This is a genomic window from Streptomyces rubrogriseus, assembly GCF_027947575.1.
GTDB lineage: Bacteria > Actinomycetota > Actinomycetes > Streptomycetales > Streptomycetaceae > Streptomyces > Streptomyces rubrogriseus.
In genome coordinates, this window is the sequence record NZ_CP116256.1 from 1,657,395 (window position 1) to 1,712,558 (window position 55,164).

Annotated in this window: 55 protein-coding genes and 1 tRNA gene (2 of these 56 running past the window's edge); 26 read left to right on the forward strand and 30 right to left on the reverse strand. The window is 72.9% G+C overall.

Annotation, left to right across the window (positions count from 1 at the left end; translation table 11 throughout):
* The 5 genes from Sru02f_RS07130 to Sru02f_RS07150 form a co-directional block, all read left to right on the forward strand.
* Window positions 1-258, forward strand: the 3' portion of a protein-coding gene (locus Sru02f_RS07130) for a peroxiredoxin (protein ID WP_003976435.1). The gene continues 201 nt to the left of window position 1, outside the view; only the last 258 of its 459 coding nucleotides appear in the window; its start codon lies beyond the left edge, outside the window; it ends in the stop codon at window positions 256-258.
* 180 nt (window positions 259-438) lie between these two features.
* On the forward strand, window positions 439-1,014 hold the full coding sequence (locus tag Sru02f_RS07135; protein WP_003976436.1) for a calcium homeostasis/redox stress adaptation protein: 576 nt from the start codon (window positions 439-441) through the stop codon (window positions 1,012-1,014).
* A gap of 151 nt (window positions 1,015-1,165) precedes the next feature.
* Window positions 1,166-1,741: a TerD family protein gene (locus Sru02f_RS07140; RefSeq protein ID WP_003976437.1), complete on the forward strand. Its 576-nt coding sequence runs from the start codon at window positions 1,166-1,168 to the stop codon at window positions 1,739-1,741.
* Between the two features lie 49 nt (window positions 1,742-1,790).
* Window positions 1,791-2,933: a DUF475 domain-containing protein gene (locus Sru02f_RS07145; RefSeq protein ID WP_109031612.1), complete on the forward strand. Its 1,143-nt coding sequence runs from the start codon at window positions 1,791-1,793 to the stop codon at window positions 2,931-2,933.
* Window positions 2,934-3,084: 151 nt separating this feature from the next.
* Window positions 3,085-3,822 (forward strand): TerD family protein, encoded by a 738-nt coding sequence (locus Sru02f_RS07150; RefSeq protein ID WP_003976439.1) that lies wholly within the window; start codon window positions 3,085-3,087, stop codon window positions 3,820-3,822.
* A gap of 30 nt (window positions 3,823-3,852) precedes the next feature.
* Here the strand turns inward: Sru02f_RS07150 and Sru02f_RS07155 are convergent, their stop codons facing one another.
* Window positions 3,853-4,878 (reverse strand): TerD family protein, encoded by a 1,026-nt coding sequence (locus Sru02f_RS07155; protein ID WP_109031613.1) that lies wholly within the window; start codon window positions 4,876-4,878, stop codon window positions 3,853-3,855.
* A gap of 207 nt (window positions 4,879-5,085) precedes the next feature.
* On the opposite strand from Sru02f_RS07155, the gene Sru02f_RS07160 reads away from it, so the two are divergent.
* From Sru02f_RS07160 to Sru02f_RS07170, 3 genes are all read left to right on the forward strand, one after another.
* On the forward strand, window positions 5,086-6,252 hold the full coding sequence (locus tag Sru02f_RS07160; RefSeq protein WP_109031614.1) for an HpcH/HpaI aldolase/citrate lyase family protein: 1,167 nt from the start codon (window positions 5,086-5,088) through the stop codon (window positions 6,250-6,252).
* Window positions 6,253-6,330: 78 nt separating this feature from the next.
* Window positions 6,331-8,850, forward strand: coding sequence for a phosphoribosyltransferase (locus Sru02f_RS07165; protein ID WP_109031615.1), 2,520 nt, complete (start codon window positions 6,331-6,333; stop codon window positions 8,848-8,850).
* Window positions 8,850-9,662: an HAD family hydrolase gene (locus Sru02f_RS07170; protein WP_109031616.1), complete on the forward strand. Its 813-nt coding sequence runs from the start codon at window positions 8,850-8,852 to the stop codon at window positions 9,660-9,662. The genes Sru02f_RS07165 and Sru02f_RS07170 overlap by 1 nt, the downstream gene beginning before the upstream one ends.
* On the opposite strand, the gene Sru02f_RS07175 is transcribed toward Sru02f_RS07170, so the two are convergent.
* Window positions 9,580-10,410 carry a DedA family protein gene (locus Sru02f_RS07175; RefSeq protein ID WP_167469498.1) on the reverse strand — a complete coding sequence of 277 codons (831 nt, stop codon included), beginning with the start codon at window positions 10,408-10,410 and terminating at the stop codon, window positions 9,580-9,582. The genes Sru02f_RS07170 and Sru02f_RS07175 overlap by 83 nt on opposite strands.
* A gap of 132 nt (window positions 10,411-10,542) precedes the next feature.
* Here Sru02f_RS07175 and Sru02f_RS07180 point away from each other — a divergent pair, with 132 nt between their 5' ends.
* Together Sru02f_RS07180 and Sru02f_RS07185 are read left to right on the forward strand one after the other, a co-directional pair.
* A complete protein-coding gene (locus Sru02f_RS07180) occupies window positions 10,543-11,685 on the forward strand; it encodes a sensor histidine kinase (RefSeq protein WP_174855059.1) in 1,143 nt (380 codons plus the stop codon).
* The gene (locus Sru02f_RS07185) at window positions 11,676-12,320 is read left to right on the forward strand and encodes a response regulator transcription factor (protein ID WP_174855060.1); all 645 of its coding nucleotides are present in this window, start codon (window positions 11,676-11,678) and stop codon (window positions 12,318-12,320) included. Before Sru02f_RS07180 ends, Sru02f_RS07185 begins: the two co-directional genes overlap by 10 nt.
* Window positions 12,321-12,363: 43 nt before the next feature.
* Here the strand turns inward: Sru02f_RS07185 and Sru02f_RS07190 are convergent, their stop codons facing one another.
* From Sru02f_RS07190 to Sru02f_RS07200, 3 genes are all read right to left on the reverse strand, one after another.
* Window positions 12,364-12,576: an FmdB family zinc ribbon protein gene (locus Sru02f_RS07190; protein WP_109031619.1), complete on the reverse strand. Its 213-nt coding sequence runs from the start codon at window positions 12,574-12,576 to the stop codon at window positions 12,364-12,366.
* 56 nt (window positions 12,577-12,632) lie between these two features.
* Window positions 12,633-14,036, reverse strand: a complete 1,404-nt coding sequence (locus tag Sru02f_RS07195) for a coiled-coil domain-containing protein (protein ID WP_109031620.1) — start codon at window positions 14,034-14,036, stop codon at window positions 12,633-12,635.
* A gap of 71 nt (window positions 14,037-14,107) precedes the next feature.
* Entirely contained in the window at window positions 14,108-14,869 is a 762-nt protein-coding gene (locus tag Sru02f_RS07200) for a DUF4097 family beta strand repeat-containing protein (RefSeq protein ID WP_109031621.1), read from the reverse strand.
* 225 nt (window positions 14,870-15,094) lie between these two features.
* Between Sru02f_RS07200 and Sru02f_RS07205 the strand changes: the two genes are divergently transcribed.
* Window positions 15,095-15,169 (forward strand) — tRNA-Val (locus Sru02f_RS07205).
* Between the two features lie 50 nt (window positions 15,170-15,219).
* On the opposite strand, the gene Sru02f_RS07210 is transcribed toward Sru02f_RS07205, so the two are convergent.
* Complete coding sequence (locus Sru02f_RS07210) at window positions 15,220-15,555, reverse strand: hypothetical protein (protein ID WP_109031622.1); 336 nt, start codon at window positions 15,553-15,555, stop codon at window positions 15,220-15,222.
* Window positions 15,556-15,670: 115 nt separating this feature from the next.
* On the opposite strand from Sru02f_RS07210, the gene Sru02f_RS07215 reads away from it, so the two are divergent.
* Window positions 15,671-16,204 carry a GNAT family N-acetyltransferase gene (locus tag Sru02f_RS07215; protein ID WP_109031623.1) on the forward strand — a complete coding sequence of 178 codons (534 nt, stop codon included), beginning with the start codon at window positions 15,671-15,673 and terminating at the stop codon, window positions 16,202-16,204.
* Between the two features lie 4 nt (window positions 16,205-16,208).
* Window positions 16,209-16,442 (forward strand): DUF2277 domain-containing protein, encoded by a 234-nt coding sequence (locus tag Sru02f_RS07220; protein ID WP_011028299.1) that lies wholly within the window; start codon window positions 16,209-16,211, stop codon window positions 16,440-16,442.
* A 101-nt stretch (window positions 16,443-16,543) separates the two neighbouring features.
* Here the strand turns inward: Sru02f_RS07220 and Sru02f_RS07225 are convergent, their stop codons facing one another.
* The 4 genes from Sru02f_RS07225 to Sru02f_RS07240 all read right to left on the reverse strand — a co-directional run bounded on the left by Sru02f_RS07225 (window position 16,544) and on the right by Sru02f_RS07240 (window position 20,555).
* On the reverse strand, window positions 16,544-17,218 hold the full coding sequence (locus Sru02f_RS07225) for a DedA family protein (protein WP_174855061.1): 675 nt from the start codon (window positions 17,216-17,218) through the stop codon (window positions 16,544-16,546).
* 138 nt (window positions 17,219-17,356) lie between these two features.
* A complete protein-coding gene (locus Sru02f_RS07230; RefSeq protein ID WP_109031625.1) occupies window positions 17,357-17,818 on the reverse strand; it encodes a DoxX family protein in 462 nt (153 codons plus the stop codon).
* 285 nt (window positions 17,819-18,103) lie between these two features.
* A complete protein-coding gene (locus Sru02f_RS07235; RefSeq protein WP_109031626.1) occupies window positions 18,104-19,822 on the reverse strand; it encodes an alkaline phosphatase D family protein in 1,719 nt (572 codons plus the stop codon).
* A gap of 88 nt (window positions 19,823-19,910) precedes the next feature.
* The gene (locus Sru02f_RS07240; protein ID WP_109031627.1) at window positions 19,911-20,555 is read right to left on the reverse strand and encodes an HNH endonuclease family protein; all 645 of its coding nucleotides are present in this window, start codon (window positions 20,553-20,555) and stop codon (window positions 19,911-19,913) included.
* 499 nt (window positions 20,556-21,054) lie between these two features.
* On the opposite strand from Sru02f_RS07240, the gene Sru02f_RS07245 reads away from it, so the two are divergent.
* Both Sru02f_RS07245 and Sru02f_RS07250 read left to right on the forward strand, forming a co-directional pair.
* On the forward strand, window positions 21,055-21,636 hold the full coding sequence (locus tag Sru02f_RS07245) for a TMEM165/GDT1 family protein (protein ID WP_109031628.1): 582 nt from the start codon (window positions 21,055-21,057) through the stop codon (window positions 21,634-21,636).
* 148 nt (window positions 21,637-21,784) lie between these two features.
* The gene (locus Sru02f_RS07250) at window positions 21,785-22,450 is read left to right on the forward strand and encodes an HAD-IA family hydrolase (RefSeq protein WP_109031629.1); all 666 of its coding nucleotides are present in this window, start codon (window positions 21,785-21,787) and stop codon (window positions 22,448-22,450) included.
* Window positions 22,451-22,477: 27 nt separating this feature from the next.
* On the opposite strand, the gene Sru02f_RS07255 is transcribed toward Sru02f_RS07250, so the two are convergent.
* Complete coding sequence (locus Sru02f_RS07255; RefSeq protein ID WP_109031630.1) at window positions 22,478-23,695, reverse strand: peptidoglycan-binding domain-containing protein; 1,218 nt, start codon at window positions 23,693-23,695, stop codon at window positions 22,478-22,480.
* Window positions 23,696-23,861: 166 nt separating this feature from the next.
* Between Sru02f_RS07255 and Sru02f_RS07260 the strand changes: the two genes are divergently transcribed.
* Window positions 23,862-25,937, forward strand: a complete 2,076-nt coding sequence (locus Sru02f_RS07260) for an MDR family MFS transporter (RefSeq protein ID WP_109032078.1) — start codon at window positions 23,862-23,864, stop codon at window positions 25,935-25,937.
* 9 nt (window positions 25,938-25,946) lie between these two features.
* On the opposite strand, the gene Sru02f_RS07265 is transcribed toward Sru02f_RS07260, so the two are convergent.
* Window positions 25,947-26,453 carry a GNAT family N-acetyltransferase gene (locus Sru02f_RS07265; protein WP_109031631.1) on the reverse strand — a complete coding sequence of 169 codons (507 nt, stop codon included), beginning with the start codon at window positions 26,451-26,453 and terminating at the stop codon, window positions 25,947-25,949.
* A gap of 163 nt (window positions 26,454-26,616) precedes the next feature.
* Here Sru02f_RS07265 and Sru02f_RS07270 point away from each other — a divergent pair, with 163 nt between their 5' ends.
* Window positions 26,617-27,288, forward strand: coding sequence for a hypothetical protein (locus tag Sru02f_RS07270; protein ID WP_109031632.1), 672 nt, complete (start codon window positions 26,617-26,619; stop codon window positions 27,286-27,288).
* A gap of 4 nt (window positions 27,289-27,292) precedes the next feature.
* Entirely contained in the window at window positions 27,293-27,850 is a 558-nt protein-coding gene (locus Sru02f_RS07275) for a hypothetical protein (RefSeq protein WP_109031633.1), read from the forward strand.
* A gap of 10 nt (window positions 27,851-27,860) precedes the next feature.
* Here the strand turns inward: Sru02f_RS07275 and Sru02f_RS07280 are convergent, their stop codons facing one another.
* Complete coding sequence (locus tag Sru02f_RS07280) at window positions 27,861-28,268, reverse strand: DnaJ family domain-containing protein (RefSeq protein ID WP_109031634.1); 408 nt, start codon at window positions 28,266-28,268, stop codon at window positions 27,861-27,863.
* An 88-nt stretch (window positions 28,269-28,356) separates the two neighbouring features.
* Between Sru02f_RS07280 and Sru02f_RS07285 the strand changes: the two genes are divergently transcribed.
* A complete protein-coding gene (locus Sru02f_RS07285) occupies window positions 28,357-28,749 on the forward strand; it encodes a hypothetical protein (RefSeq protein ID WP_164279273.1) in 393 nt (130 codons plus the stop codon).
* A 49-nt stretch (window positions 28,750-28,798) separates the two neighbouring features.
* Here the strand turns inward: Sru02f_RS07285 and Sru02f_RS07290 are convergent, their stop codons facing one another.
* From Sru02f_RS07290 to proP, 3 genes are read right to left on the reverse strand one after another with little or no spacing between them, the layout of a single operon-like run.
* Entirely contained in the window at window positions 28,799-29,470 is a 672-nt protein-coding gene (locus Sru02f_RS07290) for an O-methyltransferase (protein ID WP_109031636.1), read from the reverse strand.
* Window positions 29,467-30,036 (reverse strand): GNAT family N-acetyltransferase, encoded by a 570-nt coding sequence (locus Sru02f_RS07295; RefSeq protein WP_109031637.1) that lies wholly within the window; start codon window positions 30,034-30,036, stop codon window positions 29,467-29,469. Before Sru02f_RS07295 ends, Sru02f_RS07290 begins: the two co-directional genes overlap by 4 nt.
* Before the next feature lie 26 nt (window positions 30,037-30,062).
* Window positions 30,063-31,448, reverse strand: coding sequence for a glycine betaine/L-proline transporter ProP (gene proP / locus Sru02f_RS07300; RefSeq protein WP_109031638.1), 1,386 nt, complete (start codon window positions 31,446-31,448; stop codon window positions 30,063-30,065).
* A 410-nt stretch (window positions 31,449-31,858) separates the two neighbouring features.
* On the opposite strand from proP, the gene Sru02f_RS07305 reads away from it, so the two are divergent.
* The gene (locus tag Sru02f_RS07305) at window positions 31,859-33,937 is read left to right on the forward strand and encodes a bifunctional glycosyltransferase 87/phosphatase PAP2 family protein (RefSeq protein WP_167469499.1); all 2,079 of its coding nucleotides are present in this window, start codon (window positions 31,859-31,861) and stop codon (window positions 33,935-33,937) included.
* Here Sru02f_RS07305 and Sru02f_RS07310 read toward each other — a convergent pair.
* Both Sru02f_RS07310 and Sru02f_RS07315 read right to left on the reverse strand, forming a co-directional pair.
* A complete protein-coding gene (locus Sru02f_RS07310; protein WP_109031640.1) occupies window positions 33,891-35,546 on the reverse strand; it encodes a hypothetical protein in 1,656 nt (551 codons plus the stop codon). The two genes, Sru02f_RS07305 and Sru02f_RS07310, sit on opposite strands and share 47 nt — an antisense overlap.
* Before the next feature lie 143 nt (window positions 35,547-35,689).
* Complete coding sequence (locus tag Sru02f_RS07315; RefSeq protein ID WP_109031641.1) at window positions 35,690-36,280, reverse strand: cysteine hydrolase family protein; 591 nt, start codon at window positions 36,278-36,280, stop codon at window positions 35,690-35,692.
* A gap of 155 nt (window positions 36,281-36,435) precedes the next feature.
* Between Sru02f_RS07315 and Sru02f_RS07320 the strand changes: the two genes are divergently transcribed.
* Window positions 36,436-37,428 carry a GlxA family transcriptional regulator gene (locus tag Sru02f_RS07320; protein WP_167469500.1) on the forward strand — a complete coding sequence of 331 codons (993 nt, stop codon included), beginning with the start codon at window positions 36,436-36,438 and terminating at the stop codon, window positions 37,426-37,428.
* Between the two features lie 149 nt (window positions 37,429-37,577).
* Here the strand turns inward: Sru02f_RS07320 and Sru02f_RS07325 are convergent, their stop codons facing one another.
* Window positions 37,578-38,183, reverse strand: coding sequence for a lytic polysaccharide monooxygenase auxiliary activity family 9 protein (locus Sru02f_RS07325; RefSeq protein ID WP_109031642.1), 606 nt, complete (start codon window positions 38,181-38,183; stop codon window positions 37,578-37,580).
* Between the two features lie 439 nt (window positions 38,184-38,622).
* Between Sru02f_RS07325 and Sru02f_RS07330 the strand changes: the two genes are divergently transcribed.
* The gene (locus Sru02f_RS07330; protein ID WP_109031643.1) at window positions 38,623-39,393 is read left to right on the forward strand and encodes a calcium-binding protein; all 771 of its coding nucleotides are present in this window, start codon (window positions 38,623-38,625) and stop codon (window positions 39,391-39,393) included.
* A gap of 129 nt (window positions 39,394-39,522) precedes the next feature.
* On the opposite strand, the gene Sru02f_RS07335 is transcribed toward Sru02f_RS07330, so the two are convergent.
* From Sru02f_RS07335 to Sru02f_RS07355, 5 genes are all read right to left on the reverse strand, one after another.
* Window positions 39,523-40,359, reverse strand: a complete 837-nt coding sequence (locus Sru02f_RS07335; protein WP_109031644.1) for an ECF transporter S component — start codon at window positions 40,357-40,359, stop codon at window positions 39,523-39,525.
* Window positions 40,356-42,047 carry an ABC transporter ATP-binding protein gene (locus Sru02f_RS07340; protein WP_109031645.1) on the reverse strand — a complete coding sequence of 564 codons (1,692 nt, stop codon included), beginning with the start codon at window positions 42,045-42,047 and terminating at the stop codon, window positions 40,356-40,358. The genes Sru02f_RS07335 and Sru02f_RS07340 overlap by 4 nt, the downstream gene beginning before the upstream one ends.
* On the reverse strand, window positions 42,044-43,192 hold the full coding sequence (locus Sru02f_RS07345; RefSeq protein WP_109031646.1) for a CbiQ family ECF transporter T component: 1,149 nt from the start codon (window positions 43,190-43,192) through the stop codon (window positions 42,044-42,046). The genes Sru02f_RS07340 and Sru02f_RS07345 overlap by 4 nt, the downstream gene beginning before the upstream one ends.
* 94 nt (window positions 43,193-43,286) lie before the next feature.
* On the reverse strand, window positions 43,287-43,946 hold the full coding sequence (locus Sru02f_RS07350; RefSeq protein WP_109031647.1) for an SCO2322 family protein: 660 nt from the start codon (window positions 43,944-43,946) through the stop codon (window positions 43,287-43,289).
* On the reverse strand, window positions 43,943-45,202 hold the full coding sequence (locus Sru02f_RS07355) for a prenyltransferase/squalene oxidase repeat-containing protein (RefSeq protein ID WP_109031648.1): 1,260 nt from the start codon (window positions 45,200-45,202) through the stop codon (window positions 43,943-43,945). Before Sru02f_RS07355 ends, Sru02f_RS07350 begins: the two co-directional genes overlap by 4 nt.
* Before the next feature lie 320 nt (window positions 45,203-45,522).
* On the opposite strand from Sru02f_RS07355, the gene Sru02f_RS07360 reads away from it, so the two are divergent.
* Entirely contained in the window at window positions 45,523-46,194 is a 672-nt protein-coding gene (locus Sru02f_RS07360) for a phosphotransferase (protein WP_109031649.1), read from the forward strand.
* Window positions 46,195-46,206: 12 nt separating this feature from the next.
* Here the strand turns inward: Sru02f_RS07360 and Sru02f_RS07365 are convergent, their stop codons facing one another.
* On the reverse strand, window positions 46,207-46,869 hold the full coding sequence (locus Sru02f_RS07365; protein ID WP_164270342.1) for a TetR family transcriptional regulator: 663 nt from the start codon (window positions 46,867-46,869) through the stop codon (window positions 46,207-46,209).
* 204 nt (window positions 46,870-47,073) lie between these two features.
* Between Sru02f_RS07365 and Sru02f_RS07370 the strand changes: the two genes are divergently transcribed.
* Genes Sru02f_RS07370 through Sru02f_RS07380 form a run of 3 tightly spaced genes read left to right on the forward strand, consistent with a single transcriptional unit; the run spans window position 47,074 to window position 50,362 of the window.
* Window positions 47,074-48,540 carry a glycosyltransferase family 4 protein gene (locus tag Sru02f_RS07370; protein ID WP_109031651.1) on the forward strand — a complete coding sequence of 489 codons (1,467 nt, stop codon included), beginning with the start codon at window positions 47,074-47,076 and terminating at the stop codon, window positions 48,538-48,540.
* A complete protein-coding gene (locus Sru02f_RS07375; protein ID WP_109031652.1) occupies window positions 48,534-49,268 on the forward strand; it encodes a class I SAM-dependent methyltransferase in 735 nt (244 codons plus the stop codon). Before Sru02f_RS07370 ends, Sru02f_RS07375 begins: the two co-directional genes overlap by 7 nt.
* Window positions 49,265-50,362 carry a prenyltransferase/squalene oxidase repeat-containing protein gene (locus Sru02f_RS07380; RefSeq protein ID WP_109031653.1) on the forward strand — a complete coding sequence of 366 codons (1,098 nt, stop codon included), beginning with the start codon at window positions 49,265-49,267 and terminating at the stop codon, window positions 50,360-50,362. The genes Sru02f_RS07375 and Sru02f_RS07380 overlap by 4 nt, the downstream gene beginning before the upstream one ends.
* A gap of 13 nt (window positions 50,363-50,375) precedes the next feature.
* Here the strand turns inward: Sru02f_RS07380 and Sru02f_RS07385 are convergent, their stop codons facing one another.
* The 5 genes from Sru02f_RS07385 to Sru02f_RS07405 form a co-directional block, all read right to left on the reverse strand.
* Window positions 50,376-50,669, reverse strand: coding sequence for a hypothetical protein (locus tag Sru02f_RS07385; RefSeq protein WP_109031654.1), 294 nt, complete (start codon window positions 50,667-50,669; stop codon window positions 50,376-50,378).
* Window positions 50,670-50,771: 102 nt separating this feature from the next.
* The gene (locus Sru02f_RS07390; RefSeq protein WP_109031655.1) at window positions 50,772-51,641 is read right to left on the reverse strand and encodes a DUF5336 domain-containing protein; all 870 of its coding nucleotides are present in this window, start codon (window positions 51,639-51,641) and stop codon (window positions 50,772-50,774) included.
* 158 nt (window positions 51,642-51,799) lie between these two features.
* Window positions 51,800-52,780, reverse strand: a complete 981-nt coding sequence (locus Sru02f_RS07395) for an N-acetylmuramoyl-L-alanine amidase (protein WP_109031656.1) — start codon at window positions 52,778-52,780, stop codon at window positions 51,800-51,802.
* Between the two features lie 22 nt (window positions 52,781-52,802).
* Window positions 52,803-53,471: a class I SAM-dependent methyltransferase gene (locus Sru02f_RS07400; RefSeq protein WP_164279201.1), complete on the reverse strand. Its 669-nt coding sequence runs from the start codon at window positions 53,469-53,471 to the stop codon at window positions 52,803-52,805.
* A 101-nt stretch (window positions 53,472-53,572) separates the two neighbouring features.
* Window positions 53,573-55,164, reverse strand: the 3' portion of a protein-coding gene (locus Sru02f_RS07405) for an MFS transporter (protein ID WP_109031658.1). Its footprint extends 166 nt past the window's final position; the window shows 1,592 of its 1,758 coding nt (coding positions 167-1,758); its start codon lies beyond the right edge, outside the window; it ends in the stop codon at window positions 53,573-53,575.

Here is a 55,164-nt window from a genome sequence, read left to right on the forward strand (position 1 = left end):
CTCGCCGTCTCCAACGACTCCATCCACACCCTGCGCGTCTTCGCCGAGCAGGAGGGCCTGGAGTACCCGCTGCTGTCCGACTTCTGGCCGCACGGCAACGTCTCGCGCGCCTACGGCGTCTTCGACGAGGACAAGGGTTGCGCCGTCCGCGGCACCTTCGTGATCGACCAGGAGGGTGTCGTCCGCTGGACCGTGGTCAACGCTCTGCCGGACGCCCGTGACCTGGCCGAGTACGTGAAGGCGCTCGACGCCCTGTGACCGGCGCCCCGCCGGCCGGCACCGCGTGGCGACCCCGCGTGGCGACGCCGGGTGCCGACACCACGTGATTGGTCGGCTCCGGGGACTGCGGGGCGCGGGAACCCGTCACTAGGATCAACTCGTTGATCCGATATCCACGCACTACGGGGCACCCCGCCCCTGGACACCAATGGAGGACTCGTGGGAGTCAGCCTCAGCAAGGGCGGCAACGTTTCGCTGACCAAGGAGGCCCCCGGCCTGACCGCGGTCATCGTCGGTCTGGGGTGGGACATCCGCACCACGACCGGCACCGACTTCGACCTCGACGCCAGCGCTCTGCTGCTGAACAGCGGCGGCAAGGTCGCCAGCGACGCGCACTTCATCTTCTTCAACAACCTGAAGAGCCCGGACGGATCGGTCGAGCACACCGGCGACAACATCACCGGTGAGGGCGAGGGCGACGACGAGCAGATCAAGATCAACCTCGCCACGGTCCCCGCCGACATCGAGAAGATCGTCTTCCCGGTCTCGATCTACGACGCCGAGAACCGCCAGCAGTCCTTCGGCCAGGTGCGCAACGCGTTCATCCGCGTCGTCAACCAGGCCGGCGAGGCCGAGATCGCCCGCTACGACCTGAGCGAGGACGCCTCCACCGAGACCGCCATGGTCTTCGGCGAGCTGTACCGCCACGGCGCGGAGTGGAAGTTCCGGGCCATCGGCCAGGGCTACGCCTCCGGCCTGCGCGGCATCGCCCAGGACTTCGGCGTGAACGTCTGAGCGACCGATCGACCGATCGGCCGGACGGCCGGGGCGACGCCCCCGGCCGTCCGGTGAGGCCACGGTCTCGACACGTCCGGCGCCGCACGGTTTACGTGCGGCGCCGGACGCGCAGGAAACAGGAACCATCACCCGGGGAGGGACCATCACCATGGGCGTCACGCTTGCCAAGGGCGGCAACGTCTCCCTGTCCAAGGCCGCACCGAACCTCACGCAGGTACTGGTCGGGCTCGGCTGGGACGCGCGTTCCACCACCGGAGCACCCTTCGACCTCGACGCCAGCGCACTCGTGTGCAGCAGCGGCCGGGTGCTCGGCGACGAGTGGTTCGTCTTCTACAACCAGCTCAAGAGCCCGGACGGCTCGATCGAGCACACCGGCGACAACCTCACCGGCGAGGGCGACGGTGACGACGAGTCGCTGCTGGTCGACCTCTCCAAGGTGCCGGCCCACTGCGACAAGATCGTCTTCCCGGTCTCGATCCATATGGCCGACGAGCGCGGCCAGACCTTCGGCCAGGTCAGCAACGCCTTCATCCGGGTCGTCAACCAGGCCGACGGCCAGGAACTGGCCCGCTACGACCTCAGTGAGGACGCCTCCACGGAGACCGCGATGATCTTCGGCGAGCTCTACCGCTACCAGGGCGAGTGGAAGTTCCGTGCAGTGGGGCAGGGGTACGCGTCTGGGCTTCGCGGCATCGCTCTAGACTTCGGAGTCAACGTTTCGTAAAGCCGAGTACGGCGCGGGGGAGCCCCGTACACACACGATTGGGTAGCCAGTGCTTCTGAAAACCTTCGGCTGGTCGTTCGCGGTCACCGCGCTCGGCCTGGTCGCGGCGGTCTTCTACGGGGGGTGGACCGCCTTCGGCATCGTCGCGATCCTCTCGATCATGGAGATCTCGCTGTCCTTCGACAACGCGGTGGTCAACGCCGGGATCCTGAAGAAGATGAATGCCTTCTGGCAGAAGATCTTCCTCACCATCGGCATCCTCATCGCCGTGTTCGGCATGCGCCTGGTCTTCCCGGTCGTGATCGTGGCGATCAGCGCCCAGCTCGGACCGATCGAGGCCGTCGACCTCGCGCTCACCGACAAGGACCGCTATCAGGAGCTGGTGACGGACGCCCATCCGTCGATCGCCGCCTTCGGTGGCATGTTCCTTCTGATGATCTTCCTCGACTTCATCTTCGAGGACCGGGACATCAAGTGGCTGGCCTGGCTGGAGCGTCCGCTGGCCAAGCTCGGCAAGGTCGACATGCTGTCGGTCTGCATCGCCCTGATCGTGCTGCTCGTCTCCGCGATCACCTTCGGCGCCCACGCCCACCAGCACGGCGGCGCCCATGCCGACAAGGCGGAGACGGTCCTGCTCGCGGGCATCGCGGGCCTGATCACCTACATGATCGTGGGCGGTCTCTCCGGCTACTTCGAGGACAAACTCGAAGAGGAGGAGGAACGGGAGCACGAGGAGGAAGAGGAAGCCGCGCGCACCGGCAAGCCCAAGTCGGCCGTCAGGCTGGCGGGCAAGGCCGCGTTCTTCATGTTCCTCTACCTGGAGGTCCTGGACGCGTCCTTCTCCTTCGACGGCGTCATCGGCGCCTTCGCCATCACCAACGACATCGTCCTGATGGCCCTCGGCCTCGGCATCGGCGCCATGTACGTCCGTTCGCTCACGGTCTACCTGGTCCGCCAGGGCACCCTCGACGACTACGTGTACCTGGAGCACGGCGCCCACTACGCCATCGGCGCCCTCGCCGTGATCCTGCTGGTCACCATCCAGTACGAGATCCACGAGATCATCACCGGCCTCGTCGGCGTCGCCCTGATCGGCTGGTCCTTCTTCTCCTCGGTCCGCCGCAACCGCGCACTGGCGGCGGCCGGGGGAGACGGCGACCAGGAGAAGGCGGAGGTCTCCTCCGGGGTGTGAAACCCTTGATCCCCGGGCCGGGGCGCGCCCCCGGTGCGCCCGCACCCCTGGTGTGAACCCGGCCCGGACGAGGAACGCTCTGAGCGGGGCGGCCGACGAGGACGACTCCTCGGGGCCGCCCCGTCGGCGGTGACGCGAAGGTGGGGCGGGAATGGGCTTCCTGGACGGGCTGTGGCGCGGCCGTGAGTCCGAGTTCGACTCGGGCAGCGCGGCGACCAACTCCATACAGCTGACCAAACGGCACAGTCAGGTCTCCCTGACCAAGCAGGGCGCGGCGACCGGCAATCTCCGCGTCAACCTCTCCTGGCGGATGCGGACCTCCGACATCTCGGGCGTGCAGCGGGAGAGCCTGCTGCGGCACCCCTTCAAGGCGCTCAAGCCCCCCGAGGTCGTCGGCCACAGCCAGAGCATGGTCAACGTCGACCTCGACCTCGGCTGCCTCTACGAACTCAAGGACGGCACCCGCGGGGTGGTCCAGCCGCTCGGCGGCTTCCTGGGCGACGTCAACGCCCCGCCGTACGTCAAGCTCAGCGGCGACGACCGCTTCGGCTCGGCCTCCGGCGAGACGCTCTACGTCAACCTCGACCACAAGGACGAGATCAAGCGCCTGCTGCTCTTCGCCTACATCTACGACCAGACACCGGCCTTCGACCGGACGCACGCCGTCGTCACGCTCTACCCGAGCAACGGGCCGCGCATCGAGATCGGCCTCGACGAGCGGCATCCGCAGGCCCGGTCCTGTGCCGTGGTGATGATCGAGAACGTCAAGGACGAGATCCTCGTCCGCCGCGAGGTGAAGTTCGTCTACGGCTTCCAGGGCGAGCTGGACCGGCTGTACGGCTGGGGCCTGCAATGGGGCCGGGGGCACAAGAGCAAGGCGGAGCGCTGAGCCCCGGCCACCGGCCGCCGTCCGCGGGGGCTACCGGCCCACGAACTGCGGGCCCTGCGGGGGCAGCCGGAAGTCCGGATCGGGCGCCCCGGTGACCGGCTGTGGATAGCCGTAGCCGGACTGCGCTCCCGCGACCCCGGCCGCCGCAGGCGCCTGCGGATACCCGTACCCGGGCCGGCCGGCGTCCGGCTGGGGGTAGCCGTAGGCGGGCTGGGCCGTCGCCGGCTGCTGCGGATAGCCGTACGCGGGCTGCGCCGGCACGCCGGTGGGCTGCTCGGGCGGCAGGGGGCGCGAAGGCACCGGAAGCGGCTGCACGGCCGTCGGGTGGTCGGGGCCGACCACCGGCGGAGCGGGGGTGGACTGGGCGGGCGTCGGCTGGTCGGGCGTGGCCTGCGAGGGGGCGGACGAGGACGCGGCGGAGGGGGCGGCGGCGGAAGAGGAGGCGGCGGAAGGGGCTGCGGGGGACGTCGACGCGGCGTCGGGGCGGGGGGCCGACATCGGGTCGTCCGCCCCCTCCGACTCGTCCACCGAGATGCCGAAGTCGGTCGCCAGGCCCTTGAGCCCGTTGGAGTAGCCCTCGCCCAGCGCCCGGAACTTCCAGCCGTCCCCGCGCCGATACAGCTCGCCGCAGATCAGCGCCGTCTCCTGGCCGGTCTCCGGGGTGACGTCGAAGTACGCCAGCGGTTCCGCGTCGGCCGCCGCGTCGTGCAGCAGGATGCGCAGCGACCGGACGCGGTCGAAGGTCACGCCGTCCGCCGACGCGACCAGCAGGATCCGGCCCACCGAGGGCTCGACGCCGGAGAGGTCCGTCTGGATCGTGTCGGTCAGGCCCTCGGCGACCCGCTTCTTGCCGAGCCGCCAGACCTGGCCGGAGGGATGCCGTGGCTGGTTGTAGAAGACGAAGTCCTCGTCGGAACGCACGCGGTCGTCCGGCCCCAGCAGCAGCGCGGAGGCGTCGACGTCGGGAACCCCCTGCCCGGGGGTCCAGCGCAGCACGGCGCGTACCGTGGTGGCTTGCAGCGGGACGTTCGACCCCTTCAGCATCGCGTGCGTCATGTCGTCATCCTGCCCTCTCGGTCCTGGTCACGACAACGCGGGGGCGGGTACTCGGCCCGTGTCCGCCCGCCCCGGGTCGCCGTCGCCGACACGGCCGGGTTACCTGGAATTCATGCCCGGTGGGAACCTCCGACATCACTACCTACGTACTATTACCGGCCACCTTTCGGCGATTCCAGGTCGCCCAGACACCACGGGGGAGTTTAAATGCGTCATTTCGGACAGATAGCCCCTGATGTGCGGAAGCGTCTCTTTCATCAGGAGCCCTGCTCCTTCACGGCGGACTCCCCGGCCAGGCTGCTCTCCGCGGCCCTGGGCGCCACGCTCTACAGTCCGGCCACCCGACCCAGCCTCGCCGACGACATCCTGAAGCAGAGCGCGCGCGGAGTGGTGTCGATGGTGCTGTGCCTGGAGGACTCGATCGACGACGCCGACGTCCCCGTCGGCGAGGCGAACCTCGTGCGTCAGCTCACGGACCTGGCGGAACGTTCCGGCGGCGACGTCCCCCTGCTGTTCGTCCGGGTCCGTACCCCCGAGCAGATACCCGACCTCGTACGGCGCCTCGGCCCCGCCGTGCGGCTGCTGTCCGGGTTCGTACTGCCGAAGTTCACCGAGGAACGCGGCATGCCCTTCCTGGAGGCGCTCGCCGCCGCCGAGGCCACCAGCGGCCGCAGGCTCTTCGCCATGCCCGTGCTCGAGTCCCCGGACCTGCTGTACCGGGAGTCCCGGGTCCAGACGCTGGAGGGCATCTTCCGGGCGGTCGACAAGTACCGCGACCGCGTGCTGGCCCTGCGGCTCGGCGTGACCGACTTCTGCTCCTCCTACGGGCTGCGCCGGGGCCCCGACATGACGGCCTACGACGTCCAGATCGTCGCCTCCGTGATCGCCGACGTGGTCAACATGCTCGCCCGCGCCGACGGCACCGGATTCACGGTGACCGGACCGGTGTGGGAGTACTTCCGCGTCCAGGAGAGGATGTTCAAACCGCAGCTGCGGCAGAGCCCCTTCCTGGAAGGGCAGGCCGTCGAACTGCGCCAGAAGCTCATCGAGCACTCCATGGACGGCCTGCTGCGCGAGATCTCCCTGGACCGGGCCAACGGCCTGCTGGGCAAGACCTGCATCCACCCCTCGCACGTGCTCCCCGTGCACGCACTGTCCGTGGTCAGCCACGAGGAGTTCAGCGACGCCCAGGACATCCTGCGGCCCGAACGCTGCGGCGGAGGCGTGATGAGGTCGGCCTACACGAACAAGATGAACGAGGTGAAGCCGCACCGCGCCTGGGCCGAGCGGACCCTGCTGCGCGCCGAGGTCTTCGGGGTGGCGAACGAGGACGTCGGCTTCGTGGAGCTGCTCGCCGCCGGACTCTCCGACTGAACGCCGGGCGACCGGACGCAAGCGATCCACAACCGACGCCGGGCCCACGCCGCGGCGGACAACGGGAGGCACGAGCAGATGACCGAGCGGGCGCACGCCGAGGGGCACGCCGACAAGGACGCCGCAGAGCACGCCGACAGGCACGCCGGAGTCTGGTCCGGCAGCTGGGTCGCCGAGCGGCTCGGCGTCGGACTCACCGGCGACGAGGCGCTGACCGGCCTGCTGGGGCTCGCCCTGCGCCGCAACCCCAAGCGGGCGCACCTGCTCGTCTCCAACGTGCTCGGCAAGCACGTCCCGCAGTCGCCCGGCGTCGTCTACGGCCACGGCGTCGCCCTCGGCCGACGCGTCCGCGACCTGCTCGGCGCCGAGGAGGCCGCACGCGCGGTCGTCCTCGGCTACGCGGAGACCGCCACCGGACTCGGTCACTCCGTCGCCGACGGCCTGGGCCCCGCGCCCTACCTGCACTCCACCCGCCGTCCGGTCGCCGGAGTCGCCCGGGCGGGCGGCTTCGAGGAGTCCCACTCGCACGCGACCTCCCACCTCCTGCTGCCCGAGGACCCGGCGCTGCTCGCCGGAGACGGGCCGCTGGTCCTCGTCGACGACGAGTTCTCCACCGGCAACACGGTGCTCAACACCGTCCGCGCCCTGCACGAGCGCTATCCCCGCAAGCGGTACGTCGTGGTCGCCCTGGTCGACATGCGCTCGCCCGCGGACGCCGGCCGGCTGGACGACTTCGCCCGGGAGATCGGCGCCCGCGTGGACCTGGTGACCACCGCCTCCGGCACGGTCCGGCTGCCGCCCGGCGTACTGGAGAAGGGGCAGGAGCTGGTCGCCCGGCACGAGGCGACGGCCACCGAGCCGACCGGCCCCGCTCCGGCCGCGCCACCGGCCGGATCCGTCGAGCGCGTCCGGCTGCGCTGGCCGCACCACGTGCCCGACGGCGGACGGCACGGATTCACCGCCGCCCACCGGGCCGGGCTGGAGGCCGCCCTGCCCGCCATGGCGGCACAGATCGCCGAGGCGCTCCCCGCCGGCGCCCGACGCGTGCTCGTCCTCGGCTTCGAGGAGCTCATGTACGCCCCCCTCCGCCTGGCCCACGCGCTGGAGCAGACGGTCGGCGCCGAGGTCGACGTGCGCTACTCCACCACCACCCGCTCTCCCGTCCTCGCCGTCGACGACCCCGGCTACGCCATCCGCACCCGTCTGGTCTTCCCCGCGCACGACGACCCGGCCGACGGCCCCGGCGAGCGCTACGCCTACAACGTCGCGGGCGGCGGCTTCGACGCCGTCGTCGCCGTCGTCGACTCGACCGCCGACACCCCCGCTCTGCACGCCCCGGACGGACTGCCGGCCCGGCTCGCCGCCCATGTCCCGCACGTCCTGCTCGCGGTCGTCCCGTCGTACGTCCCGCGCCCCCCGCACGACACCGAAAGGCCCTCCATGCTGCCCGAGCCCCTGCGCGGCCCCGACTTCTCCTCGTACGCGCCCGACGAGGTCGGCTGGCTGCTCCAGGACCTCTCGGACGTGACGCTGGAGGCGCCGACCGAGGAGCGCGAGGAGGCGATCCAGAGCGGCGGCGCGCACTACGCCGAGTCGCTGCCCGTGGAGTACCAGCCCAGCGAGCAGTACCAGGACCTGTTCCACGCGGCGCTCGAGACGTCCGCGGCCCGGCTGGCGCGCGCCGTCGGCGCCGTCACCGAGATCGTCCTCGCCGAACGGTCGCCCCGCCCCGTCCTGGTCTCCCTCGCCCGCGCGGGCACCCCGGTCGGCGTTCTGATGCGCCGCTGGGCGCAGTTCCGCCATGGTCTCGACCTCCCCCACTACGCCGTGTCGATCGTCCGGGGCCGCGGCATCGACGCCAACGCGCTGCGCTGGCTGGCCGACCACCACGACCCCGCCGACGTCGTCTTCGTCGACGGCTGGACCGGCAAGGGCGCCATCACCCGCGAACTCGCCGCCGCCCTGCGCGCGTTCGAGGCCACCGACGGCATCACCGGCTTCGACCCGGAGATCGCCGTACTGGCCGATCCCGGCTCCTGCGTACGCACCTACGGCACCCGTGACGACTTCCTCATCCCCTCCGCCTGCCTCAACTCCACCGTCTCCGGCCTGATATCCCGCACCGTGCTCCGCGCCGACCTGGTCGGCCCGCACGACTTCCACGGCGCGAAGTTCTACCGCGAACTCGCCGCCGCCGACCTGTCACCGGACTTCCTCGACGCCGTCTCCGCCCGCTTCCCCGACGTCACGGACACGGTCGACGCCCAGGCGAAGGACCTCCTCTCCGCCGACCGCACCCCCACCTGGGAGGGCTGGGCGGCCGTCGAGCGCATCAGCGAGGAGTACGGCATCCACGACGTGAACCTCGTCAAGCCCGGCGTCGGCGAGACCACGCGGGTGATGCTGCGCCGCGTCCCGTGGAAGGTGCTGGCCCGCACCGGAGCCGGCGCCGACCTGGACCACGTCCGCCTGCTGGCCGAACAGCGGGGCGTGCCCGTGGAGGAGGTCGCCGACCTCCCGTACACCTGTGTCGGGCTGATCCACCCCCAGTACACGCGGGGCGCCACCGGCGCCGACGGCAAGGCGGTGACGCTCTGATGCCCGTACTCGTCGCCAGCGACCTCGACCGCACGCTCATCTACTCCGCGGCCGCCCTCGGACTGACCATGCCCGACCTGCGGGCACCCCGCCTGCTGTGCGTGGAGGTCTACGAGGGCAGACCCCTCTCCTACCTGACCGAGACGGCCGCCCAACTGCTGACCGACCTCGGCGACTCGGCCCTCTTCGTGCCGACCACCACCCGGACCCGCAAGCAGTACCAGCGGATCAACCTCCCGGGCCCCGCGCCGAAGTACGCGATCTGCGCCAACGGCGGCCACCTGCTGGTGGACGGCGTCTCCGACCCCGGCTGGCACGCCCGGGTGACCGCACGGCTGGCCGACGAATGCGCCTCGCTCGCCGAGGTCCGCGACCACCTGACGAACACCGCCGACCCGCTGTGGGTGCGCAAGCACCGGGTCGCCGAGGACCTCTTCGCCTACCTGGTCGTCGAACGCGACCTGCTGCCCCAGGACTGGGTGAAGGAACTCGCCGTGTGGGCCGAGAACCGCGGCTGGACCGTGTCCCTCCAGGGCCGCAAGATCTACGCCGTGCCCAAGCCGCTCACCAAGAGCGCCGCCGTGCGCGAGGTGGCCCGCCGCACCGGCGCCGAACTCACCCTCGCCGCCGGAGACTCGCTCCTCGACGCCGACCTGCTCCTCGCCGCCGACCGCGGCTGGCGCCCGGGCCACGGCGAACTGGCCGACTCCGGCTGGACGGCTCCGACGATCAGCGCCTTGCCCGAGCGCGGCGTCCTGGCCGGTGAGCGGATCCTCCGGGAGTTCCTGCGCGCGGTGCGCCCGACCCGCTGAACCCGTCGTCCCCGTCCCCGGCACCGCTCCCGGTGCCGGGGTGACCGTCGTCGTCGGCCGGCGGCCGTATGTCCTGCCGCCCGTCGTCGCCACGGCCCCGCCGACGGTGACCGGCCCCCGGCCGCAGCAGCCGCATGACGACGAAGACCACCAGCGCCAGGGCGGCCGCCGCGAGGATCACCTTCGAATAGGTGGAGGCGATGCCCGAGACCTCCGACCAGTTGTCCCCCAGCGCGTAGCCCGCGAGCACGAACACGGTGTTCCAGATCGCGCTGCCCAGCGTGGTCAGGGCGAGGAAGACGGGCAGCCGCATCCGCTCCACACCCGCCGGCACGGAGATCAGACTGCGGAAGATGGGGATCATCCGGCCGAAGAACACCGCCTTGGTCCCGTGCCTGAGGAACCACGCCTCCGTCTTCTCTATGTCGGACACCTTCACCAACGGCAGCTTCCCCGCTATCGCCACCGTGCGGTCCCGGCCGAGCAGGGCACCGATCCCGTACAGGGCGAGCGCGCCGATCACCGAACCCGCCGTCGTCCACAGCAGGACGGCGATCAGGTTCATACGGCCGGAACTCGCCGCGAACCCGGCCAGCGGCAGGATCACCTCGCTCGGCAGGGGAGGAAAGAGATTCTCCAGAGCGATGGCGAGACCGGCGCCGGGGGCGCCGAGGGCGTCCATGAGGTCGTTGATCCACTGCGGTGCCGCGCCGCTGTCCACGGCCGGCTGCGCTGCGATGGCTGTCATGACGACCACGCTAGAAAATCGCGGCTGAAGGGACCCTGAGGAAGACCGCATGATCGATTGCGGTGTACCGCAGGCGGGAATTGCGGTTTTCCGCAGTGTGCCCGCCCACCGCGCCCGACTAGCCTCGCGATCATGCGAGTCATGGCGCGACGTGTAGTGCGGTGCGGGGCTGGCCTCATCCTGGGGACCGCCGCGGCCGCCGTCGAGCTGCTCTTCGCCCTGCTGGCCGGCGTGGCCCTGCTGCCGGTGGCCGCCTGGCCGAGGGGGCGCCGTGCCGTACTGCGCCCGGTCCTCGCGGGCGCGCGGATCCTGGCGGAGCTGGAGCGGGGCCGACTGCGGATGTGGCTCGACCTCCGCGTCACGCCCGCGTACGAGGACGTGCGGGCGCTGCGGTACGTCGCCTGCCACTGGGCCCTGGGCGTCCTGGGCGGGGTCGTGATGCTGACTGCCGCCATCGGTCTGGCGTACGGCACCTTCGGGGTGTACGGCTGGCTCCTGCTGGACGGCATACGCAACCCCGGTTCGCTGGTCCTGGGCAGTCTGGGCGGCTTCTTCCTCGTGTTCCTCACCGTGCAGGGAATATTCGGTGTGGTGGGACTGGAGGGGCAGCTGGCCCGGCACTTCCTCGGCCCGCGCCACCAGGAGGAGCTGGAGCGGCGGATCGCCGAGCTGTCCGCCAGCCGCGCCGCGGTCGTCGACGCGGTGAACGACGAACGGCGCCGCATCGAGCGCGACCTGCACGACGGTGTGCAGCAGCGGCTCGTCGCCCTCGGCATGCTGCTCGGCCGGGCCCGCCGCAGCCAGGACGCCGACCGCCGGGACCGCCTGCTGGGCCAGGCCCACGACGAGAGCCGCCGGGCCCTGGACGAGCTGCGCGAGGTGGCCTGGCGGATCTACCCGACCACGCTGGACGAGGCGGGGCTGCGCGCGGCCCTGGAAACGGTCGCCGAGCGGGCGTCCGTACCGGTGGGAGTGGAGTACGAGCTGGCCGAGGAGCCCGAACAGGCCGTGGCGACCGTCGCGTACTTCGTCGTCTGCGAGGCGGTCACCAACGCGGTCAAGCACGCGGCGCCGACCCGTATAAGCGTCGCGGTCAGAGCGGAGGAGAAACGGATGTACGTGAGCGTGCGGGACGACGGCTGCGGCGGGGCCAACGCCTCGGGCAGCGGACTGTTCGGGCTCGCCCGGCGCGTCGCCGCCCTCGACGGCAGCCTCAGCGTGGACAGCCCCCCGGGAGGGCCGACCCTCGTGGCCGCGGAGCTGCCATGCGGGTGATCCTCGCCGAGGACTCGACCCTGCTGAGGGAGGGTCTGGTGCGGCTGCTGGCCGAGGAGGGCCACGAGGTTCTCGCAGCCGTCGGCAACGCCGAGCTGCTCCTGAAGGCGGTCGCCGAGGATCCGCCGGACGTGGTCGTCGCCGACGTCCGGATGCCGCCCACCCACACGGACGAGGGCCTGCGCGCGGCCCTGGAGATACGCGGGCGGTGGCCAGGGGTCGGAGTGCTGGTGCTCTCGCAGTACGTCGAGAAGCGGTACGCGACCGAGCTGCTCACCGGCGAGACGGAAGGAGTCGGATACCTGCTCAAGGACCGGGTGGTCCAGGTCGACGAGTTCCTCGACGCGCTGGAGCGGGTGGCCGCCGGACGCGCCGCGTTCGACCCGGAGGTCGTCCGTCAGCTGCTCGGCCGGACGACGCACACCGACCTGCTCGCCCGGCTGACCGTGCGGGAGCGGGACGTGCTGGCCGAGATGGCGCAGGGCCACACCAACGCGGCGATCGCCCGTCGGCTGCACATCTCGCAGAGCGCGGTGGAGAAGCACACCAACGCGATCTTCGACAAACTCGAGCTGACCGGAGGGGAGGGCTATTCACGCCGGGTGCTGGCGGTGCTGCGCTACCTGGGGAGCTGACGGGAACCGAGGGGGACCCGGCAGGAGCGGAAGGGCGCCGGGCTCAGCCGCAGCAGCCGCCACCGCAGCAACCCCCGCCGCTGCCCGACGACGGCGCCGGTGCGGAGGCCGAGCCGCCGACCGCGACCGTCGACAGCAGCTTCACCGTGTCGTCGTGACCCGCCGGGCAGGCGGCGGGAGCGGAGGACTCGGCCATGGGACGGCTCAGTTCGAAGGTGTCGCCGCAGCTGCGGCAGCGGTACTCGTAGCGAGGCATGGGCACAGATTAACCGGCACGGCCTGCCCCGGGTCCCGGTCGGCCGATCCCGGTGCTCAGTGACCGGCCCCGCGCTCCTCGCGGATCTGGGTGACCACATGGGCCACCGTCTGCCGGACCGCTTCCGTCTCCGTCAGGAAGTGCCAGTAGTCGGGGTGCCGCCCCTCCAGCGTGGTGATCGCCCGTTCCAGCCGGGCCACGGCCTCGTCCAGGGGACGCGCGTGACGGGGCTCGGGGGTGTTGCGACCGGCCATGGCCAGGCGCTGGGCGTCGCGGATGGCGAAGCGGGTGCGCTCGATCTCCTGCTGCGGGTCCTTCTGCACGGCGTTGAGCTGCCGCAGCCGGTCGCCGGCCGCCGATACGGCCTCGTCGGTCGAGTTCAGCAGCGCTCGTACCGTCGACAGCAGGGCGGTGGCGTCGGGCCAGCGCTGTTCGTCGCGGGCGGTCTGGGCCTCGGCCAGCTTCCGCTCGGCCTGCCGGACCGATTCGGTGGCCTGGTCCGGCACGTGCTGGAGGTCCTGCCAGCAGGCGGCGGCGAACCGGCGCCGCAGCTCGCTCAGCACCGGCTCGACCTGTTCGGTGCGGGTGGTCAGCGCCTGGGCGCGGGTGCGCAGGGAGACCAGGCGGTGGCCGGTCTCGGCGGCGCGCTCGGGCAGTCGTTCCGCCTCGGCGCGGACCGCCTCGGCCTCGCGGGTGACCCGTTCGGCCCGCTCGAGGGTCTGGGGCACGCCGTGCTGTCCCGCGCCCTGGTTCAGCCGGGTCAGTTCCGGACCGAGGGCGGCGAGACGGGCGGCGAGGTCGTCCGCCCGCAGACCGGAGCCGCGTGCGGCGTCCAGGGCGTTGGAGGCGGCGAGCAGGGCCTGCCGGGCGCGTTCGACGGCGGGCGCCAGCCGGGCCAACTGGGTCTCCGCCTTGCCGAGCAGCGGGCCGAGGCCCTCGGCGAAGCGGTCGAGTTCCTGTTTGACCCGGCCCAGCTCGGTCCTGGCGGCGGTCAGTTCCGTGCGGGCGCGGGCGGCGGCGGACGCTTCCAGGTCGTCCCGGTCCAGGTCGTGGGCGTCGACGGCGCTGATGTACTGGTGGCTGACCTCGTCGATGCGCCGGCCCAGGGCGTCGAAGTCGGTGACCGCGCGCCGGGCGGCGGGGGAGGAGTCGACGGCCGCGATCGTCTCTATCGAGATCCGCAGGTCCCGCTGGGCGGTGTCCAGTTCGTAGAACGCGGCGGCCGCGTCGTCCTTGGCGGTCTGGGCCTCCGCCCGCTGGCTCTCGGCCCGCCCGCCGAACCAGCGCCGGGTACCGCCCCCGGCGAACGCCGCGGGGAGCGCGAGCACGGCGAGCAGGGGCAGACCCATCAGGGTGAGCGTGCCGGTCACCGCGCCGGCCCGGCGCCGGCGCGAGCGGTGCGGCAGGCGCTGGGCGCGCGCCACCATCGGCGAGTACGGCTGCGATGGCGTCGCCGTCACATCACTCTCCCGTGTCGTCCGTCCTGCCCGGGTTCATTCTCCCACCCGTTAGGGACGAACACACGGGCCGGTCAGTTCGCGGTTCGCACGGTGATTCTGCCGTCACCGGACCGGGCGTCGACGACGTGCGCGCTGGTGTCGTCGGTGGGCACGGACACGTCGACCGCGCCGTCACCGGTGTCGGTGGACACCTTGTACGTGGCCCGGGGCAGCGAGATCGTCACGGAGCCGTCGCCGGTGCGGGACTCCACCTGGTCCGGGACGGTGCCGAGCTCCAGCCGGACCGAGCCGTCGCCGGTCTGCGCCCGGACCTGGCGGGAGGAGACCGCGGCACGTACGGAACCGTCGTCGGTACGCAGTTCCAGCGGCCCGGAGGAGTCGGTGACGTGCACGGAGCCGTCGCCGGTGCGGATGTTCAGCGCGTCCTCGAACCCGCTGGCCCGCACACTGCCGTCCCCGTCCCGCACCTTGACGGCGACGCCGCGCGGCACCTCGATGCGGTGCTTGGCCGCGCAGTCGGCGACCACGCCGGAGCAGTGCATCCGCAGCACCAGCCGGTCGCCGTCCATCTTCCAGGTCACCTCGGGGTCCGAGCCGAGGGCGACCGACCCGGAGAACCACCGCGTGACCTGGACCTTCCCGGACGCGTGGTCGTCCGAGGCGGCGATCTCCAGGGCGGAGTCGTCGGAGTCGACGGTGAGCGTACGGCCCTGGAGGGGGAACGACCGGTGCTCGGGGTCGTTGTCGTCCGAGGCGGAGGCGCAGGCGCTGAGGCCCGCGACGAGGACGGCGACGGCGGCGAACGCGCGGACGGGAACGGTACGGGCGGGCATGACGGTCTCCCCCTGGAACGGACGACGAGGTGCCGCACCCGGGGCCTTCCGCGCCGGCGGAGACCTTCTCGGTGAGGCTCTTCGACCGTACGGAGCGGGTGCTCCCGCCGGGATCCGGGCCGCTACCGGATCGAGGGTGGGGTTAACCCCCGATCCCCGCGTGAGCACGGCGGGAACGCGTTTGCCGGGCAGCGCCCCGGGCCATGTAGGCTGTCGACTCGTCCTGGGTGCGTAGCTCAGGGGTAGAGCGCCTGCCTTACAAGCAGGATGTCGGCGGTTCGAAACCGTCCGCGCCCACCAGGACCGGCGTCGTCGTCGGAGCCAAGGCCCTCGGAGATCTTCCGGGGGCCTTACGCGTGCGGGCCCTCATGAGCGTGTTTCAGCTCCGACCGGGCGCTCACCTGGTCGGGGCCGGTCATCTCCGACCAGTAGCGATGGGTGCTGACGAACACGGCCAGCTCGCGCTCGCGCTGCCGTAGCTTCTCGACCTCGGCCTGTTCGTCCGCCGACCAGCCGGGGGAGGCCGGGCGTTCGATCTTGCGCCAGCCGTTGTCGTCGCTGAAGCCGTCGAGCGGTTCGACGGACCAGGGAAGTCTCTTGAGCAGGGCCGACAGCTCGGCCCGGACCTGATGCAGTTCCTCCTGACCGGCGAGGAGGTCACTGGGGAAATCATAGGTCGTAGCCACGTTCCAATGATACGCCTGTTCGATTTTGAGGCGCGCGTTCCCTTCGGTGGTTCACGCGAAAGGGTGGCCCCGCGGCCCGGCCCGACTGTCAGACCCCTGCCCTACCGTGAAAGACATGGACGGCATGGACGAGCGCATCGCGCCGGGTGGGGAGCGGGTGTGCCTGGTCCCCTGGGCGGAGGGGGACCTGTGGCTGCTGCGCAGGACCAACAGCCCGGAGATGACCGCGCACCTCGGCGGCCCGGAGAGCGAGAAGCGGCTCCTGGCCCGGCACCGTCGGTACGCGGAGCCGGGACCCGGGCAGATGTACCGGGTGACGCTGGCGGACGGCGGTGAGACCGTCGGCTCCGTCGGGTACTGGCAGCGGACCTGGCGGGACACCGAGGTGTGGGAGACCGGGTGGGGCGTGCTGCCGGAGTTCCAGGGGCGGGGGCTGGCCGTGCGGGCGGCCCGTGCGGTCCGGGAGGCTGCCCGCACCACCGGGACCCACCGGTATCTGCACGCCTTCCCGGGCGTCGGCCACGCCGCCTCCAACGCGGTCTGCCGAGGAGCCGGGTTCACGCTCCTCGGGCAGGTCGACTTCGAGTATCCGAAGGGCCACTGGATCAGGTCGAACGACTGGCGGGTGGACCTCGAGAGGGGAGACTGACGTCATGTGCCGCAGCATCAAGACCCTGCGTCCGCCCGTGCTGGCCGAGGAGGCCACCGAGGACGAGATCAGGGCCGCCGCCCTTCAGTACGTACGCAAGGTCTCCGGATTCCGTGCGCCCGCCGCGCACAACCAGGAGGTCTTCGACCGCGCCGTCGAGGCCGTCACCGCGGCCACGACCGAGTTGCTGGCCGACCTGGAGATACGGGGAGGCGGCGGAGCGCGAAAGGCCTCCTGAAGCCTCGCTGCCGAGGTCTGCGCGGCTCTACGAGTCCGCCGCTGCGAGCCTCGCTACGAGCCTCCGTCGCTACGAACCGGCTGCGCTACGAGCCGCCTGAGCTACGAGGCCTCCGTCGTCCGTGGCTGGCGGCGCATCAGGTATGCCGCTGCCGCGCCCGCGCCGAACAGCGCCACCAGCGACACTCCCGTCGCCAGCCAGGTGGCGCCCAGCCACTGGCCGCCGAAGTAGCCGAGGGCCACGCTGTACGCGGCCCACGCCAGGCCGGCCAGGGCCGACCAGGGGAGGAACTCGCGGACCCGGCGATGGGCCGCGCCGGCGACGAGTGAGACGACCGAGCGGCCGGCCGGGGCGAAACGGGCCAGGACGACGAGGGCGCCGCCGCCGCGGGCCAGGGCACCGCCGAGACGTTCCTGCGCGGTGGTCAGCCGCCGGGAACGGGCGATCGCGCGGTCCAGCCGTGCCCCGCCGCGCCAGGCGAGGCGGTAGACGGCCAGGTCGCCGATGACGGACGCGGTCGCCGCGCAGAGAGTGAGGACGAGGATGTCGGGGACGTCCTGCGGGACCCGTCCGGCGGCCGCCGCTCCCGAACCCGCGGCCGCCGCCGTCGCCGCCGTGATGACCAGGACCCCGCTCGGCAGCACCGGCAGGAAGATGTCGAGCAGCACCGAGGCGCCCACCAGCACATAAATCCATGGGCTGCTGACCAGCGACCCGATACTTCCCAGACCTTCGACCACGACAACTCCCCGGTACTCCCCCGTGGGCCGGGCCATGCCGCGAGACGCGGGGACGGCAGGAGCGGCCAATGACAGCCATACAGCGTACGCCCGGGGTGTGACAGAGGGTTCACAGGGGGCTTGTGTGATCGACGCAGGGCGTTCACACGGGGGAGGGGGTCCGCGGCGGTCCGCTCAGGCGGCGACCGGCGTCTGCCGCTCGGGGGCGGACTCTTCCGGCTCGGACGCGCGCCGGGCGAGGAGACGATCCAGGCCGAAGGCGCCGGAACCGGTGAAGGCGAGCAGCAGGAAGGCCCAGCAGAACATGGCGGGGGCCTCGCCGCCGTTCTCCATCGGCCACAGGGCCTCCGGCTGGTGCACCTTGAAGTAGGCGTAGGCCATGGAGCCGGAGCAGATGACCGCTGCCGGGCGGGTGCCGAGGCCCAGCAGGACGAGGCCGCCGCCGACCAGTTGGATCACGGCCGCGTACCAGCCCGGCCAGGTGCCCGCGTCGATCGTGCCGCCCGTCATCGCGGCGCCGCCCAGGACGCCGAAGAGGGAGGCGGCGCCGTGGCAGGCGAAGAGCAGGCTGACGACTATGCGGAACAGGCCGAGAACGTACGGCTGGGCGCTGTTGCTGTTGAGGCGTGCGGGCATGCGGGGGTGCTCCTTCGGTCGGCCGGCCGGGACGGGCCGGTGGGGGACGGAACCGAGTGGGCTGCCCACGTTAGGTGAGCCTAATGAGTACTTGCAAGTTCAACATTCCGCCATAACCTGACGTGCAGTCACCTGCCCGGCGCTGTCGCCACTCCAGGTGGGAGCGCTCCCACGCCCGCGGTGCGGTCCGCCGATGTGACTCGATTCATACCCCGCCCCGCCCTCGCCGACTCATACCGGAACAACGCCGTACGGCTCCGTGCGGCCTCGCACGACTCCGTACGGCTAGGTCAACTCCCGGTCCGTGACGGTCCGCAGGGCGTTCGTGCCGTCACGGTTCGCGTGGGCCTGTTCCAGGCGCAGCCGGGCCGACCGCCCCCGCAGGGTCAGCGTCATGATCTGGTTCCCGAACCAGGGTCCGCCGGTCCTGCGCCAGCTCACCGCCGGGGGCGCACAGCGTCCGTGCCGGGCGATGCGCCGCCCGAGGGCCCGCGCCGGAGCACTCCAGCCGAAGCGGAACCCGAGGCGGATCGAGAGCGGCACCGAGTTGTGGACGGGGGAGCAGGTCAGCTGGGCCACCCGCGCGTCGGGCGTGCGCCCCGGCCACGACGGCTCGGCCACGTAGGCGTGGTGGACGTCGCCGGACAGCACGCTCACCGTCGCGGGCGCCCCCGGCCCGGTACCCGCGTCGGCGATCAGGTCGCCGAGGGCGTCGAAGGAGGTGGGGAACGCGGACCAGTGCTCCAGGTCGGCGCCGCGCCGTATCCGTTCCCCGATCCGTGCCCAGCGGGCGCCCCGCTCGCCGCCGCACATCGCGGCGTTCCACGCCTCGACGTCGTGCACCAGGTGGGGCAGCAGCCAGGGCAGGGAGGTGCCGATCAGCAGGTGGTCGTAAGCGCCGTCGCTGTCACCGTCGCTGCTGCTGCCGCTCCCGCCGCTCCCGCCGTTTCTGCCGTTTCTGCCGCCGTCGCCGTCGCCGTCGCCCCGGCCCTCCATGACCTGCTCGCGCAGCCAGGCGGCCTCGCCCGGGTCGAGCATCGTGCGGCGGTCCTCGTCCAGGACGCGGGCCGCGCGGGAGTCGACCATCAGCAGTCGTGTGCGCCCGAAGTCGCGCCGGTAGCTCCAGCGGACGGAGGCCGGATCTGCGTCGGCCCGTGCGGCGAACTCCCGCAGGGCGTCGGTGCCGTCGGACGCCTCGCGGACGGTCGTGTAGAGCGGGTCGGCGGCCAGTTCGTCCGGGGAGAGGTTGCCCAGCTGCTGGTACACCCAGTACGACATCAGCCCGCTCAGCACCCGCTCCTGCCACCAGTCGGTGGCCCGCATGTCGGCGAGCCAGGCGGCGGAGGTGTTCCAGTCGTCGATGACGTCGTGGTCGTCGAAGATCATGCAGCTCGGCACGGTGGACAGCAGCCAGCGCACCTCGGGGTCGAGCCAGGACTCGTAGTAGAGGCGGGTGTACTCCTCGTAGTCGGCGACCTGGTCGCCCGGGCCCGCCGTCACGTCACGGCGGCCGGCGATCCACTCGCGCGTGGCGTCGGAGATCTCGTCGGCGTACACCTGGTCGCCGAGCAGCAGCAGCACGTCCGGGCGGGCGCCACCGGGATCGGCCGCGACGCGGGCGGAGAGGGTGTCCAGGGCGTCGGGACCCACCCTGCCCTTGCCTCCCGAGGGCGGCGCCGCCCAGCGGCAGGAGCCGAAGGCGACGCGCATGCCCTCGTCGTCCCCGGGCGTGGCGATCACCGAGGGCGGGAAGCGGGAGTCGGGCGGCGGCCACACGCCCGTGCCGTCGAGCAGCACCTCGTACTCCGTCGCCGTGCCGGGGGTCAGGCCGCCGACCGGGACCAGGGCGTAGTGGTGGTCCGCGATCCGGAAGCTGCGGGCCGTGCCCCGGGCGCCGTCGGCGCAGCGCACCTCGGCGGTGCAGGGGCGGTCCGTCTCGACCCAGACGGTCGCGCACGAACCGTCGGTGTACCTCAGCAGTGGGCCCAGGCGCAGTTCCGCCATGATGATCCTCTCCTCCGTCGCCCCGTACGGTACGGAACGACGGAGGCCGGCGGGGAGGTTCCGCGCCGAACGGACGGTGTACGGGGCGTCAGCAGTTGGCGAGGTAGCCCTGCAGCGCGGACTTCTCCGCCGAGTCGACCGAGAGGTCGTAGTAGTACTTCACCTGCACCCAGGCGCGCACGTACGTGCAGCGGTAGGCGCTGCGCGAGGGCATCCAGGTGGCCGGATCCTGGTCGCCCTTGGACTGGTTGACGTTGTCGGTGACCGCGAGCAGCTGGGGCCGGGTCAGGTCGTTGGCGAAGGACTGCCGGCGCGAGGTGGTCCAGGAGTCGGCGCCCGAGTCCCAGGCTTCGGCGAGCGGGACCATGTGGTCGATGTCCACGTCGGAGGAGGCGGACCAGGTGGCGCCGTCGTAGGGGGAGTACCAACTGCCGCCGGTGGCGGCGCAGGAGGAGTCGGTGACGACGTTCGTGCCGTCGCGCTTGAGGATCGTCTCGCGGGTGTTGCAGGTGCCGGACTGGGTGATCCAGTGCGGGAAGAGGTCGCGGTCGTAGCCGGTGCGGTCCTCGGTGGCCACCGTGAGGGAGGCGAGGTAGGTGCGGGCGGTGGCGGCGCTGACCGGCGTGGGGAGGGCGGCGGAGGCGGCCGGGCCGTTGAGGAGCCCGGCGGAGGCTATGAGCCCGGTGAACGCGGCGAGGAAACCGAGCCGTCGACGCGCGTAGAACTTCGGCATGCGAACTCCCTTGGGGTGTGGGGGTGTTGGGACGCGGGCAGGGGAATGCTCGCGACGCCGCATGGCGCACAGGTGTGCGGTCGGTAAGAAGTTAGTGACGTGTGCATGGCACGTCTAGGAGTGCGACGAGACTCGTCACAGGACTTTGACGAGTCTCGTCGCGGGTCCCGGCCGGCCTCGGTGCGGACCCCCGCGGGTCTCGGCGCGGGACTTTCGGCCCTCGGTCCCGGACGGGGGTTCGCGTACTATGGACGGCGCAGAAGGGGAGTAGCTCTTCGCCGGACCGTCGACATACTGCTCAGCCCGCCTGAGCCGGCGCCCGGAGGCAGGCCTCGTACGCGAGGCGGGCCAGCGAGACCTTCGGCAAGCAGTGCACGCCCGTGCCGTACGGCAGGGGTGGATCCGTGTGCTGCCGTGCCGAGGTGTCGCGCGTGGCGGAGATCGTCAGTTCCGCGCAATCAGCACTCTCGGTGGGGTGGCCCCGACCGATTGAGGAATCTTGATCAGCCTGACCGTGACGGCGCTCGTCTTCGGTGTCGTCTTCCTCGCCGAACTGCCGGACAAGACCGCCCTCGCCGGCCTCGTCCTCGGCACCCGCTACCGCGCCTCGTACGTCTTCGCGGGCGTCGCCGCCGCCTTCCTGCTGCACGTCGTGCTGGCCGTCGCGGCCGGCAGCGTGCTGACCCTGCTGCCGCAGCAGCTCGTGCACGCGATCACCGGTGTGCTGTTCCTGGGTGGCGCCGCCGTGCTGCTGATGAAGAAGGACGACGAGGACGAGGAGGTCCGCAAGCCGCAGGACCAGTCCTTCTGGAAGGTCGCCGGGGCGGGCTTCATGCTCATCCTGGTCGCCGAGTTCGGCGATCTGACGCAGATCATGACGGCCAACCTCGCGGCCCGTTACGACGACCCGCTCTCCGTCGGCCTCGGCGCGGTGCTCGCGCTGTGGGCGGTGGCCGGGCTCGGCATCGTCGGTGGAAAGGCCCTGATGAAGCGGGTGCCGCTGGGGCTGATCACGAAGATCGCGGCCGTGCTCATGCTGGGCCTCGGCGTATGGAGCCTGTGGGAGGCGATCGCCGGCTGAGCGGCCGGCGGCGCCGTGTGAGCGGGTCGTGCCGGTGGCGCGAACCCGGTCTATTTTGTACCGTGGGTGAACAAAGTGGCTCCCGCCCGTTCTCCCTGACCGGCGGGCGGGGCCGCCTTGTTTCCTCCCCGTCCCTTGGAGTCTGCCGATGACGGCCACCGCCACCACCGTTCTGCCCGCCCGCGCCCTGCTGCTCGACATGGACGGCACCCTCGTCAACTCGGACGCCGCCGTGGAGCGCGTCTGGCGGCGCTGGGCCGACCGGCACGGGCTGGACGGGGGCGAGGTCATGAAGGTCGTCCACGGACGGCAGGGCTACGCCTCGATGGCGCTGCTGCTGCCGGACCGGCCCATGGAGCACAACCACGCCGACAACGCGCGCATGCTCGCCGAGGAGACCGCCGACACCGAGGGCGTCGTCGCGATCCCCGGCGCCGCGGAGTTCCTCGCCTCGCTGCGCGGGCTGCCGCACGCCCTGGTGACCTCGGCCGACGTGGCCCTGTCCACCGCGCGGATGGCCGCCGCCGGGCTCGCGCAGCCGGACGTCCGGGTCACCGCCGAGTCGGTCGGCGCGAGCAAGCCCGACCCGGAGGGCTTCCTCAAGGGCGCCGCCGAACTGGGCATCGCCCCCGCCGACTGCATCGTCTTCGAGGACTCCGGCGCCGGCATCGCGGCCGGGCGCGCCGCCGGGATGCGGGTCGTCGGGGTGGGACCGCGCGCCGGGTTCCACGGGCCGGACGTGGTCGTGGAGGACCTGACGCGGGTGCGTGTCGAGGCCGGCGCGGACGGCGGGCTGCGCCTGCACATCGGCTGACGGGGGCCGCCGAGCGGCCCGCCGCCCCTACGGCTCCCGGGTCTCCGACTCCAGCCTGCGGCGGGTGTCCGGACCGTAGACGCCGACCCTGTCGGTGCGTATGCGGCTCTCCCACTGGTACTGGCGGACGGCGTCCTCGACCTGGCGGTCGTAGTCGCCGTCGAGGTCGCCCCAGTACATCCACTTCTCCTTCAGGCGCTGCTGGAGTTCCACGACCTCCGGGCCCTGGTCCCCGGGGCGCAGCGTGGGGCCGTCGCCAAGGCCGGGGTCGTCGTCACCGGACTCCTGCGGGGCGTCGTCCGCCGGCGCGGTCGTGCTCTGCGACGGCTCGGCCGACCGGGACGGTGCGGATGAGGCGCTCGACGCCGACGCCGACGGGGACGGCGAGGCCGAGGCGCTCGCACTGGCCGACGGGGAGGCGGACGCGGACGGGGAGGCCGACGCGGAGGGCGACGGCGAGGCGGAGGACGCGCTCGGTTCCGCACTCGGCGAGGACTCGCCGGTCGACGGGTCCGGGACGCTCGCCCGGACCTCGTCCGGCGCCGCCCCGTCCCGCGACGGGGCGTCGTACGAGAACAGTCCGCTCGCGAATCCCGCCGCGCCGATCACGACCACGACCGCTCCGGCGGCACTCAGCAGGACCCCCTTGCGCCGCCTCCGCGGCGGCCCGCCGTCGCCGCCCGCGCCTGCCCTCCCCGGGTCCGTCCGGGGGAGGGGAGCGGTGGCGGAGGCATCGAACAGGCGCAGGTCGTGCGCGCTGGGCGAGCCGGCCGAGGGGGCCAGGGGCGTCGGCAGCGCGGAGGTCGCCTCCGTGTCCCCGTCGCGCGAGTCGCTGCCGGAGGCGGCTCCTGCACCTGCGCCTGCACCGGCTCCCACGCCGACGGCGCGCAGCGTCATCGTGGCGTCCGGGTCGGACACGGGGGATGCGGGAGGTGCGGGGGATGCGGGGGATGCGGGGGATGCCGGCGGTGTGGCTGACGCGGGCGGGGCGAGGTGCTCGTCGGGCGCGTCGGGCGCGTCCGAAGGCTCCCCGGCCGTCCCGTCCAGTTCGACGTACGGCCGTATGCGCAGCGGATCGAAGTCCTCCGCCGCTGCCGCCTGGGCCGTGCGGGCGTCGCGCAGGGCGTCGGACGCCCTGGTTCCGCAGGCGCAGGCCGGGGTGTTGTCCGCCGCCCTGGGTGTGCCGCACTCCGGGCAGGCGGCCCCCGCCGGCCGGTCCTGCGACGGCTTCTTCTGCTGATCCACGCGTTCGTCCCTCCCCTCGCGACTCCCCTCGCGACCTCCAGAGATTATGCAGATCTTCTCCATACTTCGGCGCACACGCCCCCGGAATGCCGGCTTCCCCGAGGACTGAAACGGCCATAACTGGTCACACCGACCAGGATGGACCGTGACACCTGTGGAGGTCGGGATGGCCGGAGACGTGCGCGAGGCGACGGAGTCGGAGTCGGAGCCGGACCCGGCGCGGACCGCCGCACCGGGGGAGCGGGAGCAGGTTTCCAGCGGCGTACTCGTCTCCATCGGAGCCCTGCTCCTCGGCATGCTGCTCGCCGCACTCGACCAGACCATCGTGTCGACGGCGCTGCCGACGATCGTCAGCGATCTCGGCGGACTCGAGCACCTGTCCTGGGTGGTCACCGCGTACCTCCTGGCGGCCACCGCCGCGACCCCGCTGTGGGGCAAGCTCGGCGACCAGTACGGGCGCAAGAAGCTGTTCCAGCTGGCGATCGGGATCTTCCTGGTCGGTTCCGCGCTGTGCGGCATCGCGCAGGGCATGACCGAACTGATCGCCTTCCGCGCCCTCCAGGGACTGGGCGGCGGCGGGCTGATGGTGCTGTCGATGGCGATCGTCGGCGACCTGGTCCCACCCCGTGAACGCGGCCGCTACCAGGGGCTGTTCGGCGCGGTCTTCGGTGCGACCAGCGTGCTCGGGCCGCTGCTCGGCGGGGTCTTCACCGAGCACCTCAGCTGGCGCTGGGTCTTCTACATCAACCTGCCCATCGGCGTCGTCGCGCTCGCCGTGATCGCCGCGGTCCTGCACATCCCGCGCCGCACCACCCGGCACGTCATCGACTACCTCGGCACCCTCCTCATCGCCTCCGTCGCCACCTGCCTGGTCCTCGTGGCCTCGCTCGGCGGCACCACCTGGGCCTGGGGCTCCCCGCAGATCATCGGGCTCGCAGTGCTGGCGGTGGTGCTGGCCGTGCTCTTCGTGGCCGTGGAGCGCAGGGCGGCCGAGCCCGTCCTGCCGCTCAAGCTCTTCCGCGTCCGCACCTTCACGCTCTCCGCCGTCATCAGCTTCGTCATCGGCTTCGCGATGTTCGGCGCGATGACGTACCTGCCGACGTTCCTCCAGGTCGTGCGGGGTGTCACCCCCACCATGTCCGGTGTGTACATGCTGCCGATGGTGTTCGGCCTGCTGCTGTCGTCGACCGTCTCCGGGCAGATCGTCAGCCGCACCGGCCGCTGGAAGGTGTTCCCCGTCGCGGGCACCGCCGTCACCACTCTCGGACTGCTCCTGCTGCACCAGCTCGACGAGAACAGCGCCACCGCCGAGATGGGCGCCTACTTCTTCGTCTTCGGCCTGGGCCTCGGCCTGGTGATGCAGGTCCTCGTCCTCATCGTGCAGAACGCCGTCGCCTACGAGGACCTGGGCGTCGCCACCTCAGGCGCGACCTTCTTCCGGTCCATCGGCGCGTCGTTCGGCGTGGCCATCTTCGGCACGATCTTCGCGAGCCGCCTCGGCGACCAGCTCACCGACGCCTTCCGGGGCGCCGCCCTGCCGCCCGGCGTCTCCGTGGACACCCTCAAGGCCGACCCGCGCGGCATCGGCGCCCTGCCGCCCGCGCTGCGCCCCGAGGCGATCCACGCCTACGCCTCCTCCATCACCGACGTCTTCCTGTACGCCGCCCCCGTCGCCCTCGTCGCCTTCCTCCTGGCCTGGTTCCTCAAGGAGGACCGGCTGCGCGGCTCGGTCACGGCGCCGGACGCCACCCAGACCCTGGCCAGCAACCCGGTGGAGCGCTCCTCGCACGACGAGGTGTGCCGCGCCCTGTCGGTGCTCGGCACCCGGGAGGGCCGCCGGGAGATCTACCGCCGGATCACCGCACGGGCGGGCTACGACCTGCTGCCCGCGTCGAGCTGGATGCTGCTGCGGGTCAGGAAGTACGGCCGGGTCGAGCCGGCCCAGCTCGCCGAGCGCAGCCCGGTCCCGCTGGCCACCGTGATGGCGGCGGCCCGGCAGGTGGAGGAGCGGCACCTCGCCGTCCGCGAGGGGCCCGACCTGGTCCTCACCCGCCGGGGCCGCGAGGTCGCCGAACGGCTGGCGCTGGCCCGCGAGGACTCGCTGGCCGAACTGCTGGGCGACTGGTGGGGTCCGGACCGCCCGACCGACCTGGTGCGGCTGGTGCGGGAGCTGACCGGGGAACTGTGCGGCTCGGAACGGGAGCGCCCGCACGAGGGGCGGACGCCCGCGCGGGCGGGCTGAGCGCCGCCGTCAGGAGTCGCGGCCGGAGCGCAGCCGCTTGGCGAACCAGTGCTCGGCGTACGGACTCTCGTTGTACGCCTCGGTCTCGGTGTAGCCGAGGCGTGCGTACAGGGCGCGGGCCTCGACGAGGTCGCCGCGTGTGTCCAGGACCATGCGCTCCGCCCCGAGTGCCCGTGCCGCGTCCTCGGCGGCCCGTACGAGCAGCGCGGCGCCGCCCCGGCCGCGCATCGGGCCGTACAGGAAGACCCGGGTCAGCTCGGCGGTGGTGTCGTCCAGCAGCCGGACGCCCGAGGTGCCGGCCGGTGCACCGCCGTAGCGCGCGACCAGCAGGCGTCCGCGGGGCGGTACGAGGTCGGCACCGGGGTAGGCGGCGATCTCCCGCTCCAGCTCGTCGGGGTCGGTCGCACGGTCCTCGTGGAGCCGGTACCAGCGGTCGCTCACCTCCGTGTAGTACGCGCGCCAGAGGGCGGCGGCGACGGGGGAGTCGTACGGTTCCGGGTCGACGGTCCAGGTCATGCCCGCATTGTCGGCCGGGGCCCCGCGTCCTGGGCAAGCATATTTTCCCACCGGTGCGCCGTCGGCGCACGCCGTGCGCCGTTTGAGCGCGGACTGCGGGGCAACACGAACGGCGAACCGGCCCGCCCGGAGAGACGGCAGGCCGAAAACCCGGAAGGCACTCATGTCCACAGGCGTGATCATCGCTTTGATCGTGATCGTGGCGGTCGTGCTCGTCGTCGCGGCCGTCCTTGCCCTGCGCGCACGGGGCCCCCAGCACGGCGGAAGCCTGAAGCGGCGCTTCGGGCCCGAGTACGACCTGGCCGTGGCACGGCACGACGGCGACACCAAGGCGGCCGAACGCGAACTGGCCGAACGGGTGCGGCGGCACGGGTCGTTGCACACGCGTCCCCTCGAACCCGCCGAGCGCGAGCGCTTCGAGGCGCGCTGGGCCGCGGTCCAGGAGCGCTTCGTCGACTCCCCGCGCGAGGCGGTCGGCGAGGCGGACCGGCTGCTCGCGGAACTCGCCGGCGCCCGCGGTTTCCCGGACGGCGGCCAGTACGAGGAGCAGCTCACGGCGCTGTCCGTGCACCACGCGCACCACGTCGAGGGCTACCGCCGCGTGCACCGGGTGACCCACGCAGGCGTGGACGACGCGCGGGACGGCGGTGCGGGCACCGAGGAGATGCGTGAGGCCGTCGTCGAGGCCCGCGCGCTGTTCGAGGCCCTGGTACGCCAGGACCGCCACGACCACGGCCGGCAGCGGGCCGGTACGGAAGGCGACGGGTCGACCGCGCACCCCGCCCGCGCGTCCCACACGTGGTCGCTCGGCAAGCGCCGGCCGAAGGAGAGCTGAGGCAATGTCCGACACGACAGGCAAGCACGGCACCCCCACCGAGGCCCGCACCCCCACCGAGGCCCGCACCCCCACCGAGGCCCGCACCCCGGCCGAGCCCGCCACCGCCGCCGGTGTCGGCGCGGCCCCCGAGCCCGGCGTGGTCCCGGAGCCCGGCACGAGCCCCGAGCCCGGCGCGACGACCGAGGCCCGCACTCCCACCGAGCCCCGCGCGACCCCCGAGCCCCGGACGACGCCCGAGCCCGGTACCGCCGGCGGAACGGCCCCGGTGGCCGCCCGCTCGCTCCTCCCGCCCGGGGAGTCCGACCGGCTCGGTGAGCGGCTGCACCACGCCGTGACCGGGTTCGTCGACGCGCCGCGGGCCTCCGTGGAGGAGGCCGACCGGGTCCTGGAGGAGATCGCCGCCCGCTTCGCGGACGCCGTGGCGCACCGCCGCCGGACCCTGCGCACCTCCTGGCAGGAGGCCGACGGGGACCGGGGTGCGTCCAGCACGGACACCGAGCAACTCCGCCTGGCGCTGCGGGACTACCGCGAGCTGGCGGACCGTCTGATGCGCCTGTGAACGACGGGCGTCACCGCTCCGCCCGGCCCTCCCGCCACTGCCGTACGACCTCTTCGACGTCGTAGGGCTTCAGACCCAGCGGGGGGCCGGGCGGCGGCTTGAACATGACGTCGCGGATCTTGACGTTGATCTCCTCGACGATGCGGCGGACCGCCCGCTCCGACGGTGCCTTCGCCGCCGCTTCCAGGGCGTCCTCCGCCTCCTTGCGCAGCGCCAGCGTGGGCGGCAGTACGGAGAATCCCTCGCGGGCCATCTTCCGCTTGACCCACCACAGTTCGTCGTAGGTGCTGTCCATCTCGCTCGGCAGGGGCTTGCCGACGCCGGGCAGTTCGGCGAACTCGCCGCGCGCGTCCGCATCACGGATCTGTTTGTCGACCCAGGACTCGAAGTCGACGCCGGGTGGCTTTCGCTCGGTCATGACCCCATTGTGCCGGACGCCGGACACGGCTTCACGGGTCGATCTATCATGCGGCGGCGACAAGCCAACGGACCTCGAAGGAGCGCACGTGCTCGAACTCACCATGGCCGCCGTCACCGCGGCGGACGCGGGCGCCACGGCCGGCATGCAGATGGCCGACGCGCCCAGCGAGCCGGACGCGGTGCTGCGGGTGGGCAGGGACAGGTCCGTGTGCCGGCTGTCGACGCCGGACGACTGGCTGTTCGTCTCCCGGGTCCACCTCGAGTTCCGCTGCGGAGCCGACGGCACCTGGCGGCTGAGCTGGCTGCGCGGCTCCCAGGCGGACCCCTCCAGCGAGGTCCGGCTGACCATCGGCGAACACCGGCAGGCGCTGCCGTACGGCGGCACCGTGCCGCTGCCCAGGGGCGGCAGCGGCGAGGTGGTGGTGCAGGACCGCGCCGAGCCGCGCAGCGTCAACGTCGGCTTCTACCACGAGGTGTAGGCCCGCCCACGCGCTCGGGCCGGCAGCCCCCCGCGCCCGGGTCGGCAGCTCAGGCCAGCACGCGCGCCAGCGCGAACCCGTCGTACCCCTTGGTGCCGACCGTCTGGAGGGCGGTGCCGCTGAGCCGGGGGTGGCTGCCGATCAGCTCGATGGCGGCGCGGGTGCCGCGTACGTCGTCGCCGGTGTCGTCGGCGTCGGCCACCCGGCCGCCGCGGACCACGTTGTCGATGACGATCAGGCTGCCGGTGCTGGTGAGTCTCAGGGCCCACTCGAGGTAGTGCGGGTTGTTGCCCTTGTCGGCGTCGATGAAGACCAGGTCGAAGGGCGGCGGGTTCTCGTCGGCGAGCTTCGGCAGGGACTCCAGGGCCGGGCCCACCCGTACGTCGACGAGGGCGTCGAGTCCGGCACGGGCGATGTTGCGGGTGGCGACCTCCGCGTGCCGGGCGCTGTACTCCAGCGTGACCAGGCGGCCCTCGGCGGGCAGGGCGCGGGCCAGCCAGATGGTGCTGTAGCCGCCCAGGGTGCCGATCTCCAGGACGGTGCGGGCGCCCTGGATCTGGGCGAGGAGCTGGAGGAGCTTGCCCTGGTTGGCGGCGACGTTCACCGGGGGCAGCCCGGCGGCGTCGCTCTCCCTGCGGGCGGCCGCCAGGGCGTCGTCGTCCGCTGCGAGATGGGTGACGAAGTAGGTGTCGACGTCGTCCCAGACCTGCGACTCGCTCATGCGGGGCCTCCCGTGTACGTCGTGGCGTGTTCCGGGTGTGCGGGCCGGACCCGTGCCGCGCGGCGGAAGAGCTGGCGGGAGCCGCCCTCCGGGCCGGGGGCGACGACTTCGGCGGGGGTGAAGCCGAGGCGCTCGTAGAAGGCGCGGGCGCCGCTCTCGGTGGCGCCGGGGTGGTCGGCGCCGAAGGTGACCACCTCGACGTCGGCCGGTTCCCGCACCCACCTGCGCAGCGCGTCCCGCATCAGCGCACGGCCGACACCGCCCGCGCGGGCCTGCCGGGACACGACCAGCCAGTGGACGTGGTGGACCGGCGCGTCCGAGTCCGCGTCCGTGCCGAACAGGAGCCCGCCGAGCAGCTCCGTGCCCGCACCCGGGCTCACGTCGGTGTCCGGGTCCGGGCCCGCGGCCGAGGCGACGGCGACCAGGGCCGCGCCCCCGCGGATGTGCTCGCGCACCGCGTCGTGGAATCCGGCGTCCTCGACCATCGGGCCGAACCAGTGCTCCACCTGGCCCGCCAGGCCCAGGAAGCCGGGGAAGTCTCGCTCCTCGGCGAGTCTGACCTTCATCCTGGCAGTCTCGCAGACAAGGACGATCAGCGTCGTGCCTCCACCGCCGGTGCCGAGCCCGGCAGCGGGCGGCCCGCCGACTCCGTCATGAACCACACCGCCACGCCGCCGACCACGGCCGCGGCCATCATGTAGTACGCGGGCATCATCATGTCGCCCGTCGCCCCGATCAGCGCCGTCACCACCAGCGGCGTCGTCCCGCCGAACAGCGACACCGAGACGTTGAAGCCGATCGACAGCGAGCCGTACCGCACCCGCGTCGGGAACAGCGCCGGCAGCGCCGACGGCATCGAGGCCGTGAAGCAGACCAGCAGCATGCCCAGCGCGCCCATGCCCAGGGCCACCGCCAGCAGGCTGCCCTCGCGGATCAGCAGCAGCGCCGGGACGGACAGCAGCAGGAAGCCCGCGCAGCCCGCCGCGATCACCGGCCGCCGCCCGACCCGGTCGGTCAGCGCGCCCGCGAACGGCTGGACGACCATCATCAGTGCCATCACGCCCAGCACCACGAGCAGCCCGTGCGTCTCGTCGTACTCCAGCTCGCTGGTCAGATAGCTCGGCATGTACGACAGCAGCATGTAGTCGGTGACGTTGAAGACCAGCACCAGGCCGACGCAGAGCAGCAGCGCCCGCCACTGACCGGTGACCATCTCGCGCAGCGGCACCTTCACCCGCGCCGTCTCCGCCTTCTCCACCTCGGCCGCGAACGCCGGTGTCTCCTCGAGCCGCATCCGCAGGTACAGGCCGACGATGCCCATCGGGCCCGCGATCAGGAACGGGATGCGCCAGCCCCAGGACATCAGGTCGCCGTCCGACAGCAGCGCCGTCATCAGCGTCACCAGGCCGGCGCCGCCGATGTACCCGGCGAGCGTGCCGAACTCCAGCCAGCTGCCGAGGAAGCCGCGCCGCTTGTCCGGCGCGTACTCCGCGATGAAGGTGGACGCGCCCGCGTACTCACCGCCGGTGGAGAATCCCTGCACCAGCCGGGCGGCGAGCAGCAGCACCGGCGCCCAGACGCCGATCGTCGCGTACGACGGGATCAGGCCGATCGCGAACGTGCCCGCCGCCATCATGATCATCGTCACGGCGAGCACCTTCTGCCGCCCGACCCGGTCGCCGAGCGGGCCGAAGACCATGCCGCCCAGGGGGCGCACCAGGAACGCCGCCGCGAAGGCGCCGAACGTGGAGAGCAACTGCGCGGTCGGGTTGCCCGAAGGGAAGAAGACCTTGCCCAGCGTCACGGCGATGTAGCTGTAGACGCCGAAGTCGAACCACTCCATCGCGTTGCCCAGCGCCGCCGCCTTGACGGCACGCCGGACGAGGGCGGGATCGGTGGCGGTGGGCGCGCCGGCGGCGCGCGGGACGGGTGCGGGGGTCGTGCGGGACGGGGGAGTGGCGACGGGGGCGGCCGACAAAACTTCGCTCGCCTGCTTTCGACGGGGACAGGGACGGAGGCGGGGGAAACGCCACGACCCGCACGGCGGCGCTGTCGCCGGGCCGGAAAGAGCCCGCGGCACTCGGCCACGGGCGGAAAAGCGACCATAGGCGCTGATGCGCCGCTTACGCCCGGTATGCTTTTCGTTGCACTGTGCACCAAAATGGCGCACACGCAGGGGACATGCGCGCGCCGCGTGCGGTTCCCCCGCCCGCGCTCTGTGATCCTTCTCGCTCCCCGGGTCGAGAAGGAGGCGGCTGTCAGGTTGAGTGGGGGTCGCTCGCGTCTTCCTCCGTGGGTGGTGCGAGCCTCATAGGGTTCGCAGGGACGACACACCGCGTCCACGAACGCGGTGCGTACGGTACGAACGGGGCGGGAGGCCGACGAGGCGTGGCGAATGCGGAGCACAGTGGGCGACCGGCGGAGTCCTTCGGAGCCTCGGCCGCCGACGTGACCAGAGCACGATGGCGCGTCGCACGCCTCGGCCTGTGGCTGATCGCCGCCGTGCTGGCCGTACGACAGGTGGCCGCGGTCCTCGGCACCCCGCGCGGGGAGCGCATGACGGACCTGGAGACCTGGGTCGGCGAGCACGGCGTCCTGCACGTGGAGGGGTCCCTCTACGACTCCACGCAGTTCACCGGGACGCCGTTCGTCGGTCTCGTCCTCAAACCCTTCACCCGCGCCGCCGAACAGGCCCTCGGCTGGGGCTGGACCTTCGGCTCGCTGCTGCTGGTCGTCGCCCTCGGCCTGGTCGCCGCCCGCGCCCTGCCCCAGCCGGTCGGACGCCGTACGGCGCTGCTGGCGGCGCCGGTCGCCATCAGCCTGCTGATGCTGTCCCTCCCGGTGCGCAACGCGTTCTGGCTCGGGCAGACCAGCATCATCCCGGTCCTCTTCGTCCTGCTGGGCTGCTTCGCCGTACGCGGGGCACAGGGCGACCGGGTGGGCGGCGTGCTGATCGGTGTCGCCGCCGCCTTCCAGCCGACCGTCCTCCTCTTCGTCCCGCTGCTGTGGTTCACCGACCGCAGACGCGCCGCCGTGTCGACCGGGATCACCTTCGCCGCCTGCACGGCCGTCGCCTGGGCGGCCATGGCCCAGGACTCCTACACGTACTGGGTGCACCACATGGCGGGCGTCGGCCTGGGCGGCGAGGCCGACGACCTCGCCAACCAGTCGCTGCACGGCTTCCTGCTCCGCCTAGGCCTGAACGGCCCGTTGGAGATCGCCCTCTTCCTCCTGCTGGGCGCCGCCGTCGCCGTCCTCGCCCTGCGCCGCGCCGTGCGCTACGCCCGCGACGGCCAGCTGCTGCTCGCCGTCGCCGTCACCGGCTGCGCGGCGGTCGCCGTGTCCCCGGCCACCTGGCAGCACCAGCTGCTGTGGGTGCTGCCCGCGGTGGTCGGCCGGGTCGGCAAGCGGGCCTCCGACCGGTACGTGTGGCCGGTCGCCGTCGTCCTGGTGATGACGCTGCCCGCGAAGATGATGCTGCCGAACATGTCGGCCCTGTACCCGCTGCGGGACAACGTCGTGCTGCTGGCCGCGCTGGCCGCCGCCGTCGCCGTGCCCTTCCTGGCGCGCACGTCGCCGTACTTCGACACCCCGGTCCCGACGGCCTACGCGCCCCCCGTCCCGACCCGGTTCAAGCACGTCCCGCTGCTGCCGTTCCTGCGCCGGGTCCTCACCCGCCCCAACCTCCTCCTGGAGCTGCTCCTCATCCGGGTCACCTACGCCGCCTACTCGCAGGTGCGCCTCGCGGCGACCGGCGGCAGCAACTCGGCGGGCCGGGCGCGCGCCGAGGAGCACGGCACGCAGATCCTCGACATCGAGCGGTTCCTGCACATCGACATCGAGCACGCGATCAACCACGCGGTCGTGAAGGTCGGCTGGCTGCGGGACTTCTTCGACTTCTACTACACGTCGTTCCACTTCGTCGTCCCGCTGGCCGTCCTCGGCGTCCTGTACTGGCGCCGCCCGGTCGACTACCGCTGGGCCCGCGCCTCCCTGGGCTTCGCCACCCTGCTGGCCCTGGTCGGCTTCTGGCTCTACCCGCTGGCCCCGCCGCGGCTGATGCCGGGGCTCGGGATCATCGACACCGTGCACGGCGTGCAGGACTTCTCCAAGCCGGACTACGGCACGCTGACGCACCTCACCAACCAGTACGCGGCGATGCCGTCGCTGCACTTCGGCTGGTCGCTGTGGTGCGGGGTGGCGATCGCGATCATCGCGCCGAGGATGTGGATGAAGGCGCTGGGCCTGCTCCACCCGCTCTTCACGGTCTCGGCGATCGTGGCGACCGGCAACCACTGGGTCCTGGACGCGGTGGGCGGCGCGGCGGTGGTCGCGGCGGGCTTCGGACTGACGTACTGGTTCCAGGGGCCGCGGGCCCGGACGGCGGCGGCGAAGGAGGTCGCGGTTCCCGCGCCCGGCGTCAGCAGCGATCCGCCGGCCCCGGCGAAGCACCGTACCGGGAGCTGATCCGGTACTCGCCCGGCGCCCCGACGGTCAGCCGGGTGAACTCGCCGTCCTGCTCCAGGCACCCGCCGTCGCTGCGCAGCCACGGCGACCAGGCGACCCGCACGGTCACCGCGCCGGGCCGCTCCACGCGCAGTACGAGGTCGGCGGGGCCGGTGGACACCACGGTGCCGGGCGCGGAGACGAGCGGTACGGCGTCCCGCACCCGGTACACCTGCCAGTGCGCGTCCTGCCAGACGGGCTCCAGCCACTCGGGCCGCGAACTGGCGTCCCGGACCAGCTCGGCCTCGGCCCTCGCCGGACCGTCCGGCCTGCCGAGCGGGGCGACGACGAAGCCGACCGCCCACCGGTCCAGCCACTCCCGGTAGGTGGCCGCGGAGAAGCTGCCGTCGTAGAAGAGGCGTCCGCGTTCCACGTCGAGCTGCCGGTTCCAGCCGCGGGCCAGGTTGACGTGCGGGGCGAGCAGGGTGGCCTCGCGGTGGTTGCGGGCGGGCACCACCTCCACCCGCGTCCGGTCGGCGCCGAGCCCCTCCAGGGCCGCCACGACACCGTCCGTCTCGGCGGCCCAGGCGGGCACGACGGTGGACACCCGAAGATCGGAGACGGTCTTGCCGCCCACCCACCACACGGAGTAGGCGAGCGCGACGGCCAGCAGCCCCCGCGCGAGCCGCCGCACCCGGTCCGCGGTGAGCGCGGGCGGGGCGGTGAGCAGGGCCGCCAGCAGCACGGCGGGCGCGAACAGCTCCGCGAACCGTTCGACGTTCGTCCCGACCGGCGAGGCGATCAGATACGTCAGCACGGTCCCGAGCGCGTAAACGGCCCCGCTCCACCGGGCGACCCGCCAGGTACGCGGGGCCAGCACGGTGACGGCGAGACTGAGCAGGACCGGCGGCCAGATGCGGGCGAACGCCATCGGCTGCTCCCCCGTGAAGGGGAAGAACAGCGTGGTCAGCCCGACCACGGCCGCCGGGGGTATGAGCAGGCACAGGGCGCGCCCCCAGTCCCGTACGAGCAGGAACGCGGCCCCCACGACGGCGACGAACAGACCGGCCACCGGCGAGGCCGTCGTCGCCAGCGCCGCGTACCCGGCGGCGAGCCACAGCTGCCGCTCCCGCACCAGCGGCACGCAGGCCGCCAGGGCGAGCGCCATGCCGAGCGCGAAGGTGGCCCGGCCCGAGGCGACGTCGCACCAGAGCGCTAGGGAGGCGAGCAGCGCGGGCCACACGGGCTTGCGCACCCCGCACCGCACGACCAGCACGGCCGCGAGCCAGGAGGCGGCGAGACCGGACACGACCGTGACCGTGCGCACGCCGAGCGCCGCCATCAAGTACGGGGAGATGACGCTGTAGTTGGCGGTGTGCATCCCGCCGTACCAGAACAGCCCGTACGCCGAACCCCCGTGCCGCGACGCGAAGTCCGCCCACGCCTCCTGGGCGGCGAGGTCACCGCCGCCCGTGGCGAGAAACGCCCACCACACCGCGTACAGCGGGATGGTGGGCAACGTGGCGAGCAGCGGCACGCGATGCCGGCGCCCGAAGGCGCGCAGGGCGTCACCCGGACGTCTGTCCTGACGCTGTTCGGTCCGGGGGACGGTGAGTTCGGCAGGGGCCACGGTCGGGGTTTCCGTTCGAGGTCATCGGGGGTGCCCGGGGTGGACACACGTGCGAAGACGATAAATCGAACAGAAACGTTGGCCCGGACCGGGCCCGATTACCCGGCGGCGGGCGGTCCGAGCAGCCCGCCCGCTTCCGCGGCTCAGCCCAGGGACTCCTGCGACGGTACGACGACCCCGTACATGTCGGCGACGGTGGCGAGGGCGGCGTAGTGCACCTGTCGGGCGTCGAGTTCGGTGTCCGCGACCGGGAGGGCGCGGGTGGCGCAGGCGTCGGCGACCACCGTGGGCCGGTTGCCGCGCAGGAAGGCGCCCTGGGCGGTGAAGGCCACGCACATGTGCGTCATGAAGCCGATGACGACGAGGTCGTTGTTGCCCGCCGCGTCGACCTGCTCGCCCAGGTCCGTGCCGAAGAAGGAGTCCGGCGCCTTCTTGGTGACCACGGGTTCACCGTCGATGGGGGCGACGCTCGGGTGGATCTGCCCGATCTCGGCCCCGAGGTCGTACGGGCTGCCGTCCCCGCCGTCGTGGACCACGTGGACGACCTTGGCGCCCTCCCGGCGGGCGCGGGCCAGCAGCCGGGCGCCGGCGTCGAGCGCGGCCTGCCAGCCGTCGAGTTCCATCACGCCGGTCGTGTACGTGTTCTGGTAGTCGACGAGGACCAGCGTGGAGTCGGCGAGCTTGGCGGGGGTGTCGTCGAGCCCGCTGAGACGGCGGAGCGTGGTTCTGGGCATGGGGGCTCCCTCGGATTCGGGGTGTGGGCGGCAGCCGTTGCGTCGGCCTGCTCCTACGACGCTAGGGCGTGCCCGGCGATGTCGGCAATGTCGTCTAACCTGCAGATACCGACATGGCCGTGGGGCCGTGCGGCCGCGCGACCGCGGGAGGAACCGTGAACTCCGTCGGACGACTGATCGTCGTCGTGCTCTTCGACGGCGTCGACCTGCTCGACGTCACCGGACCGCCGGAGGTGTTCTCCCTCGCACGGCGCGAGACGGAGGACGCGGCGGGCTACGAGGTGCTGCTCGCCGCCCAGACCACCGGCCCGGTCACCACCGCCGCCGGTGTCCGCGTCCTGCCCGACGCCACCTTCGAGGACCTGTCCGCGCGGCGCATCGACACCCTGATCGTGCCCGGCGCGGTCGAGATCGACGACCGGCGCCGGGTGCGGGCGCTCACCGATCCGGTCGTGGTGGAGTGGGTGGGGCGGCTCGCCGAGCGAACCCGGCGGGTCACGTCCGTCTGCGTCGGGGCGCACGTCCTCGCCGCCGCCGGGCTGCTCGACGGCAAGCGGGCCACCACGCACTGGTCGACCGCGCGGCAACTCGCCGACGAGCACCCGGCCGTCGAGGTCGACGCCGACCCGATCTTCATCCGCGAGGGCGACGTGTGGACCGGCGCGGGCATCAGCTCCTGCCTCGACCTCTCCCTCGCCCTCGTCGCCGACGATCTCGGCGAGGCGGTGGCGCTGCGGGTGGCCCGGCAGCTCGTGATGTACCTGAAACGGCCGAGCGGGCAGAGCCAGTTCAGCGTGCCGCTGGAGCAGGTCTCCACCACCCGGCGCGTCGAGGATCTCCGGCACCACATCATGCGCAACATCGCCGCACCGCTCACCGTCGCCGACCTCGCGGCCCACGCCCACGTCGGCGACCGGCAGCTCACCCGCATCTTCAAGACCGAACTCGGCACGACCCCGTACGCCTACGTCGAGGCGGCGCGCGTGGAAGCGGCACGCCAGCAGCTGGAATCCACCGACGCGACCCTGGAACGCGTCGCGTCGGCCTGCGGTTTCGGCACGGTCGACACCCTGGTCAGGGCCTTCCGCCGCAGACTCGACACGACCCCGACCGAGTACCGGCGCCGGTTCCGGACCCTCCCTGCCTGAGGTGGGATCCCGGGCACGAAACGCCGAGCGCGGGAGCCCCGTCGGGGCAGGTGGCCGAGGGACCCCCTGCCCCGACGGGGCTAGATCTGCCGGACGGGCGGCTCACCGGCGTCCGGCGAAGGCCGGTGCCGTGCGCGGCGCTCCTCGGCTCAGCCGAAGTTCACGTCGCTGCACCACATGTACGCCTGGTCGAGGTGCGAGGCCTGCCAGATCACGAACAGCACGTGGTGTCCGGTGTACCCGGAGGTCTGGACGGGGAAGGTGATGTTCTGTGCCGGAGCGTAGCGGCCGGTCTGCGTGATGAAGTCGAGGTTGCCCCAGCCCAGGGTCTGGGTCTTGGGGTCGAAGCCCTGCTTGCTCACGTAGACCTTGAAGTAGTCGGCACCATGGGACGCCTGGTCGTACAGCTGCACCGAGAAGTTGCTGCCGACGTTGGTGGTCTTCCACTGGCCGGGCTTGTCCAGGCTGGCGTTCCTCGCGAGGTTGTTGCTGCAGAGCGTCCCGTCGGGGGTCTTCGCCTGGAACTGGCCACCGAGGCCGTCGCGGAGGGCGCTCATCCAGTTCCACATGGTGTCGGCGTTGGCCTGGAAGGCCTGCCAGCACATGGGGTCCTGGGTCTGCATGGCCGGGTTCGTGTGGTTGCTGCCCCACGTCTGCCAGCACTGGTACGCGCGGGTGGCGGGACCGACGATGGTGCCGTGGGCCTGGGCGGGGGTGGACCAGGCCAGTGCGCCGACGACCACGGCGAACAGCATGACGAGCGTCTGGAGAGGCCGGCGCAGGGCCGACCGCGAACGCCCGGTTAACGGACTCGTTGTGTGCATGTGGGGGGAACTCCTTCCGGAGACAAGGCTGTAATGGGAGCGCTCCCAAAGTGACGACTCCTCGGTGAAATGTCAATGAAACAGACAAACTTGATCACGTGGGTGGGTCGCGGGGTCGGAATCCGTCCTGGTGCGGGAGTCGGCGCCCCTCCCGTACGCGGGCACCGGCCCCTCCCGCGGCGACTCCGGAAGCACTCCTCGCCGTCGTGTCCCACCCGTCGCATCCGGAGGGGCGACGGCCTACCATGACGCCGCGTCAGTTCACGGTCCCGGCATCCGGGCCGGCAGAGGAGACCGCCGTCACGGCCGAGTCCCCGCCAGCACCACGCAAGCCGTTCGGTCAACCGTCACTCCATCGAGATGAGGTTCCATGAACCGAAACCGAACCGCCGTCGGCGCGTTCGTCGTGGCCCTGTGCACCGCCGGCCTCGCCCTCGGCCCGGCGAGCGCCGCGAGCGCCGGCGAGGCGAAGTCCCGCGTCGAAGCCGACTGGGAGACCCAGTCGATCGTCTTCACGGCCGCCGCGGGCCACACCAACGACCTCAACGTCTTCTTCATGTACACCAGCGACGGCATCCAGCGGATCGGCTTCCGCGACGTGGTACCGCTCCAACCGGGCGACCACTGCACGTACTCCTCAGCCGAGGACACCACCGCCGTCGTCTGCGAACTGCCCGCCGACGCCCCCCGTCCCGACCGGATCGACATCCACCTCGGCGACGGCGACGACACGGTCGCCGCCTTCACCCCCGGGGTCGGCACCGTCAGCGGCGGCTCGGGCGACGACGAACTGCACGCCCACACGGCACGCACCGTGCTGGGCGGCGACGGGAACGACATGGTCATGGGGCCCGCCGTGCTGCACGGCGGCGACGGCATGGACCACCTCATCGGAGACGACGAGAACCAGCGGATGTGGGGTGGCGCGGGCGACGACATGATCGAGGGCTACGGCGGCGACGACACCGTGTACGCCGGCTCCGGCGACGACCATGCCATGGGCGGGGACGGCCGCGACCTCGTCCTCGGCGGCCCCGGCGACGACATGCTGCACGGCGAAGGCGGCGACGACCTCGTCGGTGGCGGCCTCGGAAAGGACACCGTCGACGGCGGACCGGGCCGCGACATCGTCCTCCCGTAGGCGCACCCGGCGCACCGTCCTCCCGTGCGCGCGCCACCCCGTACGAAGGCCCCGCCCCGCGGCGCGACCGGCGTCGCGGGTGCGGTTGTCGTGGTGGCACCGCCGTCGGGCCCGGTCACGTGGCGTGGGTCAGCCGGTCGGCCGCTCGAACGTGACCGGCGTCTCGAAGGCCGCCCTGCGGGTCGCGCGGCGCAAGGCCTTGAGGACCGGGGTGCCGAGGGCCAGGGTCAGGACGACCGTCATGGCGGCGCGGCCGCCGTCCCAGCCGAGCGACGTGGCGAGGCAGTAGGCGAAGAACCGGGCCAGGTTGTCCGCGATCGACGCGTCCGGGTCGAAGGCGATGTTCGAGGCGAGGGTGTTCATGAAGGTCCAGCCCGCCAGGTTCATCACCGTGCCGTAGGCGAAGGCCGCCAGGAAGCCGTACGCCGCCAGCATCAGCAGTTCCGCGCGCCCGCGCAGCCGGTCGGGGCCCGGCAGCAGGCCCGCGCCCATCGTGAACCAGCCCATCGCCAGCATCTGGAACGGCATCCACGGACCGACCCCGCCCGTGAGCAGCGCCGACGCGAACATCGTGACCGAGCCGAGGACGAAGCCGAAGCCGGGGCCCAGGACCCGGCCGCTGAGCACCATGAGGAAGAACATCGGCTCCAGGCCGGCCGTCCCCGCGCCGATGGGGCGCAGGGCCGCGCCCGCCGCGGCCAGGACGCCGAGCATGGCCACCGCCTTGGGGCCCAGACCCGACTCCGAGATCGTCGCCGCCACCACCGCCACCAGCAGGACCAGCACACCCGCGAACAGCCACGGCGCGTCCTGCGCGTGCGCGTTCAGCGAGGCGTCCGGCGGAGCCAGGAAGGGCCAGCCGAAGCCCGCCACTCCCACCGCGCTGACCAGTACGAGGGCGGCGACCGAGCGCGGGCCGAGGCGCACGGCGCGGGCCTGGCGCTGGGGAGGGGAGCCGCCGGTCATGACAGCGCCTCCCGCACCTGTGCCACCGTGAGCCACTTGCGCGGCGCCAGCACCTTGGCGACCTGCGGGGCGTAGGACGGCGAGGCCACCACCACGTCCGCCGCCGGGCCGTCGGCGATCACCTCGCCCTCGGCGAGCAGCACCACCCGGTGGGCCAGCTCGGCGGCCAGTTCCACGTCGTGCGTGGCCAGCACGATCGCGTGGCCCTCGGCGGCCAGGCCGCGCAGGATGCCGGCCAACCGGGCCTTCGCCGCGTAGTCCAGGCCGCGCGTCGGCTCGTCCAGGAGGAGGAGCGGCGGGCGGGCGGTCAGGACGACGGACAGGGCGAGGGTGAGGCGCTGGCCCTCCGAGAGGTCGCGGGGATGGGTGTCGTCCGTGATGCCGGGAAGCAGCTCCGACAGCAGTGCGCGGCAGGTGCCGGGGGCCGCGTCCGCGTCCCGGTCGGCGGCCGCGCACTCGGCGGCGACCGTGTCGGCGTACAGCAGATCGCGCGGCTCCTGCGGGACCAGGCCGACCCGGCGCACGAGGTCGCGGGGGGCCGTACGGTGCGGTACCGCGTCCCCGGCCCGGACCGAACCGGCGGACGGCTCGACCAGGCCGACCAGCGCCGAGAGCAGCGTCGACTTTCCGGCGCCGTTGCGGCCCATCAGGGCGACCGTCTCGCCGGGGGAGACCGTCAGGTCCACGTGGCGCAGGGCCTGGACGCGGTCGCGGCGCACGGCGAGGGAGCGGACCTCGGCGGCGTACGGAGTGGGGGAGGCGATCGTCTCCGAGGGCTTCCTGCGGCGGCGCCAACGGGAGGTGACGGGGCGCGGGGCGGGTGGGGCGGGGAGCGTGGCGGACGTAGACGGGGTGTGGTCCGGGATCTCCCGGTCGGACAGGCGCTCGCGCAGGGGCGCGGCCCGGCGGCGGGCGTCCCGGATCGTGAGTGGAAGCGGGGACCAGCCCGCCAGCCTGCCCAGGCCCACCACCGGCGGGTACACCGGGGACACCGCCATCACCTCCGCCGGAGCGCCGATGAGCGGGGCCTCGCCGGGGGCCGGGAGCAGGACGACCTGGTCGGCGTACTGGATGACCCGCTCCAGGCGGTGCTCGGCCATCAGGACGGTCGTACCGAGGTCGTGGACCAGGCGCTGGAGGACGGCCAGGACCTCCTCGGCGGCGGCGGGGTCCAGGGCGGAGGTCGGCTCGTCCAGGACCAGGACCTCCGGGTGCGGGGTGAGTACCGAGCCGATGGCGACCCGCTGCTGCTGACCGCCGGAGAGGGTGGCGATGGGGCGGGAGCGCAGGTCGGAGAGGCCCAGGAGATCCAGGGTTTCCTCGACGCGGCGGCGCATCACGTCCGGGGCGAGACCGAGGGACTCCATGCCGTAGGCCAGTTCGTCCTCGACGGTGTCCGTCACGAAGTGGGAGAGCGGGTCCTGGCCGACCGTGCCGACGACGTCGGCGAGTTCGCGCGGCTTGTGGGTGCGGGTGTCGCGGCCGGCCACGGTGACCCGGCCGCGCAGGGTGCCGCCGGTGAAGTGCGGGACGAGGCCGCCTACCGCGCCCAGGATGGTGGACTTGCCGACGCCGGAGGGGCCGGCGAGCAGGACCAGTTCGCCCTCCGGGACCTCGAAGTCCACGGCCCGGACGGTGGGTTCGGTGGCGCCGTCGTACGTGACCGACACGTCCTCGAAGCGGATCACGACGGCTCCTTGGCGGGTGCGGGTGCGGGCTCGGGTGCGGGGGTGACGAACGCCGGGACCAGGCCGATCAGTACGGCCGCCGCCGGCCACAGGGGGAGGGTCGGGGCCTCCAGCGGGACCACGCCCGGGTGCAGCGCCGCCGGATCGCGGGCGGCGGCCAGGAAGAGCAGGGCGGCGACCGTCGCGCCGGACGCGGTGACCAGCCAGGCGCGGGCGTCCCAGCGGTCGGGGCGGTACCGGGTGCGGACCGTGCGCCGGCCGCCGAGCCACAGGCCCGCGACGGCGGCGGCGACACCGGCCAGGAGCACGGGGATGCCGTACGTGCCGCCCGCGGCGGTCAGCAGCCCGTACGTCCCCGCGCAGACGCCGAGCAGGCCACCGAGGGTGAGGGCGGCCGTGGTACGGCGGACGGGGGCCGGTACCTGTGCGGTACGGCCGTAGCCGCGGGCGTCCATCGCGGCGGCGAGGGCGACGGAGCGTTCCAGGGCGCCCTCCAGGACGGGGAGCCCCACCTGGAGCAGGCCCCGCATGCCCCGGTCCGGGCGGCCGCGCAGACGGCGGGCGGCGCGCAGGCGCTGGACGTCGGCGATGAGGTTCGGCGCGAAGGTGAGGGCCACGACCACGGCGACGCCCATCTCGTACAGGGCGCCGGGAAGGGACTTGAGGAGGCGGGCTGGGTTGGCGAGGGCGTTCGCGGCGCCGACGCAGATGAGGAGGGTGGCCAGCTTCATCGCGTCGTACAGCGCGAAGGTGAGGCCCTCCGCGGTGACCCGGCCGCCGAGGCGGATGCCCTGCGCCCAGTCGGGGAGGGGGACTTCGGGGAGCGTGAGGAGGGTGTGGGTGCCGGGGATGGGGGAGCCGAGGACGGTGGTGAAGAGGAGGCGGATGAGGAGGACGGCGAGGGCGAGTTTGACGAAGGCGCCGTAGGAGCGGGACCACGGGGCGTGGGGGCGGCGGGTGACCACCACGTAGGCGGAGACGGTGACGAGGAGGGTGAGGAGGAGGGGGTTGGTGGTGCGGGTGGCGGCGGTGCCGAGGGCCAGCGCCCAGAGCCACCAGGCGCCGGGGTGCAGGGGCCTGCGGCGCTGGTGGCGGGCGGGGGTGGGGGCGCTTGCCGGCGCTGACAGGGTGCCGCCTGCGCCCACCCTCCCCCACGCTCGGCTTCGCTCGCGCGGGGGGACCCCCATCGCCCCAGCGGCACGACTGCCCGCAGGGGGTGCGGCACGATTGCCCGCAGTTTTAGCGGGTTGCATTCCTGCGCCGCCTTGCTTGCCAGGCGCCTGCGGCCGCCAAGGCGGCAATCACCGAGATGCCGGCGATCAGGCCGAGCGAGGGGCCACCGTCGTCCGAGGCGTCCTTCTGAGCTGAGGCGCTCGGGGTGTCCCGCGTCTCCTGTTCCTGCGACACCTGCTCGCCGCAGCCCGACTTCGGGTAGCCCGCGATCGCGCACAGCAGGGCGTTGGTGTTGTAGCGGAGGGGGCCGGCGACGGCGGCCAGGGCGTCGGCCGTGGTCGCGTCGGGGGAGACCTGGGCGCAGGCCGTGCGCGGGGCGGGCGGGGTCTCGCCGGACGGGGCGTCGGGGGCCGTGCCGAAGTCGAGGACCAGCGCCACCCGCTTGGTGCCGTCCTCGGCCGGGGTCTTCGCGCAGATCGACGCGAAGTCCGCCGTGCCGCGCGGCTGGGCCGCGTCGCCCGAGTTCTCGCTCACCGTGAAGCGGAAGCCCTGGAGGTCTCCGTCGGAGGGGCGGGCCATGGACGGGCCCTGGGTGGCGTAGACCCATGTGCCGCCGTCCCGGTCCCAGAAGGACCAGTAGCGGTAACCGGCGGCCTGTGCCTGGCCCGCGGTCCCGATCAGCAGGAACGCGGCCAGGAGGAGGGGGACGACGCGGCGGGGCGTCACGGCTGCTGCTTCTTGTTGCGGTTGCTGAGCAGGAAGCCGATGCCGATGCCGAAGAGCAGGCAGACGCCGACGAACCACCAGACGCCGAAGGGGGAGTCGTCGTCCTTCTTCTCGTCCTTCGTCTTCTCGTCGTCGCTCGCGGTCGCCGTGTCCTTCGCCGCCGTGCCCTGCGGAGCGGGTCCCGTCGCGTTCAGCTTCGCCACCAGGTCCGTGCCGCCGAAGTCGCGCGGGTCGGTGCCCGTGGCGTGGGCGGCGAAGATCAGCTGGGCGTAGGCGGCCGGGCCGCTCTCCCCGGCCCACTTCGCGGCGTTCTGCTTCAGCCAGGCCAGTGGCTCGGCCGCCTTGTCCGCGCCGCCCTGTGCGGCGAGGGCGACGACCGCGTCGGCGGTGTTGCCGTAGTCCGGCTGGTCGGCGGAGCCGCCGAGGGCGGAGACGAGGTGGCCGTCCTTGGCGAGCGTGTCGGTGAGATACGCGGCGGCATTGGCGGCGGCGCGCTCGCGGTCGGGCTTGTCCGCGTCGGCGCAGGACGCGGCGCCGGTCTTCTCGCCCGCCTCGACGACCAGGCCCGCGCCGAGCGCGCCGAGGACACCCGCGGCCGTCGCGTCCGCGTTGGGCAGCAGCCTGCCGTCCTTGTCGGGCTGGAAGGCGAAGGCACCCGCGCCCTTGTCCTTGGCGCAGGGCAGGGCGAACGTGAGCAGGGCGTCGTAGGGGGACTTGCCGTCCTTGACGACCTTCGCGGGGTCCGACTCCGTGGCGGTCAGGGCGCCGATGACGACGGAGGTGGAGTTGGCGTCGCTGGGGGTGCCGGGGACGTAGCCCCAGCCGCCGTCCTCGTTCTGTACGGACTTCAGCCAGCCGAGGGCTTCCTCGATCACGTCGCCGTGGCCGCCGACGGCCCACAGGGCCTGGACCGCGGCGGCCGTGTTGTTGGTGTCGACCGGGGTCTTGGCGTCGCAGGCCGCGGCCGGGTCGGCGCGGAACGGTGCGAAGGCACCGTTCGCGCACTGCTGGTCCGTGAGCCACTTCACGGCCGTCGAGGACGGGATCACGCCCGCCGTGTCCTGCGCGAGCAGCGCGAGGGACTGGCGCCAGACACCGTCGTACTGGGGGTCGGTGCTCCCGTACAGCCCGGACGGCGCGGTCTTGGACGGGGAGGAGGACGGCGACGGATCGGCGGCGACCGCGGGCGCGGTGGCGGCGCCGATCACGGCTATGGCGGCCAGAGCCGCGGCGCTGCTGCGACGGCGGACGTTCATGATCGGCGGGTGCCTTTCCCTGTGCGGGGACCGGCAGCACGGGGCACCCCCGGCGGCTCGGCCCCGTATGCCTCGACGGTGCCCGTGCGCCGGCGGGTGCCGGGCACGTGAGCCGGTCACGTCCGTGCGGGGCAGTCCGGCTCACCGTCCGGGAGTCTCGGGGAGGCTCGGCGGGCGGCTCACGGTTGCGGGTCAGCGCCGGAATTGCACCGGCTTCCCCCCGTACGGGTGATGACGACGCCGCCACTTTACCCGTCTCCCGGGTCCGGGCCGAGGGGCGGCCGGGACGGGGGCGGCGGCCGGGGGATACGTTCCCGGGCATGCGGACGGGGAGACTGATCGGGGCGGGACGTTCGGCCGACGTGTACGAGGCGGACGCGGGACGGGTGCTGCGGCGCGACCGGGAGGGCGTCGGGGACGCGGCGGCCGAGGGCGCGGTGATGGAACACGTGCGCAAGCACGGCTACCCGGTGCCGCGGGTGTGGCCCGGGACGACGGAATCACCGCGCACGGACCTGGTCATGGAGCGGCTGACCGGGCCGACGATGCTGCGGGCCTGGCAGGACGGGGCGTTGACGCCCCAGGAGGCGGGCGGCATGCTCGCCGGGCTGCTGCGGCGCCTGCACCGGGTGCCCGCGTACCGCAGCGCCGACCCGGGCGCCCGCGTTCTCCACCTGGACCTGCACCCGGACAACGTGATCCTCACGGCGGACGGGCCCCGGGTGATCGACTGGTCCAACACCGAGGAGGGCGACCCCGCGCTGGACTGGGGCATGACCGCGGTGATCCTCGCCCAGGTGGCGGCCGCCGGCGGACCGATGTCCGGCCCAGTCGAGAGCACGCTGGCCGCGCTGCTCACCGACCCCTCGGCCCTCACACCGGACGGTCTCGCCGAGGCGCTGCGGCGCCGGGCGGCCAACCCGACCATGAGCCGGGACGAGGTGGACCTGCTGCCCGCCGCGGAGGCGCTGATCCGCTCCCGCCTGCACTGAACGGCGGCGCTCTCAGGGGCGTGCCGCCGCCGCTCCCGTCCCGGCCTCCGTCAGGTCGATCAGCCGGCACACCGTCTCGATGTCCACCCGCACCTGGGCGAGGGAGGTGCGGCCGGCCAGCCAGGTGATCAGGGTCGAGAGCCAGGTGTGCTCGACGACCCGGACCGCCGACAGCTGCTCGGGCGTCGGGTTCTCCAGGCCGCCCATCGCGTCCAGGATGATCGCCGTGGTCTGCCGCGAGACCTGGTCGACCTCCGGGGAGACGCTGCGGTCGGCGAAGGTCAGGGCACGGGCCATCGCCTCGGCCAGCCGGGGCTCGCGCTGCAACGCGCCGAAGGCCCGCATCAGGGTCTGCGCCACCCGGTCCGCGGCCGTCTCACCGGTGGGCGGGCTCTTGCGCAGGGTGCCGTGCAGCCGCTCCAGCTGGTCGTGCATGGTCGCCACCAGCAGATGCACCTTGGACGGGAAGTACCGGTACAGCGTGCCGAGGGCCACCTGCGACGACTCCGCGACCTCCCGCATCTGCACCGCCTCGAAGCCGCCCCGGCAGGCCAGCTGGGCGGTCGCGTGCAGGATGCGCCGGCGGCGCTCCCGCTGCCGTTCGGTGAGGGGCGGGGCGGTGGAGCGATGCGCCGAACCGGGCGCCGTCGCCGTCGGGTTGTCCACCTTGGTCACCTGCTTCCCCGGGTCCCGCGTCCGGATCCCCCCGAGCCCGGCGCGACGGTGTGCCGCGCCGTGGCGTGAATCACCTGATCCACTCGGCACAGGGTCCCTACCTGCCGGTAGATTCGGAGCCTCTGACGATCAAGTCTGAAACTTGTTCTAGATTAACCTCCCGACGTAGTGTCGCGGGACAGCGCAGTGAGGAGGGGGCCCAGAGTGACCGCCGAGGCCAGTCAGACGGGTCCCCGTCCGGAGCCAGCCGCCGACGGCTTGCCACCGCTGCGCATCGCCCTCCTCACCTACAAGGGGAACCCGTTCTGCGGCGGGCAGGGCGTCTACGTCCGCCACCTCTCCCGCGAACTGGCCCGCCTCGGCCACCGCGTCGAGGTCATCGGCGCCCAGCCCTACCCCGTCCTCGACGACGGGCCCCCGGTCGGCGACCGGCTCTCGCTCACCGAGCTGCCCAGCCTCGACCTCTACCGCCAGCCCGACCCCTTCCGCACCCCGAAGCGGGGCGAGTACCGGGACTGGATCGACGCGCTCGAGGTCGGCACGATGTGGACCGGCGGCTTCCCCGAGCCCCTCACGTTCTCGCTGCGCGCCCGCCGCCATCTGCGGGCCCGCCGCGGCGACTTCGACGTCGTCCACGACAACCAGACGCTCGGCTACGGCCTCCTGGGCGACGTGGGCGCGCCCCTCGTCACCACCATCCACCACCCCATCACCGTCGACCGGCAGCTCGAACTCGACGCCGCCGACAGCCGGGGGCGCCGCTACTCGGTCCGCCGCTGGTACGCCTTCACCCGGATGCAGAAGCGCGTCGCGCGCCGCCTGCCCTCCGTGCTCACCGTCTCCGGCACCTCCCGCCAGGAGATCGTCGACCACCTCGGCGTACGGGACGACCGCATCCACGTCGTCCACATCGGCGCCGACACCGACCTGTTCTCGCCCGACCCGTCGGTGCCGCGGGTGCCGGGCCGGATCGTGACGACGTCCAGCGCGGACGTACCGCTCAAGGGCCTCGTCTTCCTCGTCGAGGCGCTGGCCAAGGCGCGCACCGAGCATCCGCGGGCCCACCTCGTCGTCGTCGGCAAGCGGCCCGCCGAGGGGCCCGTCGCCCAGGCGATCGAGCGGTACGGCCTCGAAGGCGCCGTCGAGTTCGTCAAGGGCATCTCGGACGCCGAGCTGGTCGACCTCGTGCGGTCCGCCGAGGTCGCCTGCGTGCCGTCGCTGTACGAGGGGTTCTCGCTGCCCGCCGCCGAGGCCATGGCGACCGGCACGGCACTGCTCGCCACCACCGGCGGGGCCGTCCCCGAGGTCGCCGGACCCGACGGGGAGACCTGCCTCGCGGTGCCGCCGGGCGACGCGGACGCACTGGCCGCCGGGCTGAACCGGCTGCTCGGCGACCGCGAACTGCGGGCCCGGCTCGGCGCCGCCGGACGCGAGCGCGTGCTGCGCCACTTCACCTGGGCCCGCGCCGCCGAGGGCACCGTCGCCCGCTACCGCGAGGCCATCGGCCGCCGCCCCTCCGGCACGAGCACGCCGGGCACCCCGAGTGCCGCGAACACCCCGAGCGCTCAGAGTGCCCCGGGGGCCGCCCCGGCGGGCCAGAAGCCGGCCCCGGCCCCGGCCCCGACCACCAGTGACACCGGCGTCTATCCCGAAAGCAGGGCCACGTGCTGACCGTCGACTTCTCCCGGTTCCCGCTCGCCCCCGGCGACCGCGTCCTGGACCTCGGCTGCGGCGCCGGCCGGCACGCGTTCGAGTGCTACCGGCGCGGGGCCCGGGTCGTCGCGCTGGACCAGAACGCCGAGGAGATCCGCGAGGTCGCCAAGTGGTTCGCGGCGATGGAGGAGGCCGGTGAGGCCCCGGCCGGCGCCACCGCCACCGCCATGGAGGGCGACGCGCTCGCCCTGCCCTTCCCCGACGAGTCCTTCGACGTCGTCATCATCTCCGAGGTGATGGAGCACATCCCCGACGACAAGGGCGTCCTCGCCGAGATGGTCCGCGTCCTCAAGCCCGGCGGCCGCATCGCGATCACCGTGCCGCGCTACGGCCCCGAGAAGGTCTGCTGGACCCTCTCCGACGCCTACCACGAGGTCGAGGGCGGCCACATCCGCATCTACCGGGCCGACCAGCTCCTCGCCCGCATCCGCGAGGCCGGCCTCAAGCCGTACGGCACCCACCACGCACACGCGCTGCACTCGCCGTACTGGTGGCTGAAGTGCGCCTTCGGCGTCGACAACGACAAGGCGCTGCCGGTGCGGGCGTACCACAAGCTGCTGGTCTGGGACATCATGAAGAAGCCGCTGGCGACGCGGGTCGCCGAGCAGGCGCTGAACCCGCTGATCGGCAAGAGCTTCGTCGCCTACGCGACCAAGCCGCACCTGCCGCCGGTGGACGCCGCGTGACCGCGCCCCGCACCCCCGGCACACCCCGCACCCCGCGCACCGAACACCTCGTCCTGCCCGGCGTCCTCACCGCCGCCGAGGCCGCCGCGACCGTCCGGGGCATCCTCGCCGTCCAGCGCGAGGACGGCGCGATCCCGTGGTTCCGCGGGCACCACCTCGACCCGTGGGACCACGTCGAGGCGGCGATGGCCCTGGACACGGCCGACGAGCACGAGGCCGCCGAGCGGGCCTACGCGTGGCTGGCCCGGCACCAGAACCCGGACGGCTCCTGGTACGCCGCCTACGCCGACGGGGACTTCGCCGACGTCACCGACCGCGGCCGGGAGACCAACTTCGTCGCCTACGTCGCCGTCGGCGTCTGGCACCACTACCTCGCCACCGGCGACGACCTGTTCCTGGAACGGATGTGGCCCGTCGTCCACGCGGCCGTCGAGTTCGTGCTGCGCCTCCAGCAGCCCGGCGGGCAGATCGGCTGGCGCCAGGGCGACGACGGAACGGACACCAAGGACGCGCTGCTGACCGGCAGTTCCTCCGTCCACCACGCCCTGCGCTGCGCGCTCGCCATCGCCGAGCAGCGTGAAGAGCCCCAGCCCGACTGGGAGTTGGCGGCGGGCGCGCTGCGGCACGCCATCCGCCGCCACCCGGAGCGGTTCCTGGACAAGGGCCGCTACTCGATGGACTGGTACTACCCGGTCCTCGGCGGCGCGCTGACCGGCACGGAGGCCAGGTCCCGCATCAAGGAGAGCTGGGACCGTTTCGTGGTCCCGGGCCTCGGCGTGCGCTGCGTCGTCCCCAACCCGTGGGTGACCGGCGGCGAATCGGCCGAACTCGCGCTCGCCCTGTGGGCGGTGGGCGAGTCCGACCACGCCCTGGAGATCCTCCAGTCCATCCAGCACCTGCGGGACCCGGACAGCGGCCTGTACTGGACGGGCTACGTCTTCGAGGACGAGACGGTCTGGCCGCGCGAACTGACCGCCTGGACGGCCGGTTCCCTGCTCCTGGCCGTCGCCGCGCTCGGCGGCCACGAGGCCACCTGCCAGGTCTTCGCGGGCGACCGGCTGCCGCGGGGCCTGGACCCCGACTGCTGCGTCTGAGGGCCGCCCGGCGTCAGCCCCGGTGCAGGCGGTTGGCGATGGCGTGGCCGACGAAGAGGTAGACGACCGCGGCCAGTCCGTACCCGGCGACCACGCGCGCCCAGGCCTCGTCGAAGGTGAAGAGATCGTGCGACCAGCCGGCCAGCCAGTCGGCCGCGTCATGGACGAACCGCACCAGGTCGTTGGCCCGGTTGGCGTCCAACAGGTACATCAGGATCCACAGTCCGAGGATGAAGGCCATGATGTCCGCGATCACCGCGACGGCCGTTCCGGCGGAGTGGGAGCCACTGCGCGTTCGAGGGGACATGCCTTCCGTCTGGCCCGGAAAGCGCGTTCGAAACCTACGGCCCCTCGCCCGGAAGTACCGGTGGGCGAGGGGCCGTTGAGGTGAACGGGCGAGCGGGGGCGGTCAGCCGCGCTGGATGCCCGAGGTGTCCTGGAGGACACCGCGGCGGCCGTCCTGGGTCTGCGCGACCAGGTTGGCGCCGCGCTGCTCGACGGCCAGGTACCAGGTACCCGGCGCCAGCTCGGCGATCGGCGTCGGCGAGCCGTCCTCCGCGAACAGCGGACGCGGCACCGGCACGGCGAACCAGAACGGGGCGAAGTCCCCGGCCGGCTGCGCCTGCGCCTGCTGCGGGGCCTGCGGCTGGCCGGGCTGGGGCTGACCGGGCTGCGGCTGCCCCGGCTGCGGCTGGCCGCCGAAGGACGGACCGGGCTGGCCGGGCATGCCCGGCTGACCGCCGTACGGCTGCTGCTGGGCGCCCGGGTAGCCGTAACCACCCTGGGGCTGACCGCCGTAGGGCTGCGGCGCGGCCGGACGGGCGGCCGGGATCAGGGTGCCCTTGAGGGCCGGGAGCAGCGGCGTGGCCACCGCCGCGGCGGCCATGACCAGCGTGGCGATGAGAGCGAGGATCAGGCCCATCCCGGCACCGATGCCGCTCGCACCCCCGTCGTTGTCGAAGGCGCCCGCCGGGTCGAAGATGTTGCCGAGCGCGCACCACGCGGCGAAGACCGTGAACGCGATGCCGAACTGGCCGAGGTCGAGACCCGCCACCTTCTTGGGCTGCGGCATGGCACGGTTCACGACGACGAGCGCGGCGCCGATGACGCCCGCCAGGACGACACCGAGCACGACCGAGCCACTGCCCCACAGGCTGGGGATGTCGGCGCTGTCCGGCGCACCGTCGATCGAGTAGATGTCGAGGAACGACGCGATCAACAGCAACACCGCTGCTCCGATCACCACGCCGTCGCCTCGAGTGAGCGAGCGGATATTCACTTCAGGTCCTTCGTAGGTCGTCTCGTCGTCGGTAGAGGCGTCGCTGTCACGACGGCGCCGAAAGGTTCCGGTGTGAAGCGCGGGGGTGGCCCCTCATCGTACGGACGACACTATCGTCCGGACCTCGGCGCTGTCCGCAGGGATCGGGACGCCGATCACTACCCGCGCAGGAAACTCACGATTCCCTCAGACATCCCCTCCGCCGCCTTCTGCCGCCAACTGCCGCTGGTCAGCAGGGCCGCGTCCGTGCTGTCGCGCATGTTGCCGCACTCGATGAACACCTTGGGAACCGTTGACAGATTGAGACCGCCCAGGTCCGTGCGCGTGACCAGACCGGTGCCGTCGCCGAGGTAGTTCGAGGGCGCGGTGCCCGTGACGCGCACGAAGCCGCCCGCGACGCGCTCGCCCAGTTCGGCGGAGGGCGCCACGATCGCGCGGGTGTCGGCGGCCCCGTCGTGCACCGAGCCCGGCATGATCACGTGGAAGCCCCGGTTGCCCGCCCCCGACCCGTCGGCGTGGATCGAGATCGCGGCGTCCGCCTTCGAGTCGTTGCCGATCCGGGCCCGCTCGTCCACGCAGGGACCGAACGAACGGTCGCCGTCCTGCGTCAGCTTCACGGTCGCGCCCTGCTTCTCCAGCAGGTCGCGCAGCCGGTGGGCCACGTCGAGGGTGAACTTCGCCTCGGCCCAGCCCGCGTTGGTGGCCGTGCCCGTCGTGTCGCACTCCTTCCAGTGCGTGCCGACGTTCACCTTGCGGTTGATCTCGGACGCGTGCCGGAAGTTGGCGGGGTTGTGCCCCGGGTCGATGACGACGACCTTGCCCGTGAGGGGGCCGGAGGCGGACGGTGCCTTCGAGGTGGGGGCGGGTGACGAACCCGCGGGCTTCTTGCCGTCGCCGTCGCCCGGGGACGCGGGAGCACTGGAGGCGGGAGCGACGGACGACGGCGCCGCCGACGTCCCCGTACCGCCCGCCCGGTCGGAGCCGCCCCCGTCCCCGTCGTCGGGGCCGCCCACCGCCGCGTACACCCCCCACCCGAGCAGCGCCCCGGGCACCAGCGCGGCCAACGCCACGGTCAGCGCGCGGCGCAGCGGGGAGCGGCGGGGCGGGGAAGGTTCGAAGTCCGGGCCTGTGTACGACACGTCAGCGACTCTAACCGCGGCCTCAGATCCCCGCGCCGGTTCGCCGCAGGACGCGCAGCGAGTCGGTCGCGGAGACCTCGGTGAACGCGCCGGAGGCCAGCGCCCTGAGGTGGACGCGGTACGGGGCCTGGCCGGTGAACTCGTCGGCCGGGTCGGGGAACACGTCGTGGATGACCAGCAGACCGCCGTCGGCCACGTGCGGGGCCCAGCCCTCGTAGTCGGCGTTCGCGTGCTCGTCGGTGTGGCCGCCGTCGACGAAGACCAGGCCGAGGGGGGCGTTCCAGACCGCCGCGACCTGGGGGGAGCGGCCGACGAGGGCGACCACGTGCTCCTCCAGGCCGGCCCGGTGCAGGGTGCGGCGGAAGGTGGGCAGGGTGTCCATCACGCCCAGTTCCGGGTCGACGGTCTCAGGGTCGTGGTAGTCCCAGCCCGGCTGCTGCTCCTCGCTGCCCCGGTGGTGGTCGACGGTGAGCGCGGTGACCCCGGCCCGGCGGGCCGCGTCGGCGAGCAGCACGGTGGAGCGCCCGCAGTACGTGCCGACCTCCAGCAGCGGCAGCCCGAGCCCGCCCGCCTCCACGGCGGCGGCGTACAGCGCGCGGCCCTCGTGCGCGGGCATGAACCCCTTCGCGGCCTCGAAGGCGGCCAGGACTTCGGGGGAGGGGGCGGGGAGGGAGCCGGGGGCCGCGGTCATGGGGGCCTTTCGCTGGTCGTACGGGGTGTGCCGGCGCCCCATGCTGCCGTACCCCCCGCCGCGCGCTGCGACAGGGGGTACGGGGCCGGGGCGGCAGGGGGTCAGGCGGGGACCGTCTCGCCCGGCAGGGACAGGTCCAGGTCGACCGGGCGGTCGCCGCCGTGGGTGGCCGCGTGGGCGAGCGGGGGGTGGCCCGCGGCGCGGGCGGCCAGGACGTACGGGCCCTGGGCGGGCACGGCGAGGGCGTAGCTGCCGTCGCCGGCGGAGAGGGTCGCGCCCGCCTGCCGTCCGTGCCGGTCGATCAGGGTGACCTTGGCGCGGGCGACGGGGGCGCCGTCGGCGGCCAGCACCCGGCCCCGGAAGCCGTGCGGGTGCTGCCCGGCCCCGGCGAGCGCCTGTTCGGCGCGGGCCAGGTTGGCGTCCTCCTCGCTGCTCGCGCGCAGCTGGGACACCGCCGCCGGGGTGCGGCGGGGGAGGAAGAACGCCAGGACCAGGCCGACGGCGACCGCGCCCGCCGCGATCGCGAAGGAGACGCGGAAGCCGTGCAGGGTGGGGACGGCGACGCCGCCCACGTCGTTCGCCGTGTTGGCGAGCACCATGCCGATGACGGCGCTCGACACCGACGTACCGATGGACCGCATCAGCGTGTTGAGGCCGTTGGCGGCGCCCGTCTCGGAGGCCGGGACGGCGCTGATGATCAGGGCGGGCAGGGAGGAGTAGGCGAGGCCGATGCCCGCGCCGATCAGCACCGAGGTGACGACGGTCTGCCAGGCGGCGCTCATCAGGCCGAGACCGCCGGCGTAACCGATGCCGATGATCACCAGGCCGATGATGAGGGTGGTGCGGGGGCCGTAGCGGGCGGACAGGCGGGCGTAGACCGGCGCGGTGAACATCATCGTCAGGCCCAGCGGCGCCACGCACAGACCCGCGACCACCATCGACTGGCCGAGGCCGTAGCCGGTCTCCGAGGGCAGCTGGAGGAGCTGCGGCAGGACGAGGGAGATGACGAAGAAGGAGACGCCGACCATGATCGAGGCGAGGTTGGTGAGCAGGACCTCGCGGCGGGCCGTGGTGCGCAGGTCGACCAGCGGGGCGGCGACGCGCAGCTCCATCAGGCCCCACAGGAGCAGCACGACGACCGCGGCGGCGAACAGGCCGAGCGTGGTGGGCGAGGACCAGCCCCAGTCGCTGCCCTTGCTGATCGGCAGCAGGAAGAGGATCAGACCGGCGGTCAGACCGAACGCGCCCGGCAGGTCGAACGAGCCCTTCGCGCGCAGTGGGGACTCGGGTACGACCAGCAGCGTCAGGGCGATGGAGACGACACCGAGGCCGGCGGCGCCGTAGTACAGGGCGTGCCAGTCGGTGTTCTGGGCGACCAGGGCCGCGGCGGGCAGCGCGAGGCCGCCGCCGACGCCGATCGAGGAACTCATCAGGGCCATCGCCGAGCCGAGTCGCTCGCGGGGCAGCATGTCGCGCATCAGACCGATGCCGAGGGGTATCGCGCCCATCGCGACGCCCTGGAGCGTACGGCCGACGATCATCGGGATCAGGGCGTCGGTGAGCGCGCTGAGCAGCGCGCCGACGACCATCACCGACAGGCTGGCGATCAGCATGCGGCGCTTGCCGAAGAGGTCGCCGAGCCGGCCCATGATCGGCGTGGCCACGGCTCCGGACAGGAGCGTGGAGGTGAGGA

What these genes read in the sequence shown, in the direction of transcription:
- Sru02f_RS07175 (WP_167469498.1), bottom strand. Translation starts at nt 10,410, where the DNA reads ATGACAGCCATCGCAGCGCAGCCGGCCGTGGACAGCGGCGCGGCACCG.
- Sru02f_RS07185 (WP_174855060.1), top strand. Translation starts at nt 11,676, where the DNA reads ATGCGGGTGATCCTCGCCGAGGACTCGACCCTGCTGAGGGAGGGTCTG.
- Sru02f_RS07355 (WP_109031648.1), bottom strand. Translation starts at nt 45,202, where the DNA reads ATGAACGTCCGCCGTCGCAGCAGCGCCGCGGCTCTGGCCGCCATAGCC.
- Sru02f_RS07225 (WP_174855061.1), bottom strand. Translation starts at nt 17,218, where the DNA reads ATGGCCCGGCCCACGGGGGAGTACCGGGGAGTTGTCGTGGTCGAAGGT.
- Sru02f_RS07250 (WP_109031629.1), top strand. Translation starts at nt 21,785, where the DNA reads ATGACGGCCACCGCCACCACCGTTCTGCCCGCCCGCGCCCTGCTGCTC.
- Sru02f_RS07315 (WP_109031641.1), bottom strand. Translation starts at nt 36,280, where the DNA reads ATGCCCAGAACCACGCTCCGCCGTCTCAGCGGGCTCGACGACACCCCC.
- Sru02f_RS07290 (WP_109031636.1), bottom strand. Translation starts at nt 29,470, where the DNA reads ATGAGCGAGTCGCAGGTCTGGGACGACGTCGACACCTACTTCGTCACC.
- Sru02f_RS07280 (WP_109031634.1), bottom strand. Translation starts at nt 28,268, where the DNA reads ATGACCGAGCGAAAGCCACCCGGCGTCGACTTCGAGTCCTGGGTCGAC.
- Sru02f_RS07330 (WP_109031643.1), top strand. Translation starts at nt 38,623, where the DNA reads ATGAACCGAAACCGAACCGCCGTCGGCGCGTTCGTCGTGGCCCTGTGC.
- Sru02f_RS07165 (WP_109031615.1), top strand. Translation starts at nt 6,331, where the DNA reads ATGACCGAGCGGGCGCACGCCGAGGGGCACGCCGACAAGGACGCCGCA.
- Sru02f_RS07150 (WP_003976439.1), top strand. Translation starts at nt 3,085, where the DNA reads ATGGGCTTCCTGGACGGGCTGTGGCGCGGCCGTGAGTCCGAGTTCGAC.
- Sru02f_RS07360 (WP_109031649.1), top strand. Translation starts at nt 45,523, where the DNA reads ATGCGGACGGGGAGACTGATCGGGGCGGGACGTTCGGCCGACGTGTAC.
- Sru02f_RS07170 (WP_109031616.1), top strand. Translation starts at nt 8,850, where the DNA reads ATGCCCGTACTCGTCGCCAGCGACCTCGACCGCACGCTCATCTACTCC.
- Sru02f_RS07155 (WP_109031613.1), bottom strand. Translation starts at nt 4,878, where the DNA reads ATGACGCACGCGATGCTGAAGGGGTCGAACGTCCCGCTGCAAGCCACC.
- Sru02f_RS07230 (WP_109031625.1), bottom strand. Translation starts at nt 17,818, where the DNA reads ATGCCCGCACGCCTCAACAGCAACAGCGCCCAGCCGTACGTTCTCGGC.
- Sru02f_RS07325 (WP_109031642.1), bottom strand. Translation starts at nt 38,183, where the DNA reads ATGCTGTTCGCCGTGGTCGTCGGCGCACTGGCCTGGTCCACCCCCGCC.
- Sru02f_RS07220 (WP_011028299.1), top strand. Translation starts at nt 16,209, where the DNA reads ATGTGCCGCAGCATCAAGACCCTGCGTCCGCCCGTGCTGGCCGAGGAG.
- Sru02f_RS07260 (WP_109032078.1), top strand. Translation starts at nt 23,862, where the DNA reads ATGGCCGGAGACGTGCGCGAGGCGACGGAGTCGGAGTCGGAGCCGGAC.
- Sru02f_RS07180 (WP_174855059.1), top strand. Translation starts at nt 10,543, where the DNA reads ATGCGAGTCATGGCGCGACGTGTAGTGCGGTGCGGGGCTGGCCTCATC.
- Sru02f_RS07400 (WP_164279201.1), bottom strand. Translation starts at nt 53,471, where the DNA reads ATGACCGCGGCCCCCGGCTCCCTCCCCGCCCCCTCCCCCGAAGTCCTG.
- Sru02f_RS07160 (WP_109031614.1), top strand. Translation starts at nt 5,086, where the DNA reads ATGCGTCATTTCGGACAGATAGCCCCTGATGTGCGGAAGCGTCTCTTT.
- Sru02f_RS07240 (WP_109031627.1), bottom strand. Translation starts at nt 20,555, where the DNA reads ATGCCGAAGTTCTACGCGCGTCGACGGCTCGGTTTCCTCGCCGCGTTC.
- Sru02f_RS07275 (WP_109031633.1), top strand. Translation starts at nt 27,293, where the DNA reads ATGTCCGACACGACAGGCAAGCACGGCACCCCCACCGAGGCCCGCACC.
- Sru02f_RS07385 (WP_109031654.1), bottom strand. Translation starts at nt 50,669, where the DNA reads ATGTCCCCTCGAACGCGCAGTGGCTCCCACTCCGCCGGAACGGCCGTC.
- Sru02f_RS07190 (WP_109031619.1), bottom strand. Translation starts at nt 12,576, where the DNA reads ATGCCTCGCTACGAGTACCGCTGCCGCAGCTGCGGCGACACCTTCGAA.
- Sru02f_RS07295 (WP_109031637.1), bottom strand. Translation starts at nt 30,036, where the DNA reads ATGAAGGTCAGACTCGCCGAGGAGCGAGACTTCCCCGGCTTCCTGGGC.
- Sru02f_RS07335 (WP_109031644.1), bottom strand. Translation starts at nt 40,359, where the DNA reads ATGACCGGCGGCTCCCCTCCCCAGCGCCAGGCCCGCGCCGTGCGCCTC.
- Sru02f_RS07215 (WP_109031623.1), top strand. Translation starts at nt 15,671, where the DNA reads ATGGACGGCATGGACGAGCGCATCGCGCCGGGTGGGGAGCGGGTGTGC.
- Sru02f_RS07265 (WP_109031631.1), bottom strand. Translation starts at nt 26,453, where the DNA reads ATGACCTGGACCGTCGACCCGGAACCGTACGACTCCCCCGTCGCCGCC.
- Sru02f_RS07200 (WP_109031621.1), bottom strand. Translation starts at nt 14,869, where the DNA reads ATGCCCGCCCGTACCGTTCCCGTCCGCGCGTTCGCCGCCGTCGCCGTC.
- Sru02f_RS07270 (WP_109031632.1), top strand. Translation starts at nt 26,617, where the DNA reads ATGTCCACAGGCGTGATCATCGCTTTGATCGTGATCGTGGCGGTCGTG.
- Sru02f_RS07235 (WP_109031626.1), bottom strand. Translation starts at nt 19,822, where the DNA reads ATGGCGGAACTGCGCCTGGGCCCACTGCTGAGGTACACCGACGGTTCG.
- Sru02f_RS07140 (WP_003976437.1), top strand. Translation starts at nt 1,166, where the DNA reads ATGGGCGTCACGCTTGCCAAGGGCGGCAACGTCTCCCTGTCCAAGGCC.